The 57671-nt window shown below is 77.2% G+C and carries 6 protein-coding genes (2 of these 6 cut by a window edge); all 6 read right to left on the bottom strand.

Annotation, left to right across the window (positions count from 1 at the left end; all coding sequences use genetic code 11):
- Tightly spaced (at most 45 nt apart), the 6 genes in view from DFQ13_RS20535 to DFQ13_RS20510 form a layout consistent with a single transcriptional unit that may run on beyond the window.
- Positions 1 to 19446, bottom strand: partial view of a non-ribosomal peptide synthetase gene (locus tag DFQ13_RS20535; RefSeq protein WP_181400079.1) — the 5' portion only. 3426 nt of this gene lie to the left of the window's left edge; 19446 of the gene's 22872 nt are visible here — the first part of the coding sequence; it begins with the start codon at positions 19444 to 19446; the stop codon falls past the left edge of the window.
- Positions 19443 to 36668: a non-ribosomal peptide synthetase gene (locus DFQ13_RS20530; RefSeq protein ID WP_181400078.1), complete on the bottom strand. Its 17226-nt coding sequence runs from the start codon at positions 36666 to 36668 to the stop codon at positions 19443 to 19445. Before DFQ13_RS20530 ends, DFQ13_RS20535 begins: the two co-directional genes overlap by 4 nt.
- Positions 36665 to 46234, bottom strand: a complete 9570-nt coding sequence (locus DFQ13_RS20525; RefSeq protein ID WP_181400077.1) for a non-ribosomal peptide synthetase — start codon at positions 46232 to 46234, stop codon at positions 36665 to 36667. Before DFQ13_RS20525 ends, DFQ13_RS20530 begins: the two co-directional genes overlap by 4 nt.
- A complete protein-coding gene (locus DFQ13_RS20520; RefSeq protein ID WP_110080966.1) occupies positions 46234 to 55845 on the bottom strand; it encodes a non-ribosomal peptide synthetase in 9612 nt (3203 codons plus the stop codon). Before DFQ13_RS20520 ends, DFQ13_RS20525 begins: the two co-directional genes overlap by 1 nt.
- A 45-nt stretch (positions 55846 to 55890) precedes the next feature.
- Entirely contained in the window at positions 55891 to 56367 is a 477-nt protein-coding gene (locus DFQ13_RS20515; RefSeq protein ID WP_035284302.1) for an aminoacyl-tRNA deacylase, read from the bottom strand.
- Positions 56364 to 57671, bottom strand: the 3' portion of a protein-coding gene (locus tag DFQ13_RS20510) for an argininosuccinate synthase domain-containing protein (RefSeq protein ID WP_146241301.1). 45 nt of this gene lie beyond the right edge of the window; the window shows 1308 of its 1353 coding nt (coding positions 46-1353); the start codon falls outside the window, past its right edge; its stop codon occupies positions 56364 to 56366. Before DFQ13_RS20510 ends, DFQ13_RS20515 begins: the two co-directional genes overlap by 4 nt.

The raw sequence follows: 57671 nt of genomic DNA, 5'->3' as shown, positions 1-57671 counted from the left end.
CGGCCGGTCGACCGGCAGCGCCAGCTCCTCGGGCAGCCCGGCCAGGCGCTCGCGCCAGAAGCCGGTCTGCCGGTGCACGGGGCTGGTGGGGTCGTCCTCGTCGCCGAGCACCGCCCGCTGCCACAGGGTGTAGTCGGCGTACTGGGCGGGCAGCGGCGCCCAGCCCGGGGCGCCCCCGCCCAACCGGGCGGTGTAGGCCGCGGCCAGGTCGCGCATCAGCGGCGCCATGGACCACCCGTCGCTGGCGATGTGGTGCAGCACCAGCAGCAGCACGTGCCGGTCGCCGCCGAGGTCGAACAGCGCGGCGCGCAGCGGCAGGTCGGCGGCCAGGTCGAACGGCTCGGACACCGCGGCGGCCACCAGCGCGGGCAGGCCCGCCTCGTCGGCGGGCACCCGGCGCAGGTCGGGTCGCAGCCCGTCGGGGTCGAGCACCACCTGGTGGGGTTGGCCGTCGGTCTCGGCGAACACCGTCCGCAGGCTCTCGTGCCTGGTCACCAGGTCGGCCAGCGCCTCGGCCAGCGCGGTCGCGTCGACCCGCCCGGACACCCGCAGCGCCACCGGCACGTGGTAGGTCGGGCCCGCGTCCTCGAACCGGTCGAGGAACCACAGCCGCCGCTGGGCGAACGACAGCGGCACCCGCTCGGGCCGCGGCCCGGCGGTGAGCGGTGGGCGCCCCGCCCCGTCCGCCGCGCCCAGCAGCCCGGCCAGGCCCGCCGGGGTCGGCTCCTCGAACACCGCGCGCACCGACAGGTCGACCCCCAGCACCGCGCGGATGCGGCTGACCAGCCGGGTGGCCAGCAGCGAGTGCCCGCCCAGGTGGAAGAAGCCGTCGTCGGGGCCGACCGCGGGCGCGCCGAGGACGTCGGCCATCAGCTCGCAGAGGACGTCCTCGGTCGGGGTGCGCGGGGCCCTGGCCGCGCGCTCCCCGCGCACCTGCGGCTCGGGCAGCGCGGACCGGTCGACCTTGCCGTTGGGCAGCAGCGGCAGCACGTCGAGCACCACGAACGCGGCGGGCACCATGTACTCCGGCAGCGCCGCCTCGGCGTGCGCCCGGATCGCGGCCACCTCGGGCGAGCGCCCGGACCGGGGCACCAGGTAGGCCACGATCTGCCGGTCGCCGCGCGGGTCCCGGCGGGTGACCACGCAGACCTTGGCCAGGTCGGGGTGGCTGTCGAGCACCGACTCCACCTCGCCCGGTTCGATGCGGAAGCCGCGGATCTTGACCTGGTCGTCGGTGCGGCCGAGGAACTCCAGTTGCCCCTCGGCGTTCCACCACACCAGGTCGCCGGTGCGGTACATGCGTTCGCCCGGCCCGCCCAGCGGGTCCGCGACGAACCGGTGCGCGGTCTGCCCCGGCTGCCCGAGGTAGCCGCGGGCCAGTTGCACCCCGGCCAGGTACAGCTCGCCGGGCACACCGGGCGGCACCGGCCGCAGGGCGTGGTCCAGCACGTACACCCGGGTGTTCCACAGTGGACGACCGATCGGCACCATGCCCGGCCCCCGGTCGCGGGGGCAGTGGAACGCCGTCGTGTCCACCGACACCTCCGTGGGCCCGTACAGGTTCCACAGGTCGGCGCCCAGCACGCGGAAGAAGTCCGCCCGCAGCTCGTCGGAGAGCAGTTCGCCGCCGTAGATCACCCGCTTGAGGCCGGTGCACAGCGCCGTGGTCGGCTCGTCGACGAAGACCCGCAGCATCGGCGGCACGAAGTGCGCCGTGGTCACCCCCGCCCGGCGCACCAGCCCGGCCAGGTACGCCGGGTCGCGGTGCCCGCCCGGCTTGGCCAGCACCGTGGCCGCGCCGACCGCCAAGGGCCAGAAGAACTCCCACACCGACACGTCGAAGCTCGACGGGGTCTTCTGCAGGACCCGGTCCTCGGCGGTGAGCCCGTAGGTCTCCTGCGCCCACAGCACCCGGTTGACGATGCCGCGGTGCGGGATGACCACGCCCTTGGGCCTGCCGGTCGACCCCGAGGTGTAGATGACGTACGCCGGGTGGTCGGGACCGGCCACCGGGGTGGGGCCGTCGGCGGGCAGGGTCGCCAGTTCCGCGACCACCGCCGGGTCGTCGAGCACCACCGCGGGCACCGCCGCGGCGCCCGCGGGCAGCCCGCCCCCGCCGCCGACGGTCAGCGCGACCACCGGGCGGGAGTCCGCCAGGGTGTAGGCGATCCGGTCGGCCGGGTACTCCGCGTCGACCGGCAGGTAGGCCGCCCCGGCCTTGACCACGGCGAGCAGGCACACGACCAGTTCGACGGACCGGGGCACGGCCACGGCGACCACGTCCTCGGCGCCCACCCCGCGCGCGGCCAGCAGCCGCGCGAGCCGGTTCGCCCTGGCGTCGAGGTCGGCGTAGGACACCTCGGTGTCCTCGAACACCACCGCGGTGGCCTCGGGCGTGCGGGAGACCTGCGCCTCGACCAGTTGCGACAGCGTCGTGGGCGGCAGTTCGCGCGCGGTGTCGTTGCGCACCACCAGCAGTTCGTGGCGCTCGGCGTCGTCGAGCACGTCGATGGTGGCCAGGTCCCGCTCCGGGTCGGCGGCCACCGCCCGCAGCACCCGCAGCAGCCGCGCCAGCACCCGCTCGGCCTGTTCCCGGTCGATGAGGCCGGGTTGGTGGTCGAGCCGGAACCGCAGCCGCTCGCCCGCGCGCACGGTCAGCGAGAGGGCGTAGTGGTTGGCGTCGCGGCCGGAGACGCCGCTGATCCGCAGCCCGGTGTCCGGGAGCGCGATGGCCCTCGGGTCCGTCGGGTAGTTCTCGAAGGTGACCACGGTGTCGAACAGGTCGGTGCTGCGCCCGGCCCCGCCCGCCGTGCCCGCGAGCCGCTGCACGTCCGCGAGCGGCAGGTACTGGTGCTCGGCCATGCGCGCCTGCGCGTCCTGCAACTCGGTGAGCGCCCGCGCCGCGCCGCGGCCGGGGGTCAGGTCGACCCGCACCGGCACCGCGTTGATGAACAGGCCCACCATCGCCTCGACCCCGTCGACCTCGGGCGGGCGGCCCGAGACGATGGTCCCGAAGACGACGTCCGCGCGCCCGGTGAGCGCGCCCAGCACCACCGCCCAGGCGCCCTGGACCACGGTGTTCGTGGTCAGGCCCAGCCGCCGGGCCGCGGCGGACAGCGCGTCGCCCACCGCCCGGTCCAGCTCGCCGGTGCGGCGACCGGGCGCCGTGGGCGTCCAGTCCGGCGGTGCCGTCGCCACCAGCGTCGGTTCCTCCACGCCCGCCAGGTGGTCCCGCCACGCCCGTTCGGCCGCGCCACGGTCCCATGTGGACAACCAGGTGAGGTGGTCGCGGTAGGGCGCGATCGGCGGCCCCGCCGCCGCGCCGCCGTGGTATAGCTCGAACAGCTCGCGCACCAGCACGGGGGTCGACCAGCCGTCCAGGAGCACGTGGTGGTTGGTCATCAGCAGCCGGTACCGGTCGGCGGCGACCCGGACCACCGTGAACCGCAGCAGCGGCGGGTGGTCGAGCCGGAACCGGCGGGTGCGGTCCCGCTCGGCGACGCGCTCCAGCTCGGCCGCGGGGTCGGCGGCACCGGACAGGTCCACCTCGTGCCACTCCGGTCGCACGTCCCCGGCGATCACCTGCACCGGGCTGCCGGAGGCGCGCCGGGGGAAGCAAGCCCGCAGGTTGTCGTGCCTGGCCACCACCGCGTCCGCCGCGGCGCGCAGCCGGGCGGGCTCCCACGGGCCGTCGAGGTCGATGGCGAGCTGCACCGCGTAGAGGTCGGCGGCGCGGTCGTCGTACCAGGCGTGGAAGAGCAGGCCCCCCTGCAACGGGGCCAGTGGCAGCACGTCGGCCAGCCCGGGCACGGCCGCCGCCAGGTGGTCGACCTCCCGCTGGGAGAGCTCGACGAGCGGGAAGTCCGAACCGGTGTGCCCGCCGCCGCCCGCGTCGACGTGCCGGGTGATGCCCTCCAGCGCGTGCCGCCACAGCTCGATGAGCTCCGCGACCTCCGCCTCGGCCAGGGCGGTGCGCGGCCAGGTGGCGGTGGCGCGCAGCCGCGGGCCGTCGGGGTGCTCGTGGGTGACGGCGTTGACCTCGACGGCGTGCGCCGCGGGCAGGTCGGCGGTCAGCGCCGCGCGGTCGGTGCCGGGCGCGGCGCGGTCGAGGCCGCCCGCACCCGCGCCGAACCGGCCGAGGTAGTTGAACCCGATCTGCGGGGTCGGCAGCGCGGCGAGCACCGCGCCCGCCTCCGGCCGCAGGTACCGCAGCAGGCCGAAGCCCACGCCGTGGTCGGGGACCGCCCGCAGTTGCTCCTTGACCCGCTTGACCGCGCGGCCGACGCCGTCGCCGCCCGCCCGGACCTCGGCCCAGCCGACCTCGCCGGGGTCCAGGCGCACCGGGTGGATCGCGGTGAACCAGCCGACCGTGCGGGACAGGTCGGCCCCGGTGTCGCCCTCGTGCCTGCCGTGGCCCTCCAGGTCGACCAGCACGGCGCTGCCCGCCGCCGCCCGCCGCCCGCGCCACCGGGCGACGGCCAGCGCGAGCGCGGTCAGCAGCACGTGGTCGACCCCGGCGTGGAACGCGGCGGGCACCCGGGTCAGCAGCGCGCTCGTCAGCTCGGCGGGCAGCTCCGCGGTGAACCGGGCCGCGGTCGAGGCGGTGTCCGCGGCGGGGTCCAGCGGCCGGTCGAGCAGCAGGGGGTCCGGGGTCCGCAGCACGGCGGTCCAGTGCGCCAGCTCCCCGGCCCGGTCCACCGCCTCGGCCCGCTCGGGCAACTGCCTGGCCCACCGCCGCAGCGGGGTGCCCACCGGCGCGAGCCCGGGAGCCCGGCCCGCCGACACCGCGGCCCAGGCCGCGTGCAGGTCGGGCAGCAGGATGCGCCACGACACGCCGTCCACGGCCAGGTGGTGGACCACCAGCAGCAGCCTGCCCGGGGTGTCCGCCCCGGCGTCGAACCACACCGCGCGCAGCAGCGCACCGGCACCGGGGTCCAGCGCGCGCCGCGCGGCCACGGCCGCCCGGTCGACCGCCGCCGCGTGCTCGGACGGGTCGAGCCCGGTCAGGTCGACCGTGGTCAGCAGGTCCTCGGCGGGCACGGGCGCGGTCGGCCCGACCGACAACCGCCACGGCCCGTCCGCGGGGCGCTCCAGGCGCATCCGCAGGGCCTCGTGGTGGTCGAGCAGGGCTTGCAGCGCCGCCGCCAACCGCCCTGGCGCGCAGTCGGGCGGGGTGTCCAGCAGCACCGACTGGTTGAACTCGTCGACCGGGCCGCCGCGCTCGCGCAGCCAGTGCGCGATCGGGGTGAGCGGCACCTCCCCCCAGGCGTCCTCCGGGGTGCTGCCGGGCCGCGCGGGGCGGGCGATCGCGGCCAGCCGCTCGACGGTGCGGTGGCTGAACACCTCGCGCGGGGTGAACACCAGGTCGGCGGCCCTGGCCCTGGCCACGAGCTGGATGGAGACGATGCTGTCGCCGCCGAGGTCGAAGAAGTCGTCGCGCACCCCGACCGAGGGCACCCCCAGCAGGTCGGCGCAGAGCGCGCAGAGCACTTCCTCGGCCGCCGTGCGCGGGGCTTGCGCGGTGGTGGACGCGGTGAAGTCCGGGGCGGGCAGCGCCCGCCGGTCCAGCTTGCCGGTGGGCCCCACCGGCAGCGCCGCCAGCTCGACGACGGCCGCCGGGACCATGCGGTCGGGCAGGGCCGCGGCCACGTGCGCGCGCACCTCGGCGGGGTCGAGCCGGGCACCGGGCGCGGGCACGGCGTAGGCCACCAGCCTGCGCACGCCCGGCGCGTCCTCGCGCACCACCACGGCGGCCTGCGCGACGCCCCCGTGGCGCAGCAGCACCGACTCCACCTCGCCCGGTTCGATCCGGAAGCCGCGGACCTTGACCTGCCGGTCGGCGCGGGCGACGAACTCCAGCTCGCCGGTGCCGCGCCAGCGCGCCAGGTCGCCGGTGCGGTACATGCGCGCACCGGGCGGCCCGAACGGGTCGGCGACGAACCGCTGCGCGTCGGTGCCCGGCTGCCGCAGGTAGCCCCGGGCCAGGCAGTCGCCCGCCAGGTACAGCTCGCCGGTGAGCCCCTCGGGCACCGGGCGCAGCGCGGCGTCGAGGACGTGGGCGCGCACACCCGGGTTCGGCCTGCCGATCGCGGGTGCCGCGTCGCCGGACAGCGGGTCGCTCAGGGTCGCGCACACGGTGGCCTCGGTCGGGCCGTAGGCGTTGAGCACGCGGCGGCCCGCCGACCACCTGGCGACCAGCCCGGCGGACAGCGCCTCGCCACCCACCACCAGGCAGCGCAGGCTCGGCAGGGCGGCGGGCGGGACGGTGGCGAGCACCGAGGCGACCACCATCAGGTGGGTGGCGCGGTGCTCGTCGACCAGCGCGGCCAGCTCCGGCCCGACCGGGTCGCGCCCGGCGCCGGGCAGCACCAGGGCCGCGCCGCTGAGCAGGGTCATGGCCAGTTCGCCGACGACGACGTCGAAGTGCGGCGCCGCGACCTGGAGGACCCGGGAGTGCCGGTCCAGGCCCAGCCGCTCGGCGTGGCCCCCGGCCAGGGACGCCAGACCGGTGTGCGCGACGACGACGCACTTGGGCGTGCCGGTCGAGCCCGAGGTGGGGATGACGTAGGCCGGGTGCGCGGGCAGCAGCGGCGCGGCCCGGTCGGCGTCGGTCGGGTTCGCGCTGTCCTGCTCGGTGCTGTCGGTGCTGTCGGTGCCGGTGGGGGTTGTGGGTGCCCCCGCCAGGTCGACCTCCAGCCGGGGCACGCCGGTCGGCGCGGGCAGCGGGCGGTCGGCGGTGGCGAGCACCAGCACCGGCCGGGTGTCGTCGAGCAGGGTGCGCAGCCGGGGCTCGGGCAGGTCGGGTTCGACGGGCAGGAACGCCCCGCCCGCCTTGGCCACGGCCAGGACCGCCACCACGAGGGCGACCGACCGCGGCAGCGCGAGGGCCACCACCCGCTCCGGACCGGTGCCCGCCGCGATCAGCGGCCGGGCCAGCCGGTTCGCCCTGGCGTTCAGCTCGGCGTAGGTCACCGGGCCGGTGTCCGGGCAGTCGACGGCCACCGCGTCCGGGGTGCGCTCGACCCGCGCCTCGAACAGGGCGGGCAGCGTCGCCGGGGGCACCGCGGCGGCGGGGGCACCCCACCGCCGCAGCCGCTCACGCTCGTCGGGTGCGAGCAGGTCGAGCCCGGCCACCGGCAGGCCCGGGTCCGCGGCGATCGCCCCCAGTACGCGCACCAGCCCGCGCAGGGCCGTGCGGGCGAGCCGGTCGGGCACGTGCTCCGGGTGGTGGTGCAGGCCCAGCCGCAGCCGCGGCCCCGGCACGGCGGCCAGCCCCAGCGGGTAGTGGGTGGAGTCCTGCCCGTGCACGCCGGTGATCCGCAGCCCGGCCGCGGGCGGCTCGCCGGGGCCCGCGTCGAACGGGAAGTTCTCGAACACCACCGCGCTGTCGAACAGCGGACCCACCCCGGCCACCCGCTGGACCTCGGCCAGCCCCAGGTGCTGGTGGGCCATCAGCCGGGTCTGCTCGTCCTGCAGGCGCGCGAGCAGGTCCACGACCCGCGCGGCCGGGTCCAGCCGCACCCGCACGGGCACGGTGTTGACGAACAACCCCACCATCGACTCGATCCCGGCGACCTCGGGCGGCCTGCCCGCCACGGTGGCGCCGAACACCACGTCGTCGCGGCCGGTGAGCGCGGACAGCACCACCGCCCACGCGCCCTGCACCAGCGTGTTCGTGGTCAGCCCGCACCGGCGGCCCACCGCGGTGAGCGCGGCGGTGGTGTCCTCGGGCAGTTCCGCGCCGATCCGGGTGGGCTTCGCCCGTCCCGCGTGCCCGGCGTCGGGTGCCACCAGGGTGGGGCCCGGCAGGTCGGCGAGGGCGGTGCGCCACGCCTCCCTGGCCGCGTCCCGGTCCTGCGTCGCCAGCCACGCCAGGTGGTCCCGGTACGGGGTGGGGGCCGGGAGGTCCGCCGCGCCGCCGTGCAGGGCCACCAGGTCGCGCAGCAGCGCCGGGGTGGACCAACCGTCCAGCACGAGGTGGTGGTGGGTCAGCACGAGCCGGGCGTGCCGCTCGCCGAGGCGGACCAGCAGGAAGCGGATGAGCGGCGCGGTCGAGACGTCGAACCGCTCGGCGCGGTCGGCGGCGAGCAGGGCGGCGAACTCCTCGGCCCGCCGCCCGCCCGCCCCGGACAGGTCGACCTCGCGCCAGGGCAGGTCGACCCGGTCCAGCACGACCTGCGCGGGAGTGCGCAGGCCGGTGTGCCGGATCGCGGTGCGCAGGGCCGCGTGCCTGTCGACCAGGGCCGCCGCGGCGGCGCGCAGCCGTTCGGGCCGCCACGGGCCGTCGAGGTCGACGGTGAGCTGCCCGGTGTAGGCGTCGTGCCCGCGTTCCCCGGACCCCGGCCCGTCGTAGAGGGCGTGGAAGAGCAGGCCCTGCTGGAGCGGGGCGAGCGGCAGCACCTCGACCAAGCCGGGCAGATCCCGTTGGAGGCCGTCCAGCTCGGCCTGGTCGAGGTCGGCCAGCGGGAAGTCCGAGGGGGTGAACCCGCCCGCGCCGGGTTGCCCGGTGTGCTCGACCAGACCGGTCAGCGCCGCGAACCACAGCTCCGCCAGCTCGCGCACCGCCGCCTCGTCGAGCACGCCGGAGGGCCAGGACCAGACGGCGTCGAGGCGGGGGCCGTCGGCGCCGTCGTGGGTGATGGCGGTGATGTCGACCGCGTGCACCACGGGCATGTCCGGGTCCGCCGTCGGCACCGCGTGCGGCTCGTCCGCCGGGCCGAAGTCGCCGACCTGCCCGCCGGAGCCGAACCGGCCGAGGTAGTTGAAGCCGATCTGCGGGGTGGGCAGCGCGGCCAGGGTCGCCGCCGCGGTGGGGTCGAGGTGGCGCAGCAGCCCGTGGCCGATGCCGTTGTCCGGCACCGCGCGCAGTTGCTCCTTGACCCGCTTGAGCGCCATCCCGGCGGCCGGGCCGCCGCGCAGCGCCTCGGCCGGGTCGACCGGCCCGGCGTCCAACCGCACCGGGAACGTGGCTGTGAACCAGCCGACGGTGCGGCTGAGGTCGAGCCCCGGCGCGATCTCCTCGCGCCCGTGCCCCTCCACCTCGACCACGACAGCGGTGGTGTCCGCGCCGCGCCCGCGCCGCCAGGCGGTGACCGCCAGGGCCAGCCCGGTGAGCAGGACGTCGTTCACCGCCGCGTGGTGGCGTGCCGGGACCTCGGTGAGCAGCGCCTCGGTGGTGGCCACCGGCAGCGACAGGGTCAGGTGCCCGGCGTCGCGGCGCAGGTCCTCGCCCGGCCGCACGGGCCGCGCACCGAGCTGGGGGTCCTCCCCGTCCAGTACGGCCACCCACCCGGGCAGCTCGGCGGTGCGGGCGGGGTCCAGCGCGGCGGTGACCAGGTGCTGGGCCCAGCGCCGGAACGGGGTGCCCACCGGCTCCAGGTCGGGTGCGGCCCCGGTGCGCACGGCCGCCCAGGCCGCGGCCAGGTCCGGCAGCAGGATGCGCCAGGACACCCCGTCGACGGCCAGGTGGTGCACGACCAGCAGCAGCCGGTCGCCGTCCGGCCGCCCGGTGGCGAACCGGACCGCCCGCACCACGACACCCGCCTCGGGGTCCAGCTCGCCCACAGCGGCGGTGCCGTGCGCGGTCACCAGTTCCGCCAGGTCGGTGCCGGGGTCGGGGCAGCGCACGGTGGTGAGCAGGTCCTCCGCGCGCGCGGAGCCCGGCTCGGGCACGCGCAGCCGCCAGGAGCCGTCCGCCCGGCGCAGCAGCCGCACCCGCAGCGCGTCGTGCCGGTCCAGCAGCGCCTGCAGGACGGTGACCGCCTGCTCGGTGGTCAGCTCCGCGGGGACGCGCAGCAGCATGGACTGGTTGAACGCGCCGATCGGGCCGCCCAGCTCGCGCAGGTCGTGCACGGCGGGCGTGAGCGGGACCTCGCCGACGCCCGCGGCCGGGTCCACCACGACGTGGTCGGTCAGCTCGCGGGCGGTGCGCGCCAGCGCGGCCACCGTGCGGCGCAGGAACACCTCGCGCGCGGTGAGCACCAGGCCCGCGCGGCGGGCGCGCGCCACCAGCTGGATGGAGGTGATGCTGTCGCCGCCCAACGCGAAGAAGTCGTCGTCGGCGCCCACCTCCGGCCGGTTCAGCAGCTCGGCGACCAACCCGCACAGCACCGCCTCGCGCCGGGTGCGCGGTGCGCGGGTCGTCGCGGTGGTGCCGGGGTCCACGGGCGCGGGCAGCGCCGCGCGGTCGAGCTTGCCGTTGGGGGTCAGCGGCAGCTCGGCCAGCGGCACGAAGACGGCGGGGACCATGTGCTCGGGCAGCGACGCGCCCAGGAACTCGCGCAGGGCGGCCTGCCCGGGCAGGGTGTGCCCCGCCCGCGGCACCACGTGCGCCACCAGGCGCGCCGCGCCCGCGCCCCCGGTGCCGTGGTCGAGTGACACCACGGCCCGGCTGATGGCCGGGTGCCGACGCGCGGCGGCCTCGACCTCCGCCGGTTCGACGCGGAAGCCGCGCAGCTTGACCTGCTCGTCGACCCGGCCCAGGTACTCCAGGACGCCGTCGGCGGTCCACCGCACCAGGTCCCCGGTGCGGTAGGCGCGCGTGCCCGGCGGGCCGTACGGCGCGGCGACGAACCGCTGCGCGGTCAGTCCGGGCCGGTCGAGGTAGCCGCGGGCGAGCTGGGCGCCTGCCAGGTACAGCTCGCCGGGGACACCGGTCGGCACCGGCCGCAGGTGCTCGTCGAGCACGAGCACCCGGGTGTTGCACGCCGGTCGCCCGATCGGCACCGGCCCGTCCGACAGCGGGGCGCCCGGGGCGACCCGGTGCCGGACGCAGCCGATGGTGGCCTCGGTGGGGCCGTAGTGGTTGGTCACCGCCGCCGCCGGGTGCCGCTCCCGCCAGTCGCCGAGCGCGGACGCGTGCAGTTGCTCGCCGCCGACCACCAGGTCCTCGGTGGGCGACATGCGCTCGGGCGCCGAGTCGAACAGCGCCAGGTGGCTGGGGGTGACCTTGAGGAAGGTGCACGGCCGGGCCTCGCCCGGGTCGTCGTCCCGGTCGTCGTCCTGGATGGCGAACGCGTCCGCGGACTCCTCCACCCGCAGGCACCCGCCCGCCGCCAGCGGCACGAACAGGGTGGTGGCCGCCAGGTCGTACGCCGTGGACGAGTGCAGGACGGCGACGCCCGCCGCGCCGGGGAACTCCTCCCGCGCCCACGCGACGTAGTTCGCCAGCGCCGAGTGCGAGACCACGACGCCCTTGGGCTCGCCCGTCGAGCCGGAGGTGTACACGACGTACGCTGCACTGTCCCCAGTGGACTCCACCGCGGGGAGTCGTTCGGGGGGCAGGCCTGCGAGTTCGTCGCGCACCCCCGGGGCGTCGAGCACCAGGGTCGGCGTGCCCGCCGAGTCGATGTCCTTCGTGGCCAGCAGCAGGGCGGGCCGGGCATCCGCGAGCAGGGCCGCGGTGCGCCCCGCCGGGTGGTCGGGGTCGAGCGGCAGGTAGGCGGCTCCCGCCTTGAGCACGGCGAGCAGCGCCACGAGCAGCCCTGCCGACCTCGGCAGCGCCACCGCGACGACCCGCCCGGCGCCGACCCCGCGGGCCCGCAGCAGCCTGGCCAGTCGGTTCGCCCGCGCGTCGAGTTCCGCGTGCGTGACCACCTCCGCACCGCACAGCACGGCGGGCGCGTGCGGGGTCCGGTCCGCCCACGCCCCGATGAGCGCGTGCACCCCGACGGCGGGCACCTCCCGGACCGGGCCGCGGCCGAGGTCCAGCAGCCGTTCCCGCTGCGGCTCGTCCACCAGGTCGACCCGGCTGATGGGCTGGTCCGGGTCGTCGGTCATGGCGGTGAGCACCCGGCGCAGCCACCCGGTGATGCGCTCGGCGGTGGACCGGTCGAACAGGTCGAGGTCGAACTCCACCGACGCGGCGACGCCCGCCGGGTCGCCGTCGGCCGTGCCCCGCTCGGCGAAGGAGAAGGACAGGTCGAACTTGGCCGATGGCGGGCCCGCCGGGACGTGGGTGACGTCCAGGCCGGGGGCGCGCGTGGCGGGCGGTTCGGTGTTCTGCAGGGTCAGCATCACCTGGAACAGCGGGTGCCGCGACAGCGACCGCGGCGGGTTGAGGTGGTCCACCAACTGCTCGAAGGGCAGGTCCTGGTGGGCGTAGGCGGCGAGGTCGGTGTCGCGGACGCGGGCGAGCAGGTCCCGGTGGGTGGGGTCGCCGGAGGTGTCGGTGCGCAGGACCAGGGTGTTGACGAAGTTGCCCACGAGGGAGTCGAGGGCGGTGTCGGTGCGACCGGCGATCGGCGTGCCCAGCGGGATGTCGGTGCCCGCCCCCAGCCGGGTCAGCAGCGCCGCGACACCGGCGTGCAGCACCATGAACACGCTCACCCGTTCCCGGCGGGCGAGCGCGGCGATCCGCCCGTGCAGCCGCGCGTCGAGCGGGAACGCGATCCGGTCGCCGCGCCCGCTGGGCTCCACCGGCCGCCCGCGGTCGGTGGGCAGCGCCAGCTCGTCGGGGAGCCCGGCCAGCGCGGTGCCCCAGAACGCCAGCTCGGTGGCGGCCCGGCTGCCCGGGTCGTCCGCGGAACCGAGCAGTTCCCGTTGCCACAGCGCGTAGTCGGCGTAGCGCACCGGCAGCGGCGGCGGCGCGAAGCGCAGGCCGCGGCACCGCGCCGCGTAGGCGTTCGCGACGTCGGTCAGCAGCGGGCCCAGCGACCACCCGTCGGCCGCGATGTGGTGGATGGACAGCAGCAGGTGGTGCTCGGCCGGGCCGAGCGCGAACAGCGTGGCGCGCAGCGGCGGTTCCACGGTGAGGTCGAAGCCCCTGGCCAGCTCCGCGTCGACGGCGTGGTCCAACCGCCCCGCCCCGACCTCGACCAGGACCAGGTCCGCGCCCGTGGCCGAGCCCGGGTCCAGCACCAGTTGGTGCGGTTCGCCGCCCCGCTCGGGGAAGACGGTCCGCAGGGGTTCGTGGCGGGCGACGACGTCGTGCAGCGCGCCGCGCAGCGCCTCGCGGTCCAGCTCCCCGGTCAGCCGCAGCGACAGCGGCATGTTGTACGCCGCGCCCGAGTCCTCGATCCGGTTCAGCAACCACAGCCTGCGCTGCCCGGACGACAGCGGGACCCGGTCGGGCAGGACCGCCCGCCGCAGCGGCGGCCGACCGGCGCCGCCGGGCCGGGCCCGGTCGAGGCGCTCGGCCAGGCCCGCCGCGGTCGGGGTCTCGAAGACCGACCGCACCCCGAGGTCCACCCCCAGCGCCGCGCGGACGCGGGCGGTCAACCGGGTGGCGAGCAGGGAGTGCCCGCCCAGGTCGAAGAAGTCGTCATCGACACCGACCCCCGGCACGCCGAGTACGTCGGCGAACAGCCCGCGCAGCAGTTCCTCGTGCGGGGTGCGGGGCTGCCGGGCGGGTGCGCCGGTCGCGGTCGGGGGCAGCGGGTCGGTCGCCAGCCGCCTGCGGTCGGTCTTGCCGCTCGCCGTGCGCGGCAACGCCCCCAGCGCCACCACCAGGGCCGGGACGAGGTGCCGGGGGAGCCGGGTGCCGAGCAGGTGCCGCAGCCGCGCCGGGTCCACGTCGTGGCCGGGTGCGGCGGAGACGAAGGCGACCAGCCGCTGCTCACCGGGGGTGTCGGTGCGCGCGACCACCGCGGCGCCCGCCACGCCGGGCAGCGCCGCGAGCGCGGCCTCGACCTCGCCCGGCTCGACGCGCACCCCGCGGACCTGCACCTGCTCGTCGACGCGGCCCACGAACTCCAGCACGCCGTCGGCGGTCCAGCGCGCGCGGTCGCCGGTGCGGTACAGCCTGCCCCCGGCCGTGCCCGCCGCGGCCGTGCCGAACGGGTCGGCCACGAACCGCGACGCCGTCTCGCCCGGCCTGCCCAGGTAGCCCCGCGCCAGGGCGGGGCCCGCCACGTACAGCTCGCCGACCACGTGCGGCGGCACCGGCCGCAGGTGCCCGTCGAGGACGTGCACCCTGGCCCCCGCGATCGGGGTCCCGATCGGGGCGGCGGCGGTGCGCAGCGGGTCGCTCACCGTGGCGCACACCGTGGTCTCGGTGGGGCCGTAGGCGTTCACCAGCCGGTGGACCGGTCCCCACCGGCCCGCCAGCTCGGCGGGCAGGGCCTCACCGGCGAGCACGAGGGTCACGCCCGCGGGCACGTCCTCCGGCGCCAGCTCGGCGAGCACCGACGGGGGCGCGGTCAGGTGCGTCACCCGGTGCTCGGCGAGCAGGTCGACGAGCAGGTCGGGGGTCATCGGCTCGTCCGGGGGCAGCACCAGGGCCGCGCCGGTCCCCAGGGCCATGCACAGCTCCCACACCGAGGCGTCGAAGGCGGGGGAGGCGAACCGGAGCACCCGCGAGCCCGGCCGCACGCCGAGTCGTTCCCGCTGCGTGGCCACGAGCGCGGCGACCCCGGTGTGCGAGACCACCACGCCCTTGGGGGTGCCGGTGGAACCCGAGGTGTGGATCAGGTAGGCGGCTCGGGCCGGGTGCGGCGGCCCGCCGCGCTCGGCGTCGGTCGGTTCCCGGTCCGGCAGCCCGGCCAGCTCGGCTCGGGCGCCCGGGGCGTCGAGGGCGGTCCAGGCGGCGTCGGGGACGTCGGCCAGCGCCGCCGCCGTGCGCTCGTCGGACAGCAGCACGACGGGTCGGGCGTCGGCGACCACCGCGGCGAGCCGGTGCGCGGGGTGGTCCGGGTCGAGCGGGAGGTAGGTCGCGCCCGACTTCACCACGGCGAGCGCGGCGACGACCTGGTCCACCGACCGCCGCAGCGCCACCGCGACCGCCTTCTCCGGCGCCGCGCCGCGGGCGAGGAGGAAGTGCGCGAGCCGGTTGGCCCGCCGGTGCAGCCACGCGTGGGTGCGGGTGGTGCCGTCGGGCTCGACCAGGGCCGTCGCCTCGGGGGTCGCGGCGGCCTGGGCCGCGAAGAGTTCGGCGAGGGTGGCCTGCGGGGGCGCGGGAGGGGCGTCGGCGCGCAGGAACCGGCGCCGCTCCGCCGGGTCCAGGACCTCGACCTGGCTCAGCCGCTGGTCGGGGTCGGTGGCCAGGGCGTCGAGGACGCGCAGCAGCCGCTCGGCGATGGCGCGCGCGGCCGCGCGGTCGAACAGGTCGGTGCGGAACTCGAGGTGCCCGTCGACGCCGTCCGGTCCGCCGTCGGCGGTCCACCGCTCGGAGAACTGGAACGTCAGGTCGAACTTGGCCCCGCCGGTCGCGACCGGCTGGTGCTCGACCAGCACGCCGGGCAGCTCCAGCGCGGGCGCGGCGGTGTTCTGCACGACCAGCATGACCTGGAACAGGGGGTGCCCGCCGGGGACGCGCTGGGGGTTGAGGTGTTCGACAAGCTGGTCGAACGGGGTGTCCTGGTGGGCGTAGGCGGTGAGGTTGGTCTGGCGGGTCCTGGCGAGCAACTGGCGCAGGGTGGGGTCCGCGCCGGTGTCGGTGCGCAGCACGAGGGTGTTGACGAAGAAGCCGACGACGTTGTCGAGCGCGTCGTGGGTGCGGTTCGCGGTGGGGGTGCCCAGGGCGATGTCGGTGCCCGCGCCGAGGCGGGTCAGCAGCGCGGCGAGCGCGGTCTGCAGTGTCATGTGGACGGTGGCCCGGTGGGTGCGGGTGAGCGCCGCCAGCCTGCCGTGCAGGGCGGGCGGGATGGTGAAGCCGATGTGGTCACCCGCGTGCGTCGCGGTCGCGGGCCGGGGGCGGCTGGTGGGCAGGGGGGTGGTGGCCGGGATGCCGCGCAGGGCGTCGGCCCAGTGCGCGAGGTGGTGGTGCAGGGCGGAATCCGGGTCGTCCGCGTCGCCGAGGGCGGCGTTGTGCCACAGGGTGTGGTCGGCGTAGTGCACCGGCAGCGGGGTGAACTCCGGGGCGCGACCGCCGCTGCGGGCGAGGTAGGCGGTGGTGAGGTCGCGGGCCAGGGGGGTGAGCGACCAGCCGTCGCAGGCGATGTGGTGCACGACCACGAGCAGCACGTGCTCCTCGGCGCCCAGCGCGTACAGCGCCGAGCGGAAGGGCAGGTCGACGGCGAGGTCGAACTCCCGCGCCGCCTCGGCGGCCAGCACACCGGGCAGGTCGCCCTCGTCGACCGCGGCGCCGACCTGCTCCGGGTGCGCCGTCGCGGCGTCGAGCACGTGCTGGCGCGGCTCGCCGTCCTCGGCCGGGAACACCGTGCGCAGGCTCTCGTGCCGCCGCACCAGGTCTTCCAGTGCCGCCCGCAGCGCCCGGGCGTCCAGCGGGCCGCGCAGCCGGACCGCGAGGGTCACGTGGTAGGCCGCGCCGGAGTGGTCGAACTGGTTGAGGAACCACAGCCTGCGCTGCCCCGGGGAGAGCGGCACGCGGTCCGGTCGCGGCCCCGCGACCAGGGGCGGCCGGACCCGCGCCGGGCCGCCACCCGCCGCGCGGTCGGCCTCGGCCAGGCGGGCCGCGGTCCCCACGACCGTCGGGGCGTCGAACAGCGCGCGCAGCGGCAGGTCGACGCCCAGGGTCGCCCTGATCCGGGTCACCAGCCGGGTGGCCAGCAGCGAGTGCCCGCCCAGGGCGAAGAAGTCGTCATCGATGCCCACCCGGCCGACGCCGAGCACCTCGGCGAACAGGCCGCACAGCACCTCCTCGCGCGGCGTGCGCGGCGGGCGGGACGCGGCGGGGGCGTGCCGGGGGGACGGCAGGGCGGCGTGGTCGAGCTTGCCGGTCGCGGTCAGCGGCAGCTCCGCCAGCGGCACCAGCGTGGTCGGCACCAGGTGCGCGGGCAGGGTCGCGCCCAGGTCCCGGCGCAGGGCGTCGAGGTCGAGCCGGTCGCCGCCGCCGGTGGGCACGACGTAGCCGACGAGCGCGCGCTCGGCCTGCTCCCGGCCGCGCACCGCGGCGGCGGCGTCGGCCACCGCCGGGTGGGCGCGCAGCGCCGCCTCGACCTCACCGAGCTCGACCCGGTGGCCCCGGACCTTGACCTGGCGGTCGGTGCGACCCAGGAAGCGCACCCGGCCCCGCTCGTCGCGCGCGGCCAGGTCCCCGGTGCGGTACATCCGCGTCCCCGCTGGCCCGAAGGGGTCGGCGACGAACCGCTCGGCGGTCAGCCCGACCTGGCCGAGGTAGCCGCGCGCCAGTCCCGCGCCCGCCAGGTACAGCTCGCCGGGCACCCCCGGCGGGGCGGGGCGCAGCGCCGCGTCGAGCACGTGCGCCCGGACGTTGCCCAGGGGCAGCCCGAGCACGGGTTCCCCACCGTCCACCCTGGCCGCCAACGCGCTCACGGTGGCCTCGGTCGGGCCGTAGGTGTTGAAGGCGGTCACGTCGTCGAGCGCGGCCAGCTCGGCCCACCGCACCGCGTCCAGCTCCTCGCCGCCCACCAGCAGCACCCGGGGCGCCCGGTCCCCGGACAGCAGCCCGGCCTCGACCAGGACCGGCAACTGCGAGGGGGTGGCGTGCAGCGCGTCGAGCCGGTGCTCGCGGGCGTACTCGACCAGCTCGACGGCGTCGGTCAGCAGTTCCTCGCCCAGCACGTGCAGGGTGGCGCCGTGCAGCATGGCGGCGAGCTGCTTGATCGAGGCGTCGAACAGGAAGCTCGACGTCAGCCCCATCCGGCCGCCCGGCTCCCACAGCGCCGGGTGCGGCAACGCGGCGGGCAGGACGGCGCAGTAGTTGGCGACCGCCGCGTGCCCGACGACCACCCCCTTGGGCCTGCCCGTCGACCCGGAGGTGTGGATGACGTGCGCGGGGTGCTCCGGCAGCAGCGGCGTGGTGCGCTCGGCGTCGGTGGGCGCGGTCGCGGCCCGCCCGCGCAGCCGCGCGCGGACCCCGGGGTCGTCGAGTTCCACGATCGGCACGCCGTGACCGGGGGGCAGTGCGGCGGCGGTGGCGGTGGTGGTCAGCACGGCCGCCGCCGCGGTGTCGGCGAGCAGCAGCGCGACCCTGGCCGGGGGCAGGGCCGGGTCCAGCGGCAGGTACGCCGCGCCCGCCTTGAGCACGGCGAGCAGGGCGACCACGGTCCGCGCCGAGCGCGGCAGGAACAACCCGACCACCCGCTCCGGGCCGATGCCGCGCTCGGCGAGCAGGTGCGCCAGCCGGTTGGCCTCGGCGTCCACCTCGGCGAAGGTGAGCGCGTCCGCGCCGGACACCAGGGCGACCGCGTCGGGGGTGCGGGCGGCCTGGGCCTTGAACAGCGCGGCGGGGCTCGTGGCGGGCACGGGGACGGCGGTGTCGTTCCCGGCGCGCGCGAACCGGGCGCGCTCGGCCGGGTCGACCGGGTCGAGCAGGCCCAGTGGCCGCCGGGGGTCGGCGGCGAGCCCGGTCAGCGCCCGCACCAGCCAGGCCAGCACCCGCTCGGCCCGCTGCCGCGGCACCGCGTCCGGGCGGTGGTCCAGCCGCAGCCGCAGCCGGGGGCCGGGCACGGCGACGAGCACCAGCGGGTAGTGCGCCGCGCCGCGCAGGTGCGCGGCGGTGATGCGCGGCTCCCCGGCCGCGGGCGGTGCCGCGGCCGGGTCCAGCGGGAAGTTCTCGAACACCAGCAGGGTGTCGAACAGCTCGCGCAGCCCCGCGGCCCGCTGCACCTCGGGCAGCCCGAGGTGCTGGTGCTCGAGCAGGCCCGCCTGCCGGTCGCGCAGGCCGCGCAGCAGGTCGAGCACGGGGGCGGCCGGGTCGAGCGGCACCCGCACCGGCACGGTGTTGATGAACAGCCCCACCATCGACTCGGCGCCGGGCAGGTCGGCGGGCCTGCCGGAGACCGTGGTGCCGAACACGACGTCGCGCCGCCCGGTCAGCGCGCCGAGCACCACCGCCCACGCGCCCTGCACGAGCGTGCTCGTGGTCAGCTCCGCCGCCCTGGCCACCGCCGTCAGCGCGGCGGTCTGCTCCTCGGTCAGCTCGGCGGTCAACTGCTCCGGTGCCGAGGACCCGGTGCGCCCGGCCACCAGGGTGGGGCCGTCCAGGTCGGCCAGCTCCGCCCGCCACGCCCGCGCCGCCGCGGCGCGGTCCTGCCGGTCCAGCCAGGCGAGGTGGTCGCGGTGGGGGGTCACCGGCGGCAGGGTGGCGCCCGCGTACAGCGCGCCCAGCTCGCGCACCAGGACCGGCACCGACCAGCCGTCGAGCAGGATGTGGTGGTGGGTCCACACGAGGCGGTGCAGCCGCTCGTCGAGCCGCAGCAGGGTGCAGCGCAGCAGCGGCGGCCTGGCGAGGTCGAACGGCCGCGCCCGGTCCTCGGCGGCCAGCCGGTCGGCGGTCGCCGCGCGCTCGGCCGGGGTGGCGCCGGTCAGGTCCAGCTCGCGCCAGTCGGGCTCCACCGCCCTGGCGACCACCTGCACCGGGTCGCCGGAGGCGCGCGGCCGGAACGCCGCGCGCAGGTTCGCGTGCCGGGCCAGCAGGGCCGCCACCGCCGCCCGCAGCCTGCCCGGGTCGACCCCGTCGGCCAGGTCCAGGGTGAGCTGCGCGGCGTAGACGTCGGCCTCGCGGCCGTCGTGCATGGCGTGGAAGAGCAGTCCCGCCTGCAGCGGCGCGAGCGGGAGGACGTCGTCGAACTTCGGCTGCCTCACAGCGGCGATCCCCAATCCATGTCGATCTCGTCCTCGAGCTCGTCGATCTCGTGCTGGCTCAGCTCCACCAGCGGCAGGTCGGACGGGGTGAGCCCGCCCGAGGCCAGGTGCCCGGCGAACCCGGCCAGGCCGGTCAGCGCCCGCTCGCAGGCGCGCACCAGCGCCGCGACGCCGTCGGCGGGCAGCAGCGACGCGGGCCACGACCAGGTGGTGCGCAGCCGCGGCCCGTCCGGTCCCCGGTGCACCACCGCGGCCACCTCCAGCGCGTGCGCCACCGGCAGGTCCGGGTCGGCACCGGGCACCGCGGCGCCCTCGGGGGCGAAGTCCCAGTCCGCGGCGGCGCGGTCGGCGCCGTCCACCGCGCCGAGGTAGTTGAACCCGATCTGGGCGGTGGGCAGGGCGGCCAGCGCGGCCCGGGCGGTCGGGTCGAGGTGGCGCAGCAGGCCGAAGCCCGCGCCCCGGTCGGGGACCGCCCGGAGCTGCTCCTTGACCCGCTTGAGCGCCTGCCCGGCGGCGGGACCGCCGCGCAGCGCCTCGTCGAGGTCCAGGTGCCCGGGGCCGATGCGCACCGGGTGCAGGGCGGTGAACCACCCGACCGTGCCGGACAGGTCCAGGCCGGGGGCCAGGTCCTCGGTCCGGCCGTGCCCCTCCACGTCGACCAGCACGCCGCCGCGGTCGGTGCCGCCCCGTTCGCGCCGCCAGGCCGCCACCCCCAGTGCGAGGGCGGTGAGCAGCACGTCGTCGACACCGGCGTGGTAGGCCGTGGGCAGGGTGCTGAGCAGCGGCTCGGTGGTCTCCGGCGGCAGCACCGCCACCAGCGTCCGGACCGTGCCCTCGGTGTGCGCGGCCGGGTCGAGCGGCTGGTCGGTGAGCGGGGTGCCCGCGTCGCGGAGCACGTCTGTCCACAGTGGCAGTTCGGCGAGCCGCTCCGGTCGCGCGGCGGCGCGGTTCAGCTCCCGGACCCACCGGCGGTACGACGTGCCCGCGCGGGTCGCCTCGGGCGCGCGCCCGGCCGAGACCGCCCGCCACGCCGCGGCGAGGTCGGCGCGCAGGATTCCCCAGGCCACCGCGTCCACGGCCAGGTGGTGCACCACCAGGAGCAGGCGGCCGGGCCTGGTCGACCCCGCGTCGAACCACACCGCTCGGACCAACTCGCCCTCGCGCGGTGCCAGTGCCCGCCGGGCCAGTTCGCCGTGGTGCTCGACCGCCTCGCGCAGCGCGGTGCCGTCGTGGTCGCGAACGTCCACCTGGGACAGAACGTTCCGCGTCGGGTCGGCGCCCGGTGGGGCGGTGGTGAACGACCAGTCCCCGGCCGCGTCGACCACCAGGCGCATCCGCAGCGCGTCGTGCCGCCGCAGCACCGCGTCCAGCACCACCCGCAGGCCGCGCGGGTCGAGCCCGACCGGCGTGGTGAACAGCGCCGACTGGTTGAACCCGTCGACCGGCCCGCCGCGCTCGCGCAACCAGTGCGCGATCGGCGCGGGCGGCAGCTCCCCGAACGCCTCCGCCGGGTCTTCGGCCACCGGGTCCGCGAGGTCGGCGGCGACCGCGGCCAGCGCGGCGGGCGTGCGGTGCCGGAACACCTCGCGCGGGCTGAAGTGCAGGCCGGCTGCCCGGGCGCGCGCCACCAGCCGGATGGAGACGATGCTGTCGCCGCCCAGCTCGAAGAAGCTGTCCGAGGGGCCGACCCCGGGCAGCCGCAGCACCTCGGCGAACAGCTCGCACAGCCGCGCCTGCTTGGCGTCCGCGGGTTCCCCGCCCGAGATCAGGGGTGCGAAGTCCGGGGCGGGCAGCGCGGCGCGGTCGAGCTTGCCGTGCGGGGTCAGCGGCAGGGCGTCCAGCACGACGACGGCGGCGGGCACCAGGTGGGCGGGCAGGGTGTCGGCCAGTTCCCCGCGCACCCACGCCTGCGACAGCTCCACCGCACCGGGGCCCGGGTTGCCGGGGACGACGTAGGCGACCAACCGGCGGTGCCCGTCCTCGTCGTCGCGGGCGACCACGGCGGCCAGCGCCACCCCCGGCAGCACGGTCAGCGCGGCCTCGACCTCCCCCGGCTCGACCCGGAACCCGCGCACCTGCACCTGGTCGTCGGCCCGGCCGAGGTGGTCCAGCCGACCGTCCGCGCGCCACCGCACCACGTCACCGGTGCGGTACGCCCGCGCTCCCGGCGGGCCGAACGGCGCGGCGACGAACCGCTCGGCGGTCAGACCCGGCCTGCCGAGGTAGCCCTGCGCGATCCCGCCGCCCACCAGGTACAGCTCGCCCCAGGTGCCGGTGGGCACCGGCCGCAGCCGCTCGTCCAGCACCGCCAGCCACCGGCCGGGCAGGCCGCGGCCGACGCCGCTGCCCGGTGCCGCCTCCGCCACCACCGACCGGTCCAGGGGCCGGTGGGTCACGTGCACGACGCCCTCGGTGATGCCGTACATGTTCGCCAGGGCCGCCGACCGGCTCACCGGGTGGGCGTACCAGTCGGCCAGCCGCCGGGCCCGCAACGCCTCACCGCCGAGGACCACGTGCCGCAGGGCGAGCCGGTCGGCGGTGGGCTCCGCCGCGAGGGCCGCGGTCAGCGGGTGGAACGCCGACGGGGTCTGGTTGAGCACGGTCACCCGTTCGCGGACCAGCAGGGCCAGCAGGTCGTGGGGCGAGCGGGAGACCTCGTGGCTGACCACGACGAGCCGCCCGCCGTGCACCAGCGCCCCCCAGATCTCCCACACGGAGAAGTCGAACGCGGGGGAGTGGAACAACGCCCACACGTCACCGGGCCCGAACCCGAACAGCTCCGCGGTCTCGGCGAACAGCGCCGCCGCCTCCCGGTGCGCCACCACCACGCCCTTGGGCCTGCCGGTGGAACCCGAGGTGTGGATGACGTACGCGGGGGAGTCGGGGAGCACCACCGCGCCGGGGTCGGTGTCGGGCCGCGCGGCCAGCGCCGCGACCGTGTCCGGGTCGTCCAGGCGCAGCACGGCGACCGGCCCCGGGTCCACCGGTGCGGTGGCCGACCGGGCGACGACCAGCGCGGGCCGGGCGTCGGTGAGGATCAGCGCGATCCGCTCGGCCGGGTAGTCCGGGTCGACCGGCAGGTAGGCGGCGCCCGCCTTGAGCACCGCGAGCATCGCCACGACCAGCTCCGCCGACCGGGGCAGCAGCAGCGCGACCGGCCGCCCGCCGCCCGCTCCCCGCGAGCGCAGCAGGTGCGCCAGCCGACCGGCCCGCGCGTCGAGGTCGGCGTAGGTCAGCGTGGCGTCCTCGGCGGTCACCGCCACCGCATCCGGGGCCCGCCGGGCCCGCTCGGTGAACCGCTCCACCAGCGTCGCCGCACCGCCGGGCACCGCGGGTGCCGGTGCGCCGAGGAGCCTGCGCCGCTCGGCCGGGTCCAGCACGTCCACCTGCTCGATGGGCTGGTCCGGGTCGGCCACCACGGCGTGCAGGACGCGGACCAACCGCCTGCCGAGCTGTTCGGCGGTGTCGCGGTCGAACAGGTCGGTCCGGTAGCGCAGCGCGGTGTGCAGCCCGGCCGGTGCCGCGTCGTCGGTGTGCTGCTCGTGGACGGTGACGGCCAGGTCGAACTCGGTCGGCCCGGGGTCGAGCGGCAGGCCGCGCACCCGCACCCCGGGCAGGTCCAGGTCCGCCCGCTCGGTGTTCTGCAGGGTCAGCACCACCTGGAACAGCGGGTGCCGGGACAGCGACCGCTGGGGGTTGAGGTGTTCGACCAGTTGCTCGAAGGGCAGGTCCTGGTGGGCGTAGGCGGTGAGGTCGGTGTCGCGGACGCGGGCCAGGAGTCGGCGGTGGGTGGGGTTGCCCGAGGTGTCGGTGCGCAGGACGAGGGTGTTGACGAAGTTGCCGACGAGGGGGTCGAGCGCGGAATCGGTGCGGCCCGCGACGGGGGTGCCGATCGGGATGTCGTGGCCCGCGCCGATGCGGGTCAACAGCACCGCGAGCGCTGCCCGCACCGACATGAACACGGTCGCGCCCGTCTCCCGGGCCAGCTCGACCAGGCCGCGGTGCACGCTCGCCGGGAGCGTGAACTCGACGCTCCCCGCGGGCTGGTCGGTGGGCAGCGCGGGCCTGGTCCGGTCGAACGGCAGCGGCAGTTCCTCCGGCAGACCGGCCAGCGCCGCGCTCCAGTGGGCGAGCTGGGTGGACCGGAGGCTGCCGGCGTCGTCCTCGGCGCCGAGCAGTTCCCGTTGCCACAGCGCGTAGTCCGCGTACTGCACGGGCAGCGGTGCCGCGCCGCCCGCCTCCCCGGTGAGCCGGGCGCGGTAGGCCGCGGCCAGGTCGCGGGCCAGCGGCGCCAACGACCACCCGTCGCCCGCGATGTGGTGCAGGACGACCAGCAGGACGTGCTCGCCGGGTGCCACGGCGAACAGCGCCACGCGCAGCGGGACGTCGGTGGACAGGTCGAAGGGGCGCGCCGAGGTGGCGGCCAGCAGCCCGGCCAGGTTTTCCTCGGCGGCGGGCACGGCAACCAGCGGGGTATGCGCCGCGCCCGCGTCGACGACCACCTGCGCGGGTGTCCCGTCCACGTCCGGGAAGACCGTGCGCAGGCTCTCGTGCCGGGTGGTGACGTCGAGGAGCGCGGCGTCGAGGGCCGCCACGTCCAGCTCGCCGGAGAGCCGCAGGGCCATCGGGATGTGGTAGGTGCCGCGGGCCGCCTCGAACCGGTTGAGGAACCACAGCCGAAGCTGGCCGGAGGACAGCGGCACGTGCTCGGGCCGGGTAAGGGCGCGCACCGGTGGGCGCACCGGGCTGTCGCCCGCGTCCGCGAGCCGCGCGGCGAGCGCGGCCACCGTGGGCGCCTCGAACACCGACCGCACCCGCAGCTCGACCCCGAACACCGACCGCACCCGGTTGACCAGGCGCATCGCCAGCAGCGAGTGCCCACCCAGGTCGAAGAAGCCGTCGTCGACGCCGACCGATGGCACCTCCAGGACGTCGGCGAACAGCCCGCACAGCAGTTCCTCGGCGCCGGTGCGCGCCGCCCGCGCCGGGGCGGGGGCGGAGCGCACCGGCGCGGGCAGCGCGGCCTGGTCCAGCTTGCCGTGCACGGTCAGCGGCAACGCCTCCAGCAGCACGACGGCGGCGGGCACCATCGGCTCGGGCAGCACCCGCGCGGCGTGGCGGCGCAACTGCTCCGCGTCCACCCCCGACGCCGCCCCACCCGCGGCGACGGCGTAGGCCACCAGCTCGACCGCACCCGAGGGCCCAGGCCTGGCCACGACCGCGGCCCGCGCCACCGCCGGGTGGCGGGCCAGCGTGGCGGCCACCTCGTCCGGCTCGACCCGGACACCGCGCACCTTCACCTGGTCGTCGGTGCGGCCCAGGAACTCCAGCGCCCCGTCCGGGTACCGCCGCACGCGGTCGCCCGTGCGGTACATGCGCTCGCCGGGACCGCCGTGCGGGTCGGCGACGAACCGCTCAGCGGTGCGACCGGGTGCGCGGTGGTAGCCGCGCGCCAGTTGCGCCCCCGCCAGGTACAGCTCACCGGGCACGCGCTCGGGCACCGGGCGCAGGTGCTCGTCGAGCACGTACGCGCGGGTGTTCCACACCGGCAGTCCGATGGGGACGGTGGGCTCCGGCCGGGCGGGCGCGGGGCGCCACGCGGTGACGTCCACCGCCGCCTCGGTGGGCCCGTACAGGTTGTCCGGCGCGATGCCCAGCACCCGCTCGCAGCGGGCCGCGAGCGCGGTGGGCAGGGCTTCGCCGCTGCACAGCACCCGGCGCAGGCCGGTGCCCGCCGCGGCGGGCGCGTCCAGGAAGACGTCCAACATGGACGGTACGAAGTGCGCGGTGCCCACCCGCTCGCGGCGCACCAGCTCGGCGAGGTGGTCGGGCTCGCGGTGCCCACCCGGTCGGGCGAGCACCACGGCCGCGCCCGCGATCAGCGGCCAGAACAGCTCCCACACCGACACGTCGAAGCTCGTCGGCGTCTTGTGCAGCACCCGGTCCTCGGCGGTCAGGCCGTACTCGGCCTGCGCCCACAGCAGCCGGTTGGCGATGGCGGCGTGCGGCACGAGGACACCCTTGGGGCGCCCGGTGGAGCCCGAGGTGTGGATCAGGTACGCCGGGTTGCCCGGGACGGCGGTGGGCGGTGGCGCGGACGCGGGGCGCGCGGCGAGGTCCCCACCCACCTCGTCGAGCAGGATCTGCTCCACGGCGGCGAACCCCGCGCCGTCGAGCACCCCGGACGTGCCGCGGTCGGTGAGCAGGGCGACGGGCCCGGCGTCGTCGACCACCCGGGAGAGCCGTTCGGCCGGGTGCTCGGGGTCCAGCGGCAGGTAGGCGGCACCGGTCTTGAGCACCGCCACGAGGGCGACGACCGACTCGACCGAGCGGGGCAGCGCCACCCCCACGGTCTTCTCCGGTCCCGCGCCGGAACCGGCGAGCAGGTGGGCGAGCCGGTTCGCCCGCTCGTGCACCCGCGCGTAGGTGTGGGTGGTCCCGTCGTGGTCGACGACCGCAACCGCGTGCGGTGTGCGCGCCGCCTGGGCTTCGAGCAGTGCGGTCAGGGTGGTCGCGGGCAGCGGGTGGGTCGTCGTGGCGCGCAGGAGCCGGTGCTCCTCCGCCGCGTCGAGGACGTCGACCCGGCTGACGCGCTGGTCGGGGTCGGCGGCGAGGGCGTGCAGGACCCGCACGAGCCGGGTGGCGATGCCGCGCGCGGTCTCCCGGTCGAACAGGTCGGTGCGGAACTCCAGCCTGCCGGTGATGCCCCCGGCCGCGCCGTCGGGCAGGCGGGTCTCGGTGAAGCCCAGCCACAGGTCGAAGTTCGCCCTGCGCACGGTGGTCGGCTCGTGCTCGACGCGGACGCCCGGCAGGCGCAGCACCGGCTCGGCGGTGTTCTGCAGGACGAGCATCACCTGGAACAGCGGGTGCCTGCCGGGGTCGCGCCGCGGGTTGAGGTGTTCGACGAGCCGCTGGAACGGCAGGTCCTGGTGGGCGTAGGCGTCGAGGTCGACCGCGCGTGCCCTGGCGAGCAGTTCGCGCAGGGTCGGGTCGCCACCGGTGTCCAACCGCAGGACCAGGGTGTTGACGAAGAAGCCGACCAGGTCGTCCAGCGCGTCGTGGGTGCGGCCCGCGACGGGGGTGCCGATGGGGATGTCGGTGCCCGCGCCCACCCGGGTCAGCAGTGCGGCGAGGGCGGCGTGCAGGGCCATGAACAGGGTGGCCCGGTCGGTGCGCACCAGCGCGGTGAGCCGCTGGTGCAGCGCGGCGGGGACGGTGAAGGTGATGTGGTCGCCGGTGTGCGCCGTGGTGTCGGGGCGGGGGCGGCAGGTGGGCAGGGCCAGTTCGGCGGGGGCGCCGCGCAGGGTGGTGGCCCAGTGCTCCAGGTGCCGGGCCGAGCCGTCGCCGTCGAGGGTCCTGTTGTGCCACAGGGTGTAGTCGGCGTACTGCACGGGCAGGGGTGCCTGCTCGGGTTCCCGGCCCCGCGCGCGGGCGGCGTAGGCGGTGGACAGGTCCCTGGCCAACGGGGTGAGCGACCAGCCGTCGCAGGCGATGTGGTGCACGACCAGCAGCAGCACGTGCTCGTGCGTGCCCGTCGCCCACAGCCAGGCCCGCAGCGGGAGGTCGCGGGTGAGGTCGAAACCCCGCTCGGCGCGGGCTCGCAGCAGCGCGGCGACCTCGTCGGCCCGCACCGCCCCGGTGGTGACCAGGCCCTCGCGCACCGCCTCGACGTCGAGCACCCGCTGGTGCGGTTCGCCGTCGTCGGCGGGGAAGACCGTGCGCAGGACCTCGTGCCGCCGCACGACGTCGGCCACCGCCGCCCGCAGGGCGTCGTGGTCCAGCGGCCCGACCAGCCGCACGGCCATCGCCATGTTGTAGGTCGAACCGCTGTCCTCGAAGCGGTTGAGGAACCACAGCCTGCGCTGCGCGTGCGACAGCGGGAGCCGGGCGGGCCGCTCGGCGGGCCGCAGCGGCGGTCGCGCGCGGTCGGCGGGGGTGAGCCGGGCGGCGAGGCCCGCGGCCGTGGGGGCCTCGAACACCTCCCGGACGGCGAGCTCGGACCCCAGCACCGACCGGACGCGGCTGGTCAACCGGGTGGCCAGCAGCGAGTGCCCGCCCAGGTCGAAGAAGTCGTCGTCGACCCCCACCGCGGGCAGGCCGAGCACCTCGGCGAACAGCCCGCACAGGATCTCCTCCTGCGGGGTGCGCGGCGCGGCGCCCGCCGCCGCCGCGGCCACGTCCGGCGCGGGCAGCGCCCGCCGGTCCACCTTGCCGTTGACCGTGAGCGGCAGCGTGGGCAGGGCCACGAACGCCGAGGGCACCATGTACTCCGGCAGCACCTCACCCAGGTGCGGGCCCAGCGCCGCGGTCAGCGCGCGGACGGCGTGCGACCGCTCCGGGTCGCTGGTCCGCCTCGCCTGCCCGGCGTCCTCGGCGGCCAGGTGGGTGCCGTCGAGGGCCCGGCCGCGCGCCTCGGCCGCGTCGACGAGCACCAGGTCCAGCGCGCCGTCCGCCTCCTGGTCCGGGGCCCGCCGGGCCGAGGGGGCGATCACGCAGGTGTAGCCGAGGTCTTCGACCGCCCGGTGCACGGCCTCCACCGTCGGCAGCGCGTCGGGGTCGCGGTCGGTGCCGCCGGTGAGCGCGGCCAGGGCGGTCCGCGGGTCGGTGTCGGCGTCCAGCGCCCGCAGGGCGGCCAGCTCCGGGGCGATCCTGGCGTTGGGCACCCCGGTGACCCGCAGCCGCGCCGGGCGCTCGGCGCGCAGGTGCGCCACCACCCCGGCGAGCCCGGTGACCTCCCGCCCCCAGCGCAGCCGGGGGGCGTCGGCGAGCGCGAGGACCCGGTCCGCGCCCTTGTGCAGCACCACGTCGTAGCGGTACCCGGTCAGCTCGTTGTCGTGGTGGCCGCGCTTGACGCGCAGGTCCACCGCGGTGATCCCGGGGTTCGCCCGCGCGGTGGCGGCGAAGTGGTCGGGGTCGACCAGCAGCTCCTCCTCCAGCAGCAGGCCGCGCCGCACGGCGGTGCGCACGGCCGCGGCGGTGCCCGCGCCCCCGCGGCGGAGCTGCACGGCGGTGCCCAGGCACCGGGCGAGGCGCAGGTCCCGCACGTCGCCGACGAACACCGCCCCGCCCGGCCGGACCAGCTCGACGGCGCGGGCCAGCACCCGGTCCAGGTAGTCGGCGGAGGGGAAGTACTGGACGACGGAGTTGATCACCACCGTGTCGAAGTGGTCGGTGGGCAGCCCGGTGGTGTCCTCGCCCGCCTGGCAGCGCAGCTCGACCCGGCCCGCCAGCTCCGGCCGGGTGGCCAGGTGCTCGCGCAGCCGGTCGACGGCCGAGGGGGAGAAGTCGGTGCCCCAGTACGACTCGCAGTCCCCGGCCAGCTCGGCGAGCAGCAGGCCGCTGCCGACGCCGATCTCCAGCACCCGCCGCGGTCGCAGCGAGCGGATGCGCTCGACGGTCGCCGCCTGCCACTCCCGCATGTCCGCCAACGGGATCGGCTGCCCGTCGTAGCTGCTGTTCCAGCCGGAGAAGTCGCTGCCGAAGCCGCCGCCGGGGGCGGCGAAGTAGGCGTCGGTGCCGTAGAGGGATTCGTAGATGCCGCGCCAGTCCTCGACCTGGTCGCGGCCCGCGCCGCCCTCCGCCGCGCCCGCCGCGGGCACCACGTAGGCCACCAGCCGCCGTTCCCCGGCCCGGTCCTCCCGGACCACCACCGCGGCCCGCCCCACCCCGGGGTGCGCGGTCAGCGCCGCCTCGACCTCGGCGAGCTCCACCCGGAACCCGCGCAGCTTCACCTGGTCGTCGGCGCGGCCCGCGAACTCCAGCCCGCGCGGGGTCCACCGCGCCAGGTCGCCGGTGCGGTACATCCGCGTCCCCGCCGGCCCGAAGGGGTCGGCGACGAACCGCTCGGCGGTCAGCGCGGCCCGGGCGGCGTAGCCCCGCGCCAGCCCGGCACCCGCCAGGTGCAGTTCGCCGACCACGCCCGGCGGCACCGGCCGCAGCCCCGCGTCCAGCACGTAGGCCAGGGTGCCCGCCATCGGCGTGCCGATCGGCACCGTGCGGCCGGGCGGGGAGCCGGGGTCCACCGCGTGGAAGGTCGCGAACGTGGTGGTCTCGGTCGGCCCGTAGACGTGCCGCAGCGCAGTGCCGGGGCAGGCCGCCGCGACCCGCTCGAACGCGGCGGGCGAGACGTCCTCGCCTCCGGTCCACACCTGCCGCAGCGCGCCGAGGGTCGCCGGGCTCTCCTGCGCCAGCAGGTTGAACAGCGCGGTCGTGAAGAAGGCGCAGGTCACACCGCGCTCGGTGATCACCCGGTCCAGGTCGGCCACGCCCAGCTCCCCCGGCGGTGCCTGCACGACGCACCCGCCCGACAGCAGCGGCACCCACAGCTCGTAGGTGGAGGCGTCGAACGAGTGCGGGCTGTGCGCCAGCACCCGGTCCTGCTCGCCGCCGCGCCAGCACGGGTCGAACGCCAGCGACACCACGTTGGCGTGGGTGACCACGACGCCCTTGGGCACGCCGGTGGACCCCGAGGTGAACATGGCGTACGCGGCCCGGTCGGGCTCGACCGGGCGCCGGGGGTCGTGCTCGGGCAGGTCGCCGGGGACCGCGTCGGCCCGCAGCACCGCGAGCCCGTCGGCGGCGGCCCGGCCGGTGAAGGGGTGCTCGGCGCCCGCCGCGTCGGTCAGCAGGATGCCCGCGCCGGTGTCGGCGGCGATCAGCCCCATCCTGGCGCGCGGGTGGCGCGGGTCGAGCGGCACGTACGCCGCGCCCGCCTTGACCACGGCCAGCAGCGCGACCACCAGCTCGGCGGAGCGTTCCACCAGGACCAGCACCGGGCGGTCGTGGTCCGCCCCGTGCCGGATCAGCAGGTGCGCCAGGCGGTTGGCCCGGGTGTCCAGTTCGGCGTAGCCGAGCCGCACGGCGCCCGCGTCCAGCGCGGTCGCGCCCGGGGTGCGCGCGACCTGGGCGGCGAACAGCTCGGCCAGGCCCGCGCCCGGCCGGGCCGGGGCGGGTGGGCGCACCGGGCCGCCGTCGCCGCGGGCGAGCACGGCCCGGCGGCCGTCGTCGTCGAGCAGGTCGAGCCTGCCCACCGGGCACGCCGGGTCGGCGGCGACGGCCGCCAGCAGGCCGAGCAGGTGCGCGGCCAGCCCGCGGGCGGTCGCCGGGTCGAACAGCTCGGTGGCGAACTCCAGCACGCCGTCCAGGCCGTCCGGGCGGCCGTCGGCGGTGCGCCGCTCGGTGAAGGCGAACAGCAGGTCGAACTTCGCCTCGGCCGGGGGCACCGGGACCGCGCCCAGCACCACGCCGGGCAGCCCCGCCTCGGCCCCGGTGTTGTTCTGCAACCCCACCATCACCTGGAACAGCGGGTTGCGGTCGACCGAGCGCCCCGGGTTCAGCTCCTCGACGAGCAGGTCGAAGGGCAGGTCCTGGTGGGCGTAGGCGGCCAGGTCGGTGTCGCGGACGCGGGCGAGCAGGTCGGTGAAGCCGGGGTCGCCGGAGGTGTCGGTGCGCAGCACCAGGGTGTTGACGAAGAAGCCGACGAGGTCGTCGAGCGCCGCGTCGGTGCGCCCGGCGACGGCCGTGCCCAGCGGCAGGTCGGTGCCCGCGCCCACCCTGGTCAGCAGCGCCGCGACCGCGGCGTGCAGCACCATGAACAGCGTCGCCCCGCCGTCGGCGGCCAGCGCGGCGAGCCGGGTGTGCAGCGCGGGCGGGACCGGCAGCGGGACCGCCCCGCCGCGGTAGCGGGCGACCGGGGGCCGCGGCCGGTCCAGGGGCAGGGCGAGCTGTTCCGGGGCGCCCGCCAGGGTGCTGCGCCAGAAGGCGAGCTGGCGGCCACCGGTGCTGTTCGGGTCGCCGGGGTCGCCGAGCACCGCGCGGTGCCAGAGGGTGTAGTCCGCGTACTGCACCGGCGGCGGCGCCCACCCGGGCGCCCGGTCGGCCAGCCGGGCCGCGTAGGCGGTGGCGAGGTCGTCGGCCAGCGGGCGCAGCGACCAGCCGTCGCCCGCGATGTGGTGCAGCACCAGCACCAGGACGTGGTCGTCCTCGGCGAGGGCGAGCAGCCGGACCCGCAGCGGCGGGTCGGTGCGCAGGTCGAACCCGGCGGTGGTGGTCGAGGCGACGGCGGCGTCCAGCCCGGCGGCGTCCACGGTCACCACCGCGGCGTCCACCCGGCCCGCCCGCCCGGCGGGGGGCGGCAGCACCACCTGGTGGGGTTCGCCGTCGGACTCGGGGAAGACCGTGCGCAGGCTCTCGTGCCGGTCCACCACGTCCAGGCAGGCGGCCAGCAGCGCGTCGCGGTCCAGGGGACCGGTGAGCCGCAGCGCGAGCGGGATGTTGTAGGCCGACCCGGACCCCTGCAACCGGTCCAGGAACCACAGCCTGCGCTGCGCGAACGACAGCGGCAGCCGGTCCGGGCGCGCGGCGGGCCGCAGCGGCGGCCGGTCCGTGCCCGCGGCGGTGTCGACCCGCCCGATCAGCCCGGACACCGCGGGCGCCTCGAACAGCGCCCGCACCGGCAGGTCGACGCCGAAGGCCGCGCGGACGCGGCTGATGAGCCCGGTGGCCAGCAGCGAGTGCCCGCCCAGTTCGAAGAAGCTCTCGTCGACCCCCACCTCGGGCAGCCCGAGCACCTGGGCGAACAACCCGCACAGGACCTCCTCCCGCGCGGTGCGCGGGGCCCGGCCGCGACCGGTCGTGGCGACCGGGGCGGGCAGCGCCCGGCGGTCCACCTTCCCGTTCGGGGTCAGCGGCAGCTCGTCGAGCACGACCACCGCCGCCGGGACGAGGTGGTCGGGCAGCACCCCGGCCAGCGCACGGCGCAGGTCGGTGGGTTCGAGGCGGTGCCCGGGGGCGGCCACGGCGTAGGCGACGAGCCCGAGGTCGCCGGGGCGGTGCTCCCGGGCGACGACGACCGCCGCGCCGACGTCCGGCCGCGCGGTGAGCGCGGCGGCCACCTCGCCGGGCTCGACCCGGAACCCGCGGACCTTCACCTGGTCGTCGGCGCGGCCGACGTAGTCGAGTTCGCCGTCCGCCCGCCACCGCACCACGTCCCCGGTGCGGTACATGCGCTCCCCCGGCGGCCCGTACGGGCAGGCCACGAACCGCTGCGCGGTCGGGGAGGGCAGGTCCAGGTAGCCGCGCGCGAGGCCGGGACCCGCGACGTACAGCTCGCCCGCGACCCCGGCGGGCAGCGGGCGCAGGTGCTCGTCGAGCACGTGCAGGCGCAGGTCGGGCAGGCCCCGGCCGATCGGGCTGCCGGTCCGGTGCGCCCGCGGGTCCAGCCGCACCCCGGTGACGTGCACGGTCGTCTCGGTGATCCCGTACAGGTTGACCAGCGCCGGGCTGTCCGGGTGCCGCTCCCGCCAGCCCGCCAGCGACCCCGGGTCCAGCGCCTCGCCGCCGAAGGCGACGCGCCGCACGGACAGCCGGTCGCCCAGCCCCGGGTCCTCGGCGTCGGCGCGGGCGAGCTGGGTGAACGCCGACGGTGTCTGGCTCAGCACGGTGACGCCGGATCGCACCAGCAGCGCCAGGAACTCCTCCGGTGCCCGCGCCACGTCGGCAGGCACCACGACCAGGGTGGCGCCGTGCAGCAGCGCCCCCCAGGTCTCCCAGACCGCGAAGTCGAACGCGGGGGAGTGGAAGGCGCTCCACACGTCGTCCGCGGTGAAGTCGAACAGCTCAGCGGTGGCGGTGAACAGCCGCAGCACGTTGCCGTGCGGCACGACGACGCCCTTGGGGCGGCCGGTGGACCCCGAGGTGTGGATGACGTACGCGGCGGAGTCGGTCGTGGGGGCGAGCGGGCGCTCCTCGGGGGTCAGCTCGCCCGCGGGCGCGGCACCGAGGGCCCGGACCACTCCGGGGTCGTCCAGCAGGACCAGGGTGGCGTCCGGTTCCCGGGGGAGTGCCGCCGCGACGGCCCCGGTGGTCACCACCGCGGTGGGGTGCGCGTCGGCGAGGGTGGAGGCGATGCGCTCGGCGGGGTGCTCGGGGTCGAGGGGCAGGTAGGCGGCTCCCGCCTTGACCACCGCCACCGTCGCCACGACCTGCTCGATCGACCGCGGCAGCGCCAAGGCCACCGCCCGCTCCGGCCGGGCGCCCGCGGCGAGCAGCACCCTGGCCAACCGGTTGGCCAGGGCGTCCAGCTCGCCGTAGGTGAGCGCCCGGTCCCCGCAGACCACGGCCGTGGCCCCGGGGGTGCGGCGGGCGACCGCGGCGAACGCCTCGGCCAGCGTGCCGGTCGGCGGCTCGACCCGGGTGGGGGCGCCCCACTCCAGAAGCTGTCGCCGCTCCGCCCCGTCGAGCAGGTCCACCGCGCTCAGCCGCTGGTCCGGGTCGGCGACCACCGCCGCGAGCACCCGCACCAGCCGCTCGGCGATCCGCTCGGCCCCCGCCCGGTCGAACAGGTCGGTGCTGTACTCCAGGGACCCGTGGACGCCGTGCGGGGTGCCCTGCGCGCCGCGCCGCTCGGTCAGCTCCACGGACAGGTCGAACATGGTCGTCGGCAGCCCGAGGGGCAGCCCCTCGACCGCCAGGCCGGGCAGTCGCGGCGGGGGCGGGGCGGGGTTGTTGTGCAGGACCAGCGCCACCTGGAACAGCGGGTGCCGCGCGGTGGACCGGGCCGGGTTGAGCTCGTGGACCAGCCGCTCGAACGGCAGGTCCCGGTTGGCGAACGCGGCGAGGTCGGCCGCGCGGACCCGGCCGAGCAGTTCGCGCGCGGTCGGGTCGCCCGAGGTGTCCGTGCGCAGCACCAGGGTGTTGACGAACAGGCCGACCAGGTCGTCGAGCGCCTCGTCGGTGCGGTTGCCGACCGGGGTGCCGATGGGGATGTCCCGGCCCGCCCCCAACCGCGACAGCAGCAGGGCCAGTCCCGCCTGCACGACCATGAACAGCGTGGTGCGGCTCTCCCTGGCCAGGGCGCGCAGGCCGCGGTGCAGGTCCGGCGGGATCTCCAGGGGCACGCGGTCGCCGCGGTGGCTCGCGCGGGCGGGGCGCGGTCGCTGCGCCGGGAGGGTCAGCTCGGCGGGCAGGTCGGCCAGCGCGGTCCGCCAGAAGTCGAGCTGCCGCGCCAGTGCGCTGTCCGGGTCGGCGCCGTCGCCGAGCAGTTCGCGCTGCCACAGCGCGGCATCCGGGTACTGCAGCGGCAGCGGTTCCCACTCGGGGGCGCGACCGGCGCGGCGGGCGGCGTAGGCCCGCGACAGGTCGCGCGACAGCGGCGCGAACGACCAGCCGTCGCCCGCGATGTGGTGCAGGACGAGCAGCAGGACGTGCTCGCCCGTTCCCCCCACCTCGTACAGCGCCGCGCGCAGCGGGGGATCGGTGGTGAGGTCGAAGGGCCGGGCCGCCGCCGCGGCAGGCCCGGCGGCCAGCTCGGCCTCCGGCAGCGCCGCGACGGGCAGCGCGACGGCGGTCGCCGGGCGCACGTCCTGGTGGGGTTCGCCGTCGACCTCGGGGAAGACCGTGCGCAGGCTCTCGTGCCGCTGCACCACGTCGCCGAGCGCCGCGGTCAGGGCGGCGCGGTCGAGGTCGCCGGTGAGGCGCAGCGCGATGGGCAGGTGGTAGGCGGACCCGGTGTCCTCGAAGCGGTTGAGGAACCACAGCCGCCGCTGGGCGTGCGAGAGCGGGGTGCGCTCCGGGCGGTCCACCGGTCGCGGCGCGGGCCGGACGGCGGCGCCGGGGTCGAGCACGGCGTCGAGGCGGGTGCTCGTGCCCGCCTCGAACAGCGCGCGCACGGGCAGCTCCACCCCGAGCACCGACCTGATCCGGCTCACCAGCCGGGTGGCCAGCACGGAATCGCCGCCCAGGGCGAAGAAGTCGTCGTCGGCGCCGACCGCGGGCAGCTCCAGCACGTCGGCGAACAGCTCGCAGAGGATTTCCTGCCGCGGTGTGCGCGCGGGCGCGCCCCGGCCCGGGGCGGCGGGGCGGGCGGGCACCCGGTCCGGTTCGGTGACCCCGGGGAGCACCGGGCCCGCGGTGTGCCCGGGCGGGTGGTCCAGGTCCGCGGCCAGTGACCGGAGCGTGCGCACCACCGCGTCCAGCGCGCGCCGCGCGGTCTCGGCGTCGACCACGTCGGTGCGGTGGGACAGGCGCAACAGCAGCCGGTCGCCGGGTGCCACCGTGAGCGAGAGCGGGTAGTGGTTGGCGTCCCAGGCGCCCACGGCCGTGACCCGCAGCCCCGGCGGCGCGGCCACCACGGCGTCGGCGGACCGCCCGCGGGCCAGGTGGTTGCGGAACAGCAGCACGGTGTCGAACAGCTCGGCGCCGACCCCGGCCAGCCGCCGCAGCTCGCCCAGGCCCACGTGCTGGTGCGGCAGCAGCGCGGCCCGCCGGTCCTGCGCGGCGGCCAGTTGCTCGCCGAACGGCCGCCCCGCGTCGAGGCTGACCCGCACCGGCACCGTGTTGACGAGCAGCCCCACCAGCGTCTCGACGTCGGGGATCGTGGGTGGGCGGATGGCGGCGGTGGTGCCGAAGACGACGTCCTGCCGCCCGGTTAGCCCGCTGAGCACCACCGCCCACGCCCCCGCCACCACGGTGTTGAGCGTCAGGCCCCGGCCGCGGGCGGCGGTGTGCAGGCGCGCGGTCTGCTCGGCGGTCAACTCGGCGTCCAGGTCCCGAGGCGGGGCGGGCGCCCCGCCGCGGGCGGCGCCGGGGGCGACGAGGGTGGGTCCGCTCAGCCCGGCCAGGTGCGTCCGCCACTCCCGGCGGGCGGCGTCGTGGTCCTGCCTGGCCAGCCACCGCGGGTAGGCCCGGTGGTCGGCGGCGGGCGGCAGGGTGACCGCCGGGTCGCCCTCCCGGGCGTAGAGCGCCCACAGGTCGTCCACCAGCACCGGCACGGACCAGCCGTCGAGCAGCACGTGGTGGTTGGTGATCAGCAGCCGGTGCCGGTCGGCGGCCAGCCGGACCAGGGTGAACCGGATCAGCGGGGGGCGGTGCGGGGTGAACCCCGCGGTCCGGTCCTCGGCGACGACCCGGTCCAGCCCGGCCGCGCGCTCCGGCTCGCCGAGGGCGGACAGGTCGTGCTCGCGCCAGGCCAGGGGCACCTCGGCCAGCACGACCTGGACCGGTTCGTCGACCCCGTCCTGAACGATCGCCGAGCGCAGCACCGCGTGCCGGGCCAGCAGCGCCCCGGCGGCCCGGCGCAGCGCGGCCGGGTCCAGCGGCCCGTCGACCTCCAGCGCGAGCTGCATGGTGTAGACGTCGGCCGCCCCGTCGTGGGCGGCGTGGAACAGCAGTCCCTCCTGCAACGGCGTGACGGGGAGGACGTCCTCGATCTCGGCCCTGGTCACCGGGGTGCCTCCCATTCCGCTTCGATCGCCGCCGCCAACCGCCCGCGCTGGAACGCGCTCAGCTCCACCAGCGGGGCGCCGGTGTCCTCGGGGTCGGCCTCTGGTGCCTGCCGGTCCGCCGCCGCGGCCACCGCCGCGAGGGCGGCCGGGGTGCGGTGCACGAAGACGTCGCGCGGCGTGAGGGGCAGCCCGGCCCGGCCCGCGCGGCCCGTGAGCCGCAGGGTGAGCACGCTGTCGCCGCCGAGGGCGAAGAAGTCGTCGCGGACCCCCGCCTCGGCCACCCCCAGCACGTCGGCGAACAGCTCGCACAGCGCCAGCTCCGCCGGGGTGCGCGGGGCGCGGTCCGGTGCGGCGCCGCGCGGGTCCGGCGCGGGCAGCGCGCGCCGGTCGACCTTGCCGTTGGCGGTCGTGGGGAACGCGTCGAGCACCACGACCACCGGGACCATGTGCTCGGGCAGCACCCGCGCCGCGTGCTCCCGGACCGCGGCGGGGTCCACCGCCGGCGCGCCCGCCGCGGTGACGTAGCCGACCAGCCGCCGGTGCCCGTCGCCGGACTCGCGGGCCACCACCACCGCCCGGCCGACCAGCGGGTGCCCGGCCAGCGCCGCCTCGACCTCGCCGGGTTCGACCCGGAAGCCGCGCACCTTGAGCTGCTCGTCGGCCCGGCCGAGGAACTCCAGCCGCCCGGACCCGGTCCAGCGCACCAGGTCGCCGGTGCGGTAGGCGCGCTCGCCCGGCCCGCCGCCCGGGTCGGCGACGAACCGCTCGGCGGTGAGGCCGGGGCGCCGGTGGTAGCCGCGGGCCACCCCCGCGCCCGCCAGGTACAGCTCGCCGACCACGCCCGGCGGCACCGGCCGCAGCGCCCGGTCGAGCACCAGGACCCGGGTGTTGGCGATCGGTTCGCCGATGCCGGGCGCCCGCTCGTCCGCGCCGAGGTGGGCGAGGGTGGACCAGATGGTGGTCTCGGTCGGCCCGTACAGGTTGACCGCGCTCGCGGCCCTGGCGCGCAGGCGGGCGGCCAGCGCGGCGGGCAGCGCCTCGCCGCCGGAGAGCACCCGCACCCCGGACAGGGCGTCGCGGTCGCCCTCCTCGTCGGCCGCGTCGAGCACCGTCTGCCACAGGCTCGGTGTCGCCTGCGCGACGGTGACCCCGGTCCGCCGGGCCAGCGCCAGCAACCGCGCCGGGTCCCGCACGGTGTCGCGGTCGGCGAGCACAACGCACGCCCCGTGCGCCAGCGGGAGGAACAGCTCCAGCGCCGCGATGTCGAAGGCGATCGTGGTCACCGCCAACCACCTGTCTCCTGTGGACAGTGGAACGTGGTCGGCGAGCGCAGCCAGGAAGTTCGCCAGGGCACCCCTGGGCACCACGACGCCCTTCGGCAGGCCGGTCGAGCCCGAGGTGTAGATCGCGTACGCCGCGTTCGACGGCACCGCCCGGGGGAAGGCGCACGGCGGGGCGCCCGCCAGTTCGGCCCGCGTCCGCGCCGCGTCCAGCGCCAACCGGGGCACCCCGACCGCGGGCAGCGCGCCTGCGGTGGCCTCGTCGGTGATCACGAGCACCGGTTCCGCGTCGGACAGCATGTGCGCGGTCCGCTCCGGCGGGAAGGCCGGGTCCAGCGGCAGGTGCGCCGCCCCCGCCCGCTGCACCGCCAGCAGCGCCACCACCAGCTCCGGCCCGCGCGGCAGCGCCACGGCCACGAACCGCTCCGGGCCCGCGCCGCGGGCCACCAGCAGCCGGGCCAGGCGGTCGGCCCGGTCGACCAGCTCGGCGTAGGACACCGTCGTGTCGGCCGTGCGGACGGCGGGCAGCCCGGGGTGCGCGGCGGCGACCCCCGCGACCACGTCGGCCAGGTCCACCGGCGGAACCGGGCGGACGACGCCCCGCCCCTGCTCCAGCAGCAGCGCGCGTTCCCCGGCGGTGAGCAGTTCGACCTGGCGGACGGGGGTGTCCGGGTCGGCCGCCACCGCGGCGAGCAGGCGTGCCAACCGGTCGGCGATGCCCGCCGCGGTCGCCGGGTCGAACAGGTCCGCGTTGAACTCCAGCACCCCGTCCAGCCCGTCCCCGCGCTCGGCGAACCCGAACGAGAGGTCGAACCGCGCCGACCCCACCGCCACCGGCTCGGCCGCGACGGCCAGCCCGGGCAGGTCGAGCACCGGCTCCGGGGTGTTCTGCAACCCCAGCATCACCTGGAACACCGGGTGCCTGGCCAGCGACCGCGGCGGCGCCAGCGCCTCGACCAGCCGCTCGAAGGGCAGCTCCGCGTGGGCGTAGGCCGCGAGGTCGGTCTCGCGCACCCGGCCGAGCAGGTCGCGGAAGCTCGGGTCGCCGGACGTGTCGGTGCGCAGCACCAGCATGTTGACGAAGCAGCCGACCAGTTCGTCCAGCGCGTCGTCGGTGCGCCCGGCCACCGGTGTCCCGACGGGGATGTCGTCCCCGCCGCCCAGCCGCGACAGCAGCAGCGCGAGACCGGCGTGCAGCACCATGAACAGCGTCGTCCCGGTCCCGCGCGCCAGCGCCCGCAGCGCCGCGTGCTGCTCGGCGGGGATGCCGAAGGCCACCTCGCCGCCCCGGTGCGAGGCCACCGGCGGGCGGGGCCGGTCGGCGGGCAGGGGGATCTCGTCGGGCAGACCGGCCAGCACCGCGGTCCAGTGCGCCAGGTGCGGCGAGTCCGCGGCGAGCAGGTCGCGCTGCCAGAGCGCGTAGTCGGCGTACTGCACCGGCAGCGGCGCGAACCCGGGGGCGGCACCCGCGCGCCGCGCCGCGTACGCGGCGGACAGGTCGCGGGCCAGCGGGGTCAGCGACCAGCCGTCCGCCCCGATGTGGTGCAGCACCACCAGCAGCACGTGCTCGCCCGGCCCGACGGCGAACAGCGCCGCGCGCACCGGCGGCTCGGTGGCCAGGTCGAACGGCCTGGCGACCTGCTCGGCCAGCGCCGCGACCACCCCGTCCCCGCCGGTCTCCGCCTCGGTCCAGGCCACCGGCCCCGGGTCGAGGACCTCCTGGCGCGGGTGGCCGTCCACCACCGGGAACACCGTCCGCAGGCTCTCGTGCCGGGCCACCACGTCGTCCAGCGCGGCCCGCAGCGCCGCCCGGTCGAGCCCGCCGGTCAGCCGCAGCACCAGCGGGATGTGGTAGGTGGCGCCCAGGTCCTCGACCCGGTCGAGGAACCACAGCCGCTGCTGCGCGGCCGACAGCGGCAGCACCCGGGGTCGGGTGGCCGGGGCGGGCGCCGGGCGCGCGGCGCCCGCCGTGCCGTCCAGCCTGCCCGCGAGCAGGGCGGCGGTCGGGGCCTCGAAGACCGCCCGCACCGCCAGTTCCACCCCCAGGACCGCCCGCACCCGGCTGACCAGCCGGGTGGCCAGCAGCGAGTGGCCGCCCAGGTCGAAGAACCCGTCGTCCACCCCGACCCGCGCCACCCCCAGCACCTCGGCGAACAGCTCGCACAGCACGGCCTCGCGCGGGGTGCGCGGGCCGCGGCCGGACCCGTCCGGGGTGAGGTCGGGGGCGGGCAGGGCGGTGCGGTCCACCTTCCCGCTCGGGGTGGTCGGCAGCGCCGCCAGGCGCACGAACGCGGCGGGCACCAGGTAGTCCGGCAACCGGTCGGCGAGGTGGCCGCGCAGCGCCGCCGCGGTGGGGGTCGTGCCCGCCCGGGGGACGACGTAGCCGACGAGCCGCTGCTCCACCGCGCCACCGCGGGTCACCGGCACCGCCAGCACCGCGGCCTGCGCCACGTCGGGGTGGCCCGCGAGCGCGGCCTCCACCTCGCCGGGCTCCACCCGGAACCCGCGGATCTTCACCTGGTGGTCGACCCGGCCGAGGAAGTCCAGCGTCCCGTCCGCCCGCCACCGCACCAGGTCGCCGGTGCGGTAGACGCGCTCCCCCGGCGGGCCGAACGGCGCGGCGACGAACCGCTGCGCGGTCAGGCCGGGGCGGCCGAGGTAGCCGCGGGCCACCTGCGCGCCGCCCAGGTACAGCTCGCCGGGGACGCCGACCGGGACCGGTCGCAGCCGGTCGTCGAGCACGTGGCAGCCGGTGTTGTCGATCGGGCCGCCGATGCCCACCCGGACCGGCCAGTCCGCCGCCCCGCCGGTGAGCGCGTGCGCGGTGACCACGTGGGTCTCGGTGGGGCCGTACCAGTTGCGCAGCGTCCACTCGGGATGCCTGCGGTAGAACTCGCGCACCTCCCCGCGCACCGACAGCGCCTCGCCCGCCTGCATCACGTCGGTGAGGGCGCCGGGGTCGCGCCCCAGCTCCGCCGCCGCGTCGCACAGCGCCTCCAGCACGACGGCGGGGGCGAACAGCTCGTTGACGCGGTGGCGGTCGAGCCAGCGCACCAGTTCCACCGCGTTGCGCCGGGTCTCGGTGTCCGGCACCACCAGCGTCTTGGCGCCCGCCAGGGCGGAGGCGACCTCCTGGGCGGAGGCGTCGAAACCGGTCGCGGCGAACAGGGCGGTCCGCTTGCCCGGCCACACCGGCACCGCCGCGAGCTGCCAGGTGATCAGGTTGACCAGCGCGCCCGCCGGGAACACCACGCCCTTGGGCCTGCCGGTGGAACCGGACGTGTAGATCACGTACGCGGGGTTGGCGGGCGACAGCGGGGCGGGCAGGTCCGCGGTCCCGGGGGCGTCGGCCCGCTGCCGCGCGAGGTCGTCGACCACGTCCTCGGCGTCGAGCACCAGCACGGGCACGCCCGCGGTGGCGGGCAGCCGGTCCGCGGTTCCCCGGGTGGCGAGCACGACCAGCGGCGCGGCGTCGGCCAGCGTGGACGCGGTCCGCTCGACCGGGTACTCGGGGTCCAGCGGCAGGTAGGCGGCGCCCGCCTTGAGCACCGCGAGCAGCGCCACCACCAGGTCGGGGGAGCGGGGCAGCGCGAGGCCGACCAGCCGCTCGGGGCCCGCGCCGCGCGCCAGCAGCAGGTGGGCGAGCCGGTTGGCCCGCGCGTGCAGCTCGGCGTGGGTCAGCACCACCTCGCCCGCGCCGCCCGCGACGACGGCGGGCACGTCGGGGTGGCGCGCGACCGCCGCGTCGAACAGCTCCGGCAGCGTCGCCGCCCCCGTCGCCCGCCCGGTGTCGTTCCACTCCAGCAGCACCTGCCGCCGCTCGGCCCGCCCGAGCACGTCGACCCGGCTGATCGGCAGGTCGGGCTCGGCGGCGACGGCGCGCAGCACCCGCACCAGCCGATCGGCCAGCCGGTGCGCGGTGTCGGGGTCGAACAGGTCGGTGCTGTGCTCCAGGAAGCCCGCCACCCCGGCGGGGGTGCCGTCGGGCGCGTGCCGCTCGGTGAGGGTGACCAGCAGGTCGAACTTCGCCGTGGCGCTGTCGACGTCGTCCACGACCACCCGCAGCCCGGTCAGCCTCGGCGCGGGCGGTGCGGCGGGTTGCAGCGCCAGCATCACCTGGAACAGCGGGTGCCGCGCCGTCGACCGGGCCGGGTTCAGCGCCTCGACCAGCCGCTCGAACGGCACGTCCTGGTGGGCGTAGGCGTCGAGGTCGGCCGCGCGGGCCCTGGCGAGCAGTTCGCGGAAGGTGGGGTCGCCGCCGGTGTCCACCCGCAGTACCAGGGTGTTGACGAACAGGCCGACCAGGTCGTCGAGCGCGTCGTCGGCCCGGCCCGCGACCGGGGTCCCGACTGGGATGTCGGTGCCCGCCCCCAGCCGGGTGAGCAGGGCGGCCAGCGCGGCGTGCAGGACCATGAACAGGCTGGCCCGGTTCTCCCTGGCCAACCCGGCCAGCAGCCGGTGCAGCCGCTCGTCGAGCCACAGCGGCGTGCGGGCGCCGCCGCGGCCGGGCCGCGCGGGCCGCGGGTGGTCGCGGGGCAGGGCCAGCTCGTCGGGGAGCCCGGACAGCCTGCCCGTCCAGAACTCCAGCGCCGCACCCGCCCGTCCGTCCTCTGAGGACAGCTCCGCGCGCTGCCACAGCGCGTGATCCGCGTACTGCACCGGCAGGGGAGCCCACTGCGGCGGTGCACCGGCGCAGCGCGCCCCGTAGGCCCGCGACAGGTCGTTGCCGAGCGGCGTCATGGACCAGCCGTCGGCCGCGATGTGGTGCACGACGAGCAGCAGCACGTGCTCCCGCGGCCCCAGCGCGAACAGCGTCGTCCGCAGCACCGGGCCCGAGGCCAGGTCGAACGGCGCGGCGAGGTGTTCGGCCAGCGCCGCGGGCAGCGCCGCCGCCTCGGTGTCCACGATGGACAGATCAGGACAGCCGACCGCCGTGGGCAGCACGTGCTGGTGCGGTTCCCCGTCCTCGACGGGGAACACCGTGCGCAGGCTCTCGTGCCGCTGCACCACGTCGGTCAGCGCCGCGCGCAGCGCCTCCCGGTCCAGCGGCCCGGACAGCCGCAGCACCCCGTGGACGTGGTACTCCGAGCCCGCTCCCTCGTACTGGTCGAGGAACCACAACCTGCGCTGCGCGAACGACAGCGGGACCCGTTCCGGACGGGGTGCCCGCCGGGGCCCGGTGCGCGCCGGGCCCGCGCCCGCCGCGCCGACGGCCGGGGCCAACCGGGCCACCGTGGGGGCCTCGAACAGCGCGCGCACGTCGAGGTCGGCGTCGAACGCGCCGCGGATTCGGCCGACGAGCCGGGTGGCGAGCAGCGAGTGCCCGCCCAGGGCGAAGAAGTCGTCGTCGATGCCGACCCGCGCCACGCCCAGCACCTCGGCGAACAGCGCGCACAGCAGTTCCTCGCGCGGTTCGCGCGGGCCGCGCGACGGGCCAGCGGCGGCCACCGGCCGGGCGGCGGGCAGCGCCGCGCGGTCGAGCTTGCCGTTCGGCGTCGTGGGCAGGGCGTCGAGCACCACGAACGCGGCGGGCACGAGGTGGTCGGGCAGCAGGGTCCGGGCGTGCGCGCGCAGCGCGGACGGGTCCGGCACCCGGCCCGGCGCGGGCACCAGGTGGGCCACCAGGCGCGGGTCGCCGTAGCGGTCCGGGGCCGCGCCAACCACGACCCGGGCGACGTCGGGGTGCCCGGCCAGCGCGGCCTCCACCTCGCCGGGCTCCACCCGGAACCCGCGCACCTTGAGCTGGTCGTCGGACCGGCCCAGGAACTCCAGCTCGCCGTCGGGCCGCCGCCGCACCAGGTCGCCGGTGCGGTACAGGCGGGACCCCGGCGGGCCGAACGGGTCGGCCACGAACCGCTCGGCGGTCAGCGCGGGCCTGCCCAGGTAGCCGCGCGCCACACCCGCGCCGCCGAGGTGCAGTTCGCCCACCGCTCCCGGCGGGCACGGCCGCAGCGCCGCGTCGAGGACGTGCGCGCGGGTGTTGGGCAGCGGCAGGCCGATCGGCGGCGCGGACCGGCCGGGGACCACCTCGGCGCAGGTGGACCAGATGGTGGTCTCGGTGGGGCCGTAGACGTTGGTGACGCCCGCCGCGCACGCGGCCAGCCGGTCGGCGAGCGCGGCGGGCAGCGCCTCACCGCCGACGAGGACCCGCACGCCCGCCAGGCTCCCCGGGTGCGCGGCGACCAGTGGGCCCAGCAGGGTGGGCGTGGCCTGCACGGCGGTGATGCCCCCGCTGTCGAGCTGCTCGGCCAGCAGCGCGGGGGTGAGCAGTGCCGCCCCGGGGCAGACGACCACGCGTGCGCCGACCACCAGCGGCAGCAGCAGCTCCAGCAGCGAGATGTCGAAGCCGGTGGTGGTCACCGCGAGGAACCGGTCGTCGGGGCCGAGCCCCCACCGCCGCGCCATGCCCAGCAGGAGGTTCACCAGGTTGGCCTGGGACACCACCACGCCCTTGGGGGTGCCGGTCGAGCCCGAGGTGTGCAGGACGTAGGCCGCCTGGTCCGCTTCCACCGCCCGCGCGGGCAAAGCGGTGCCTTCGCCGAGGGCGCGTCGCGTCGCCGGGTCGTCGAGCAGGATCGCGGGCGGGTGGTTCGCGGCCGCCGAGTCGGAGGTGGTCAGCACCACCGCGGGCCGTGCGTCGGCGAGCACGAACCGCACCCGCTCGGCCGGGTGGTCGGGGTCGATCGGCAGCCAGGTCGCGCCCGCCCGCAGCACGGCGAGCAGCGCGACCACCAGGTCCGCCGACCGGGGCAGCACCACGGCGACCGGTCGCTCGGGGGCGGCGCCGTGCTCGACCAGCAGCCGCGCGAGCCTGCCCGCCCGCTCGTCGAGTTCGGCGTGGGTCAGCCGGTCGCCGCCGGACACCACCGCTGTCGACCCCGGGGTGGCGGCGGCCCGCGCCGCGACCAGCTCGGCCGCGGAGACCGCGGGCACCGGTGCGGCGGTGTCGTTCCAGTGCGCCAGCACGTGCTCGCGCTCGGCGGGCGGCAGCGCGTGGACCCGTCCGAGGGGCAGGTCCTCGCCCGCGGCGAAGGTGCCCAGCACGTGCTCGAGCCGAGCCAGCACACGCCGGGCGGCGGCGTCGTCGACCAGGTCGGGCTGGTGGTGCAGGCGCAGCAGCAGCCGCGACCCGGGTGCCGCGGTCAGCGCGAGCGGGTAGTGCACGGCGTCGCGCCCCTCGACCCCGGCGACGCGCAGGCCGTCGGGGGCGGCGAAGGGGTCGGCGCCCACCGGGTAGTTCTCGAACACCACGACCGTGTCGAACAGCGTTCCGGTGCCGCGCTGGATCTCGGCGAGCGCGAGGTGCTGGTGCGCCACGAGTCCGGCCTGCCGCTCCTGCACACCGCGCAGCACCCCGGTCAGCCGGGCCGCGGGTGGCAGGGGCACCCGGACCGGCACGGTGTTGATGAACAGCCCGGTCGTGGTCTCGATGCCCGGCACCTCGGCGGGGCGACCGGAGACGGTGGCACCGAACACCACCTCGTCGCGCCCGGTGATCGCGCCCAGCACCACCGCCCACGCGCCCTGCACGACCGTGTTCAGCGTCAGCCCCCAGCCGCGGGCCGCGGCGGCGAGCCCGGACGTCGTGCCCTCGGGCAGCTCCGCCGTGAGCAGGCCCGGCGGCACCGGTGTCCGCGATCCCGCGTCCGGCGCCACGAGCGTCGGGCTGTCCACTCCGGACAACTCGTGCCGCCAGGCGGTCGCGGCGGCGTCGCGGTCCTGCGCCGTGAGCCACGCGAAGTAGTTCCGCAGCGGCTGCGCGTCGGGCAGCCCCCCGGCGTGGCCGCCGTCGGCGTAGAGGGCGAACAGCTCGCGGACCAGCACCGGGATCGACCAGCCGTCCAGGATGAGGTGGTGGTGGGTCAGCACCAGCCTTGAGCGCCGCGCCCCCAGCCGCACCAGCGTCCAGCGCAGCAACGGCGGTCGCGCCACGTCGAACCGGCGCTCGCGCTCGCCGAGCAGCACGCGGTCGAGTTCGGACCGCTGCTCGTCCTCGGGCAGACCGCCGAGGTCGACCTCGGCCCACGGCACCTCGACCTCGCGCAGGACCAACTGCACGGGGGTGTCGAGCCCGGCGTGCTGGAAGCAGGCCCGCAGCGCCGCGTGCCGCGCGACCAGCGCCCGCGCGGCGGTGCGCAGCAGCGCGGCGTCCCACGGCCCGGTCAGGTCGAAGGAGAACTGGACGGTGTAGACGTCGGCGGCCCGCTCGTCGTAGCGGGCGTGGAAGAGCAGACCCTCCTGGAGCGGGGCCAGCGGCAGGACGTCCTCGATGGGTGAGCGGTGCACTACGACCCCTTTGGCCCCGTGTCGAAGGTGCTCTCGAACTGCTGGATCTGGTGCTGGCTCAGCGCGACCAGCGGGAAGTCGGACGGGGTGCGGCCCGCTGTGCCGGTGCCCGCGGCGAACCGGACCAGGCCGCGCAGGGCGGTGGACCACGCCTCGGCCAGCTCCCGCACGTCCGCCTCGCCGAGCAGGTCCCCCGGCCACGACCAGGTGGCGGTGAGCACCGGCCCGCCGGGGTGGTCGACGGTGACCGCGGTGACCTCCAGCGCGTGCGCCACCGGCAGCCCGGGGTCGCTGCCCGCCACCCCGGGGTCGGACGCCACCAGCTCCCAGGGCGTGCCCGGGGCGCCCGCCCGGAACCGGCCGAGGTAGTTGAAGGCGATCTGCGGGGCGGGCAGCGCCGCGAGGGTCGCGCGGGTGTCCTGGCGCAGGTGGCGCAGCAGGCCGAAGCCGATCCCCTTGTCCGGCACCGCCCGCAGTTGCTCCTTGACCCGGCGCAGCGCCGCGCCCAGCGCGGCCGAACCGGCGCCGGTCTCGGACCGGGTCACCGTCCCCGGGTCGAGGCGGACCGGGTGGACGGTGGTGAACCAGCCCACGGTGCGGCTGAGGTCGACGGGCGCGAGGCCGTCGTGCCTGCCGTGGCCCTCCAGGTCGACCAGCACGCCCTCGCCCGCCTGCCCGCGCCGGTCGCGCCGGTGCCGCACCGCCAGGGCCAGCGCGGTCAGCAGCACGTCGTTCACCTCGCCGTCCACCGACGCGGTGACGCGGGTGAGCAGGTCCCGGGTGTCCGCACCGGACAGCGAGACGGTCACCTCCCGGCTGCTGCCCGCCGTGTCCCGCGCCGGGTCCAGTGCCCGGTCGCCGAGGAGCGGGTCGTGCCCGGAGAGCAGGCGCACCCACGTCGGCAGTTCCGCCGCTCGGCGCTCGTGCGCCGCTTCGGCGAGCAGGACGCGCGCCCAGCCGCGCAGGGAGGTGCCCACCGGCGCCAGCCGGGCGCGCTGTCCCGCCGCGATCGACGCCCACGCCGCGGCCAGGTCGCCCAGGACGATCCGCCAGGACACCCCGTCGACGACGAGGTGGTGCAGCACCAGCAGGACCTGCCCCGGTCGCTCGGGTCCCGCGTCGAACCACCGGACCCGGACCACCCGCCCCGACCCGGGTTCCAGCTCCGCGCGGGCCTGTTCACCGCGCGCCGCGATCACCGCCCGCACCTGGTCGGCGTCGAGGCCCGACGTGTCCACCCGCTCGACGCAGTCCGCCGCGCGGGCACCGCCCGGCCGGTCGACGACCAGGTGCCAGGTGCCGTCCGCCTCGACCAACCGCGCCCGCAGCGCGTCGTGCCGGTCGATCACGGCCTGCACGGTGGCGGTGAGCGCGGCCTCGGTCAGTCCGGCGGGCGCCCAGGCCACCATGCTCTGGTTGAACCCGGTGACCGGGCCGCCGCGCTCGCGCAGCCAGTGCCCGATGGGGGTGAGCGGCACCTCGCCGGTGGCCGCGCCGTCCGCCTCGACCGGCGCGTCCGCCACCGGCACCGCGACGGCGGCCAGCGCCGCCACCGTCTGGTCCCGGAACACGTCCGCCGGGGTGATCAGCAGCCCGGCCGCGCGCGCCCTGGCGGTGAGCTGGATCGAGGCGATGCTGTCGCCGCCCAGCTCGAAGAACCCGTCGTGCGGGTCGACCGAGTCCAGGCCCAGCACCTCGGCGAACAGCCCGGCCAGCACCCGCTCGCGCGGGCCGCGCGGCAGGCGGGCGGCCTCCGGCGCGTGCCGGACCTGCTCCGCCACGACCACGGGTGACCGGTGTGCCCCGATACCCGGGAGGTCCACCTGGGACACGCGTAGACCGGGGTCTTCCGCCATGGCGGTGACGACCCGTTCCAGCCACCCGGTGAGCCGCCGCGCGGTGGTGCGGTCGAACAGGTCGGCGTTGTACTCCAGCTCGGCGACGATGCCCGCGGGCGCCGCCCCCGGACCGCGCCGCTCGGCGAACGCGAGCGACAGGTCGAACTTGGCCGCCGCCAGCGGCGTGGGGTGCGCGGTGGCGCGCAGGCCGGGCAGGTCGAGCACCGGCGGGTCGGCGGAGTCCTGCCGGACGAGCGCCACCTGGAACAGCGGGTGCCTGCCCAGCACCCGGGCGGGCCGCAACTCGTCCACCAGCCGCTCGAACGGCAGGTCCTGGTGGGCGTGCGCGGCCAGGTCCACCTCCCGCACGCGCCCCAGCAGTTCCCGCAGCGCCGGGTCGCCGGAGGTGTCGGTGCGCAGCACGAGGGTGTTGACGAACAACCCGACCAGCCGGTGCGCCGCCGCGTCGGTGCGCCCGGCGACCGGCGTCCCGACGGGGATGTCCACACCGGCGCCCACCCGGGTCAGCAGGACCGCGAGCGCGGCCCGCAGCACCATGAACAGCGTCGTCCTGGTGTCCCTGGCGAGGTCGTCGAGGCGGTGGTGCGCCGCGGCGGGGACCGTGAACGCCACCCGGCCCGCCCGACCGGTGGCCACCGCGGGCCGCGGCCGGTCGCGGGGCAGGGCCAGCTCGTCGGGCAGCCCGGCCAGCGCCGCCGACCAGTACCGCAGTTGCGCCGAGATCCGGCTGTGCCCGTCGTCGGCGGAACCCAGCAGTTCCCGTTGCCACAGCGTGTGGTCGGCGTACTGCGCCGCGAGCGCGGGCCAGCCCGGGGCGCGCCCGGCGAGCCGGGCGGTGTAGGCCTCGGCCAGTTCGTCGAGCAGCGGGCGCACGGAGTGCCCGTCGCAGGCGATGTGGTGCAGCACCAGCAGCAGCAGGTGCTCCCGGTCGCCCAGCGCGAACAGCACCGGGCGCAGCGGCGGCTCGGCGGCGAGGTCGAACCCGCGCCCCAGCTCCCGGGCCACCAGCGCGGGCAGGCCCGCCCCGCCCGCACCCGACGCGGCGCTGTCCGGCGCGGTGCTGTCCAGCACGACCAGGTCGGGCACCTCGGCCGGGTCCAGCACGTGCTGGCGCGGTACGCCGTCGGTGTCGGGGAAGGTGGTGCGCAGGATCTCGTGCCTGCCCACCAGGTCCCGCAGGGCGGCGGTGAGCGCCGCGACGTCCAGCGGGCCGGACAGCCGGGTGGCCAGCGGCACCAGGTAGGCGTCGTCCGCACCGCCCAGCCGGTCGAGGAACCACAGCCTGCGCTGGGCGAACGACAGCGGCACCCGCTCCGGGCGCGGTACCGCCACCAGCGGGGGCCGCGCCGCCGTGGCCCTGGCGTCGAGCCACCGCGCCACCCCGGCCGGGGTGGGGGCCTCGAACAGCGCGCGCACCGGCAGCTCGACGCCGAGCGCGGCGCGGACCAGGCCCGCCAGCCTGGTGACCAGCAGCGAGTGCCCGCCCAGGGCGAAGAAGTCGCCGTCCGGTCCGACCCGCGCCACCCCGAGCACGTCGGCGAACAGCCCGCCGATCAGGTCCACGCGCTCGTCGAGCGGGGCGCGGTGCCCGCCCGGCGCCACCCGCCCGGGGACGGGGTCGGGCAGCGCCCGGCGGTCGAGCTTGCCGTTGGCGGTGACGGGCAGCTCGTCGAGCAGCGCCACGACCGAGGGCACCAGGTGCGCGGGCAGCGTCGCGGCCAGGTGCGCGCGCAGCTCGGCCGGGTCCGGCCGCCGCCCCGGGTGCGCCACCGCGTACCCCACCAGCCTGCGGTCCCCGGTGTGGTGCTCGCGCACGGCGGCGGCGCTGTGCGCGACGGCCGGGTGCGTCGCCAGCGCGGCCTCCACCTCGCCGAGTTCGACGCGGAACCCGCGCACCTTCACCTGGTCGTCGGCCCGGCCGAGGTGGACCAGCTCGCCCTCGGCGGTGCGCCGGGCGAGGTCGCCGCTGCGGAACATCACCGCGCCGGTGCCGGAGGGGTCGGCGACGAAGCGCTGGGCGGTGAGCCCGGGGCGGTGCAGGTACCCGCGCGCCACCCCCGGTCCGGCCACGTACAGCTCGCCGGTGACGCCGGTCGGCACCGGGCGCAGCCGCTCGTCGAGGACGTGCACCCGCAGGTCGGGGAGGCTGTCGCCGATCACCCCGGCCACCGCGCCGCCGGTCCGGCCGTCCAGCGGCGCGTGCGTGGCGTGCACGGTGGTCTCGGTGATCCCGTACATGTTGACCAGCCGGGCGCCCGGGTGCCGCCGCGCCCAGTCCGCCAACCGCGCGGGGTCGAGCGCCTCGCCCCCGAAGATCACCCACCGGAGGCCGGACGGGGTGCCCCGCCGCCGGTCGGCGTGGTCGAGGGCGTAGAACGCCGACGGCGTCTGGTTGAGCACCGTCACCCGCTGCTCGTCGAGCAGGTCCAGCAGGTCCTCCGGCGATCGGGTGACCTCCCGGGGGACCACCACCAGCGTCCCGCCGTGCAGCAGGCAGCCCCACAGCTCCCAGACGGAGAAGTCGAACGCGTACGAGTGGAACAGCGCCCACACCTCGTCCTGGCCGAACCCGAACAGGTCCCGGGTGGTGGTGAGCAGCCGGACGACGTTGCGGTGCGTCACCAGCGCGCCCTTCGGCACCCCGGTGGACCCGGAGGTGAAGATCGCGTAGGCGGCGTTCGCCGGGGACAGCGGCACCGCGCGGTCCCGGTCGGTCGGGGCGGTGTCGGGCAGTGCCGCGAGCCGGGCTGCGGCAGCCGCGGAGTCGAGGACCAGAACCGGCACCGCCGCGGGCACCCGGTCCAGGGCGGCCCCGGTCGCGACCACGGCCACGGGCCGCGCCTCACCCAACAGCAGCGCCACGCGGTCGGCCGGGTAGTCCGGGTCGATCGGCAGGTAGGCCGCCCCGGCCTTGAGCACGGCCAGGACCCCGACCACCAGGTCGACCGACCGGGGCAGCACCAGCGCCACCACGGTCTCGGGGCCGCAGCCCCGGCCGATGAGCAGGTGCGCCAACCGGTTCGCGCGGGCGTCCAGCTCCCCGTAGGTCACCACCGCCGCGCCGTGGACCACGGCGGTGGCCGTCGGCCGCCGCGCGACCTGGGCGGCGAACAGGTCGGGCAGGGTGGAGGGGTCCGGGGTCGTCGCGGCCTCCGCGCGCTGCCACCGCGACCGCAGCGCCCGCCGCTCGGCCGGGGTGCACACCCGCACCTGCCCGATCCGCCGGTCGGGTGCGGCCGTGCAGGTGTCCAGCACCTGCACCAGGCGCTCGGCGAAGGCGGCCGCGGTGCCGCGGTCGAACAGGTCGGTGCGGAACTCCACGGTGCCCGCGAGCCCGTCCGGCGCGCCCGACCGGTCGAGCCGGGTCGCCAGCTCCACCGACAGGTCGGCCCTGGCCGTGCCGGTGCCCACCTCCTCGGCCCGCACCAGCAGGCCGGGCAGGTCGAACCGGCCGCCCGGGGTGCTGCGCAGCGCCAGGATCACCTGGAACAGCGGGTGGTGGGCGGGGCTGCGGGCCGGGTTCACCGCCTCGACGAGCACGTCGAAGGGCAGCTCCCGGTGGGCGTAGGCGGCCAGGTCGGCCGTCCGCACGCGCTCGAGCAGCTCCCGGAACGACGGGTCGCCCGAGGTGTCGGTCCGCAGCACCACGGTGTTGAGGAACGGGCCGACCAGGCCGTCGAGCACTGGGTCCGGCCGGTCGGCGACCGGGCTGCCCAGCACCACGTCGGTGCCCGAGCCGAGCCGGGTCAGCAGCGCGGCCAGCGCCGCGTGCACGACCATGAACACCGTCGCGCCGCTCGCCCGGGCCAGCTCCACCACCGCGGCGTGCAACCGCCGGTCCACGGCGAACCGCACGAGGTCGCCCGCGTGAGCGGCCACCGGGGGGCGCGGCCGGTCGGTCGGCAGCGGCAGCGGCTGCCGCAGGCCGTCCAGGGTCGCGCGCCAGTGCTCCAGGTGTTCTCCGCGCGTGGTGCCGACCGATTCCCCCTGCCACAGGGCGAAGTCGGCGTACTGCAACGGCAGCGGGTCCCACCCCGGTGCCGCGCCCGAGCACCTGGCGGTGTAGGCCGTCGAGAGGTCGCGGGCGAGCGGTTCGAGGGACCAGCCGTCGCAGGCGATGTGGTGCACCACCAGCAGCAAGACGTGCTCGCGCTGCCCCAGCACCAGCAGGTGCACCCGCATCGGCGGCCCGGCGGTCAGGTCGAAGCCGTGCGCCGCCGCCGCGCGCAGCGCCACCTCGGGGTCGTCCGGGGTGGAGGTGGTGACGGGCACCGCTTCGGGTGGGTGCACCACCTGGTGCGGTTCGCCCTCGTGCTCGGGGTGGGCGGTGCGCAGGACCTCGTGCCTGGCCACCACGTCGCGGACGGCGGCGGACAGCGCACTGCGGTCCAGCGGGCCGGTCAGCCGCAGGGCCAGGGGCATGTTGTAGGTGGCCGCCCACCCGGTCAGCCTGCTGAGGAACCACAGGCGCCGTTGGGCGGGCGACAGCGGGACCCGGTCGGGCCTGCGGCGCGGCCCCGGCGCCGGGCGGTCCGCGCCACCCCGCGCGCCGTCGAGCAGCTCGGTCAGCGCCGCGGCCGTCGGGGACGCGAACACGTCGGCGATGGCCAGGTCGACCCCGAAGACCGCGCGGACCCGGCTCGCCAACCGGAACGCCAGCAGGGAGTGCCCGCCCAGGGCGAAGAAGTCGTCCAGCGGGTGCACCGCGGGCACGCCGAGCACCCGCGCCATCAGTCCACACAGGACTTCCTCGCGCGGGTCGGCGTGCGCGCGACCCGCCCCGGCGCCCGTGCCCGGGGGAGCGGGCAGCGCCCGCCGGTCCACCTTGCCGTTGGCCGTCAGCGGCAGGGCGTCGAGCACCACCACCGCTGCCGGGACCAGGTGCTCGGGCAGCGACCGGGCCAGGTCGCGCCGCAGCCGCACCGGGTCCGCGGTCCGGCGGGCGGCCGGGACCGCGTACGCCACCAGCCGCCGGTCGCCACCGGGCCCGTCGCGCACCACGACCGCGGCCCTGCTCACCTCGGGCAGACCGACCAGGGTGGCCTCGACCTCCCCCGGCTCGACCCGGTACCCGCGCAGCTTCACCTGGTCGTCGGTCCGCCCGACGAACTCCAGGTCGCCGGTGGTGTTCCAGCGCACCAGGTCGCCGGTGCGGTACAGCCGCGACCCGGGCGGCCCGAACGGGTCCGCGACGAACCGCTCGGCGGTGCGGCCCGGCGCCCCGAGGTACCCGCGGGCGAGCTGCGCGCCCGCCAGGAACAGCTCGCCGACCGCGCCCGGCGGCACCGGCCGCAGCCAGGGGTCGAGCACGTGCGCCCGCGCGTTGTGCACCGGCCGCCCGATCGGCACCCGGTCCGGCCACCCGGCGGCGTCCCCCGCGAGCGTCGTCGCGGTCACCACGTGGGTCTCGCTGGGCCCGTAGTGGTTGTGCAGCCGCAGGCCCGGCCTGCGCGCCAGCAACCCGCGCAACGGGTCGCCGAGGGTCAGCTCCTCACCCGCCTGGGCGATGTCGGCCAACCGGGCGAGGGCGATCCCGCGCTCCGCCGCGGCCTCGGCGACGGCGTCGAGGACAGCGGTCGGTGCGAACAGCTCGTCCACCCCGCGCTCGTCGAGCCACGCGGCGAACGCGGCCGGGTCGCGCCGCACCCCGTCCTCCGGCACCACCAGGCACCGCCCCGCGCACAGCGTGGCGAGGACCTCCTGGACGGACACGTCGAACCCGGGGGCGGTGAACTGCGCGGTGCGCCCGCCGCTGCCACCCGCCGGTCGCGCGGTGGCGTGCCAGTGCAGGAGGTTGACCAGGGCGCCGCCGGGCATGACGACCCCCTTCGGGGTGCCGGTGGAACCCGAGGTGTAGATGACGTAGCAGGCGTTCGCCGGGTGCGGGGGCGGGACCCGGCCCGCTTCCAACGGCGGGACCGCGGGTCGCCCGGCGAGTGCGTCGCGCACCCCGGGGGCGTCGATGGCGATCACCGCGGCGGTCCCGGCGGGCAGGTCGGCCGCGGCCGAGCCGGTGGTGATGACCGCGACGGGTGCGGAATCCGCCAGCAGGAAGCCGATCCGCCGGGCGGGCAGGTCGAGGTCGACCGGCACGTGGGCGGCACCGCACTTGAGCACCGCCAGCAGTGCCGCCACCCGGTCGGCGCAGGCGGGCAGCGCCACCGCGACGGTCCGCTCCGGCCCGGCTCCGTGCTCCACCAGCAGGTTGGCCAGGCGGTTGGCCCGCTCGTCGAGCGCGAGGTAGGACCAGGTGGCGCCCGCGTGCTCCACCGCCGGGGCGTGCGGGGTCCTGCGCCGCTGCGCCTCGAACAGCCCGGCCACGGAGGTCTGCGGGACGGCGGCGGCGGTGTCGTTCCACGCCGCGGGGACCCGGTCGCGCTCATCCCGGTCCGCCACCTCGATACTGCCCACCGGCCGGTCGGGGTCGGCGGCGGCGACGGCGGTCAGCAGCGCGGTGAACCGCCGGTGGTGGTCACCGAGGTCGCTGTCCCGGTACAGCTCGGGGTTGCCGTTCACGTTGATCCGCAGCCGCCCGTCCGCCCGGCTGTAGACCACGATCGCCACGTCGTCGACCGGCCCGTTCGACAGGTTGTGCACCTGGGCGTCGACCCCGTCGAACTCCAGCTCGTAGTCGAAGGGCATCACGTTGACCGTCGTGCCGAACCAGGCGCGGCTGCCGCCCACCAGGTTCAGGTCCCGCCGCAGCTCCTCGCCCCGGTAGCGCTGGTGGCGCAGCGCCTCCCTGGCCACCGCGGAGACCTGCTTGGCGAGCGCGCCCAGGCTCGTCGCCGGGTCGACGACCAGCCGCAGCGGCAGCTCGTTGGCCAGCGTGGTCGGCATCGCCCTGGCCCCCGGCGTGGTGCGGGCGGCGACGGGCATGCCCAGCACCACCTCGCGCACCCCGCTGACCCGGTGGGCGTACAGCGCGGTCGTGGCCATGACCAGCACCGGCCAGGCCACCCCGGCCGCGCGGGCGGTCTCCCGCAGCCGGTCGGCGGTGGCGGCGGGGACCGACGCGGCGTGGCGCAGGAACCCGGTGGTGGTGCGCGGCTGCCTGCCCGCGAGGCTGACCGGGGCGGGGGCGTCGGCGAGCTGGGCGAGCCAGTGCGCCCGGTCCGCCGCGAACCGCGGCGACCCCCGGTACTCCCGCTCCTGCTCCACCAGCTCCCGCATCGACCCGAACTCCGGGGGCGGGCACGGCTCGCGGCGGACCAGCGCGGTGTACACCCGCGCCACCCGGCGCATGAGCTGCAGTGCGCCGTACCCGTCCATCGCGATGTGGTGGGCGAGCACGCCCCAGAGGTGGTGGTCGTCGGCCAACCGGTACACCGGGAAGCGCATGACCGGGCCCGCGGCGAGGTCGAACGGCTGCGCGAGCAGGTCGCGCAGGTGCTGCTCGGCCGCGCCGCGCGGGTCGGCCGCACCGCTGAGGTCGAACTCGGGGACCGGTGTCCCCGAGCCCGCGGTGAACCGCTGCCAGGTGCGCCCCTCCTCGTCCTGGCGGAACACCGCGCGCACGGACTCGGCCTCGTCGACCACCCGGCGCACCGCCGCCACCAGCAGTTCCCGGCGCAGCGGCCCCACGAGCTCGACGAAGTCGCCCGCGTTGTGGGTCGTGGCGGCCGGGTCGAGCTGCTGGGCGTACCACAGGCTGTTCTGCGCGGCCAGCAACGGGATCTCCCCGGCCGGACCGCCCCCTTCCCGCGGTTCCCGCTCGTGTGGTCGGTCCTGCTCGTCGGAAGTCCTCTGCACGTCTCAGCCCCCCAGGCCAGCGCGAGGTCGTGGTGGCGGGTGCGCTCAGCTCTCGCTGCTGTACAGCACCGGCTTCTCCAGTGCCCGCAGGTCCGCGGGCGCGACGGCCAGCGACACGCACAGGTCGCCCGCGTTGAAGAAGATCTCGTCCTCCGCCAGCAGGTCAACGTCCATCACCAGCGGCAGGCCGAACAGCCCGCCGATCGGCGGCAGCTCGCCGAAGGAGCAGCCGGTGGTCTCGCGCATCTGCTCCTCGGTTCCCAGCCGCACCTCGCGGGCGGACAGCAGCTCCGCGGCCCTGGCGAGGTCCGCGCGCTTCTGCGCGGGCAGCGCGAGGACCGCGAAACCCTTGGCGCCGGGCCGCTTGTGCCGCAGGAACACCGCCTTGGCCTGCTGGGAGTACCGGGTGCCGAGCACCCGGTGGTACTCGTCGGCCGAGGCGGCGCGCTCGTGCTCGATGACCCTCGATGCCACGCCGTTGGCCTCGAAGTACTCCTGAATCCGCTGCGTGACCGCACTCACCGCTGTTGCTCCGTTCCACTGCTCACCCGCGCGGCACCGCCTTGTGCCGCACCACCGACCGCGGAACCGCCCTGTGTCGCGCGGTTCCGCCCGTCATCCTCCAGGACCCGTGGCCCGCCGAACTCGCCGAGGTGCTGCCTGCTGGTGAGTTCGGCCGTGCCCAGGTCGAAGGCCCTGGCGAAGGACAGGCCGCCGGAGAGGTCGTCGACCCCGTCCGCCACGCCACCCAGCGCCGCGGGTGAGTCCACCCAGGACACGTAGGCCGAGCCCGGGGCCAGCACCACGCCGACCTCGCCGTGCACCGGCAGCGAGATCCGCTCCTGGAACCGGTCGAGGGCGGCCCGCAGGGTGCTGTACCAGCCGCCCGCCACCACCAGGTCGGTCCACTCGTGGTCCAGCGCCGCCTTGACGCGCAACTCGGTGCCGGTGAGCACGACCTGCTCCAGGTGGCGGTGCGCGGCCAGCACGACCGCGGCGGCGGGCGCCTCCCGCACCTCGTGGTTCTTGTGCCCGTAGCGGGTGTCCTCGACGCCGTTGAACCGGCCGATCCCGAACCCGCCCGCGCGGGCGTTCAGCTCGGTGAGCAGGTCGCGCAGCGGCAACGCCCTGCCGTCGAGCGAGGTGGGGACACCGCCGGTGAAGCCGAGCACCAGTTCCTCGGGTTCCCGCGTGCTCCGCCCCGGGCCGCGCGTCCAGGCGAAGACGTGCTCGGGCACCCGGTTGGCCACCGAGTCCAGCTCACCGTTCTCGATGACCCTGGCCCAGATGTTGGCGTCCACGCTGTGGATGCCCCGTTCGCCCACCGCGCCCGCGAGCGCCCGCAGCTTCTCCGGCCTGCTGATCCGCTCCTCCAGCAGCGGGTTGCCGACCACCAGCTCCGGGGCCAGGGCGCGGATCGAGTTGTTGAACCGCGCGCAGCTGTTCTGGTGGAACTCCGCGGTGTGCACCACGCAGTCCGCGCCCACCTCCCGCGCGAGGTCCACCGCGATGCGGGCCATCAACGGCCTGCTCAGCGTCGAGGAGACCGGGAAGATGCCCTGGTACAGGCAGTTGGCGCGGATCGCCGGTCGCACGTGCTCCTCGACGAAGGCCTCCGTCGCGTCCACCACGCGCAGCGGGTGGCCCAGCTCGTCGGGCAGCGCGGCCAGCCCGTCGGCGTCGGGGTCGTCGGGGGCGCCGAGCCGCACCGACAGCGCGACCAGGTCGATGCCGCGCTGCGCGGCCCACCACATGAAGTAGCTGCTGTCCAGGCCCCCGGAGTAGAGCAGCACGCACTTGCCCGCCACCCGCTCCAACCCGGCCAG

Source organism: Actinokineospora spheciospongiae, assembly GCF_003182415.1.
GTDB lineage: Bacteria > Actinomycetota > Actinomycetes > Mycobacteriales > Pseudonocardiaceae > Actinokineospora > Actinokineospora spheciospongiae.
Note: the sequence above shows the minus strand (reverse complement) of the source record. Positions and strands in the feature narration are given on the sequence as shown.